Origin of the sequence: Streptomyces sp. NA02950 (assembly GCF_013364155.1) — a bacterium.
Classification (GTDB): domain Bacteria; phylum Actinomycetota; class Actinomycetes; order Streptomycetales; family Streptomycetaceae; genus Streptomyces.
Genome location: NZ_CP054916.1, coordinates 8652146 through 8708105, shown reverse-complemented (window position 1 = coordinate 8708105; position 55960 = coordinate 8652146). Strand labels below are relative to the sequence as shown.

Here is a 55960-nt window from a genome sequence, read left to right as displayed (position 1 = left end):
AGCCCGTCGGCCCGGGGACGGTGCGGGCCGTCCCGGGGTGCCGTCGCCCACCCGGCGCGGACTGCTCACGGCGACGGCGGCGGCCGGTCTCGGCCTGGTCGCCGGATGCGGCGAGCAAGGCAGGACAGTCGGCTCGGACGCACCCGCGAAGGGTTCGGCGCCCGCCCGGCCGTCCACGTCCCCGGGGCCTTCCAGAGGTGCCAAGCGCCCGCCGTCGGGGTCCGGCCGCAACGCCCCGACCCGTCCGGCCGAGCGCCGCCCCCAGCTCCCCCGCGGTGGCCGGGAGCTGTCGCGGTACCGGCTGGTGGGCTACTGCGGACTGCCCGGCGCGGCGGCGCTCGGCCGCCTGGGCACCGGCGATCTCGACGACCGGGTCGCCGAGATCGAGAAGAGGGCACGGTCCTACGCCGCGGGGCGGGAACCGCAGCCCGTGCTCGAACTCCTCGCCACCGTCGCCAACAGCAGCGCGGGCCCGGACGGCACCTACCGCTCGCGGACGCCCGCCACCACGATCCGCCGCTTCCACCAGGCCGCCCGGCGCCATCACGCCTTGTTGCTGCTGAACATCCAGCCGGGCCGGGCCTCCGCCCTGGACGAGGTCAAGGCCCTGCGCAGCTGGCTCGTCCACCCCGATGTGGGCATAGCGCTGGATCCGGAGTGGGACATGGGCCCCGGCGAGGTACCGGGAGACGCTTACGGCCACACCACCGGCAAGGAGCTGACCGAGGTGGCGCGCTATCTGTCGAAGCTGGTGTCGGAGCACGATCTGCCGCAGAAACCGCTGGTCTACCACCAGGTGGCCGTCTCCGTCGTACGCGACCAGTCCGCGCTGCGCCCGCAGCCCGGCGTGGTGGTGATCAAGAGCGCGGACGGGATCGGGTCGCCCGGGATGAAGCGGAGCACCTGGCACAAGCTCGTCAAGGACCAGCCGGAGGGCCTGCGCACCGGTTTCAAGCTCTTCTACGACGAGGACACCGAGGGCAGTCGGCTGATGACCCCCAAGGAGGTGCTGGCCCTGCGGCCGCGGCCGGACTACATCATGTACGAGTGACCCGTATGTACAAGTGACCCGTGGCCCCACGGGGACCGCCCCCGTGTCCCGGAGTGTTCCGGGGCACGGGGGCGGCGGGGTGCGCAGTGGCGTACGGGGTCGGTGGCGGGGCATCAGGTGCGCGGCGCCGCCTGCACGGTGATCGGCTCCTGGACCGGGGTCTCGGGGGAACCAGGACGGGTGAACCGCATGGCGATGCCGGCGCCCGCGTAGAGCACGGCCACCACCAGCAGCAGGGCCTGATAGCCCGTGACGAGGGCCAGGTACTCCAGGGCGCCGCCGGTGAGGGCGCCCAGCAGATTGGCCCCGAAGGCCGCCGTGGGATCGGAGGCCGCGGCCAGCCGGTCGGAGAAGATGAGGTTGGCGCAGAAGATGGGCGCGAAGGCCAGGGCGATCGCGGCGGCGAGACGTCCCGCGAACGGCAACCCGAGCACCCAGTCGGTCGGGATCAGCCAGGCGATGGCCAGGGTGGTGAAGAGCAGCAGTTGCAGGGCGAGCTGGTTGATCCGGCGCATCCGGCGCCGCACTTCCACCGCGCAGAGGACGGCGACCAGCACACCCGCGAACACCATGGCGTTGACCAGCCAGGTGGTGCCGAAGTAGAGCGCGAAGCCGATCACGTTCTTGGTCTCGAGGAGCATGAAGGCGGCCCCGAGCAGGAACATGTCGGCGTAGCCGGCGGTGCGCCGGATACGGACACCGGTCATCCGTACCGACAGCAGGGTCACCAGCAGGATCGCGCCCAGCACACCGATGTAGAGGCTGGGGATGGTGCGGTGCAGCAGATAGGGGAACGGGTGGTCGTCAGTGGCGGCGGTGGGCACCTTGCCGGCGGGCTGCCACGTCGAGCCGGTGCAGGACTGGTCGTGCGCGGTGACGCCCGCCACCATGATCGCGGCCCGCTTGTTGCCGTAGTGGGTGATACAGGGCCCGTGGCCGAAGACGGAGGTGAGGGTGGATCCGAACCGGTCGATGAGCCAGTTCTGCCGGTAGTAGTTGTACATGGCGAACGCACCGCCGGGAGCGAGGTGGCGGTGTGCCGCCTCGAATGCCTGACGGGTGAACAGATAGCTTTCGAGGCGCAGATTGCTGGCGCCCGACACCAGTGTCAGGGAGTCCGGGAGGGCTAGCACGATCAGGTCGTAGCGGGTCTTCGTCTGCTCCAGGAAGGCCCGGCCGTCGTTGATGTGGACGTGCACCCGGGGATTGTCGTACGGGCGGGCGGGATGCAGCGAGGCACCGATCTCCTGCAACCGGGGGTCGATTTCCACGGCGTCCACGCGCTTGGCTCCGTGGGCGAGGGCGAGAGCCACGTCATTGCCGTTGCCCGCCCCGATGACCAGGACGTTGCGGTGGGAGTTGCGCGGTGTCTCGCGGTAGGGCTGGTCGTACGGTGAACCCGGCTTGGTCAGCTCCTTCAACGGCGCGATGCTCTGGTGCGGCACCCCGTTGGCGGCGATGTTGTAGTCCCGGGCGGACGAGGTCGAGCGTTTGGTCTCGATCTTGTAGTACGGGGACCAGGAGATACCGCTCGCCACCGTCTCCAGGGCGAGGACCGCCACCATCACTCCGAGCGGGATCGTGTACCGGATGGTGTTGCGGCGGCCGCCCAGTACGAGCAGTGCCACCGCGGCGATCACTCCCCACACCACCGATGGCGCGCGCAGCCAGGACAGCAGCGCGAAGGACACCGACCCGGTGAGGGAACCCAGGAGGTCGAAGCGGTACGCCTCCAGTGACGGCAGACGGCGGAACAGGTCCGCGGTCATCTTTCCGATCGCCATCATGATGAGCGCGGTCAGTCCGAACAGGACGGGCAGCGTCACCCACTGGGGCAGTCCGGTGGTTTTCACGGCCGTGAAGTAGATGACCTCACCGCTGCTCTGCCGCACCTGGACGGGGAACTCCCGTACCAGGACGACCAGGACGGCCAGGGGAATGGGCGCCCAGCGGGTGAGCCACTGCCCGCGGCCGGCGGGGATGAGGAATCCCAGGCCGATCCCGAGGAACGAGCCCAAGAGGATGAAGTTCGAGAAATAGCTCAGATGGACGATATTGGCGCCGGTCCACCGGATCAGCGCCAGCTCGACGAAGAGCATGGTGGCGCTGGCCAGCAGCAGCCTCGCGCGCACGTTTTGCGGTCCAGGGCTGTGCTCCATGTCGGCACACGCTGTCATCCGAGGCGGGGCAGGTCGAGCACCCGCACGGCCCGTGCCGTGGGCCGTACGGCGGGCCCGCGGAACACCGGGCTACGCCACCGTGGCGTACCTCCACCGCCTCACTGACGCCTCGCCATACGGCTGTCGGCGAAGGGGTGCACCGAAGGTTTACGCAGGTCAGCGCTGCGGCTTACGGATGGTGGCATCCGGTGTGCACCATCTGGCACGCATACCGCCGCGGGGTGCGGCCGACCGTGGTTCCACCCGCCGCCGTACGGCGTTCGGGTGATCCCCGGGACGGTATCCGTCACCTGATGAGCGCAACGGCCAGAGAAAATTAACACCGCGGCCGTTACTGGTCACTCGACAGATGATGAGACCGTATCGACGCACCACGCGCGATCCCTCCCCAAGACCTGCGGATCCAGTTCTGGTTCGCCTTCACCGGTGGACTGCCCACCCTGGGCTCGCTGTTCGCCAAAGCCACCATCCCGGTGGTCGGCGAGTACACCACGCTCTGGCTGTCGCTCGTGCTGGTCCTCGCCGGAGGGCTGACGGCGCTGCTCCGTGTCCGCGAACCACACGGCGATCTGCGGGTCGCCGAGGGCCGCCCGGTCGCCACCCTCCTCAAGAGCGTCACCATCATCTGGCAGCAGCCGAAGATCGGGATCGGGGGTGTGGTGCGGGCCATCAACACCGCTCCCGAGTTCGGCTTCCTCGTCTTCCTCCCGCTGTTCTTCACCGACACCGTCGGGCTGTCGATGGGTTCCTGGCTCACCGTCCTCAGCGCGATGTTCATGAGCAACATCGTCTGGAACCTGCTGTTCGGGGTGATCGGCGACCGGCTCGGCCGACGGCGGACCGTCGCGTACCGCGGTGGTCCCGGCTGCGCGGTCAGCACCCTGCTGCTGTACTACGTCCCGCTGGCCGCGGGCGCCGAGGTGTGGGTGGCCGTGACCGTCGGAGTGGTCTACGGCGCCACGCTCGCCGGATACGTTCCGCTGTCCACGCTGATGCCGTCGCTGTCCCCGGAGCACAAGGGCGCCGCGATGTCCGTGCTCAACCTCGGGGCGGGGCTGAGTACCTTCATCGGCCCGGCCATCGTGGGGCTGGCGATCGGGCCGCTCGGGGTCGCCGGGGTCATGTGGATCTTCGCGGGGCTCTCTGTGGTCAGCACGGTGCAAGCCCTCTTCCTGCGGCTGCCCGACGACGATCCGGCGGCCCCCGGCGGGACCGGGGCGGAGGCCACCGCCTCGGCACCCTCCTCGCTGGTCAGTGCGACTGAGCCGTCGGCCGCACCAGGATCTCGTTGATCGCGGCATGCGGCGGCTGGGTGACCATGAAGGTGATCGACCGCGCGATGTCCTCGGCCTGGAGCCACAGCTCCCGGGGCATACCACGGGCCACCGCCCCGGTGGTGGGGTCGGCCGTCATCTCCGTGGCGGTCATGCCCGGTTCGACCACCCCCACCCGCACACCCCGTGCGGTCACCTCCTGCCGCAGGGCCTCGCTGAAGGCGACCACGGCGTGTTTGGTGGCCGAGTAGACGGCGTTGTGGGGCCGCGCGACCCGGCCGGCCACCGAGCTCACGCTCACCAGGTCGGCCACTCCGCGCGGGCCCTCCTCCGCCGCCCGCAGCAGATGCGGCAGGGCCTTCTGCGAGGTGTGCAGCACCGCCTTGACGTTGAGGTCGAGCATCCGCTCCCAGGTGTCCGGATCGCCCTCCTCGATATCACCGGTGGCCACGAACCCCACGCTGTTCACCAGCACATCCAGTCGGCCGAAGCGCTCCGCGGCGTCCTCGACGGCCTGGCGGGCCTGTGCCGGGTCCCGCAGATCGGCGGTGAGGGCGACACAGGAACGGCCCCGCTCCCGGATGCCGGACGCGAGTTCCTCGAGCCGGTCGGTGCGGCGGGCGACCAGCGCCAGCTCGGCGCCCTGCCGGGCCAGCGAACGGGCGGTGGCCGCCCCTATCCCGCTGGAGGCGCCGGTCACCAGCACGGCGCACCCCGCCAGCGGGGCGTCGGCGCCTCCGGCGCCCCGGTCGTTCCCGGTCCTCTTCTCCGTCACCCTGGCTCCCTGCTCACGCGGACGATCATCTGCCGTACGCATGCTCGCATCTCCGCGCGTCCGCATCCGCGGCTTGGATCCGGTACCCCCGATCCCGGCCGCGGATCGCCCCCCCCCCGTTGCTCCCTTCGGACCAGGACCGGCGGGCGCGTCGGAGCAGTACGGAAAGCACACGACCGGCGTATGACAGTACGCCGTTGGGGTCGCGCTGCTGTCCAGCCTGAGCACCCTGCCGCCGTGTCGCGGCGACCATCGTTGGCTGAGGCACCGCATCGCCGGGTCCGGCGCACGACCACCGAGTCCACCCCGTCCCCCCACTCGCCCAGGGAGCCGCGTTCATGCCCCAGTACTTCCGTGACTCGCCCGAGTCCCTCGTTCCCGACGCGCTCGCGGGCTTCGCCGCCGCCCACGCCGAACTCGTCGAATTCCACCCCGACCACGGCTACCTCCGCGCCCGCCACACCGCGCCCACCCGCCGTGTCGGTCTGGTGTCCGGGGGCGGTTCCGGCCATGAGCCGCTGCACTCCGGTTTCCTCGGCGCGGGGATGCTGGACGCCTCCTGCCCCGGCCGGATCTTCGCCTCACCGCACAACCGGCAGATCTTCGAGGCCAGCCGCGCCGTGGCCGGGCCCGGCGGTGTTCTGCACATCGTCAAGAACTACACCGGCGACCGCATCAACTTCGGCATCGCCGCCGAACGCCTGCACCACGAGGGGATCCCCTGCGCCCGCGTCCTGATCGACGACGACCTCGCCACCGACTCCGACGACATCGCGGTCGGCCGCCGCGGCACCGGAGCCACCCTGCTCGTCGAGAAGATCCTCGGCGCCGCCGCCGACGAGGGGCGCGGGCTGGACGAGCTGGCGGCCCTCGGCACCGAGCTGACCCGCCGGGCCCGCAGTCTGGCCGTGGCGGCGGCCGCGCACACCACGCCCGCCTCCGGCGCCCCGGCCTTCGGTCTGCCCGAGGGCGTCCTGGAATTCGGGGTGGGCATCCACGGCGAACGCGCCGAGGGCACCACTCCGCACGCACCACTCGGCAAGCTGGTGGAGACCATGACCGACCAGCTGCTCGCCGCGCTTCCCGACGGCTCGCGCTCCCGGGTGCTCGCGCTCGTCAACGGGCTCGGGTCGGTGACCTCCCTGGAGCTGTACGGGATCCGCCACGCCCTCGCCAAGGCCCTCGACACCCGGGACGTCGCCCTGGACCGCTCGCTGACCGGCACCTTCGTCAGCGCCCTCGACATGCGCGGCTTCTCCCTGACCCTGCTCACCTCCGACGCGGAGACCCTGCGGCTGTGGGACGCCCCCGCCCGCACCCCGGCCTGGCCGCTGTGACCCGTCGCCACCTCGTGTGAGCGTGTGTCCGCACGGTGATGCCACGTCAGGACACCGTGCTCCGTCCTCCCCACGACCGCCCCGAGGAGTCCCCGTATGTCCGACAGCCCCGGCCCGAACGCCCTCACCCGTGACAGCGTCGCGGCGTGGCTGGCCCGCTTCGCCGCCACCGTACGCTCCGTCGAACCCGAGCTGACCGCACTCGACCAGCAGGCGGGCGACGGTGACTTCGGCGCCAACCTGGCCACCGGTATGGACGGCGTCCGCCGCGCCCTGGACGCCCTGACGGCCACTCCGCGGTCCGCCGACGACGGTCCGGCGGCACCGCTCGCCGCCGCCGCACGGGTCTTCCTCGACGATGTCGGCGGCACCAGCGGCCCGCTGTTCGGGCTGCTGTTCCAGGAGCTCGCCGACGCGCTGTACGACGCCTCCCCCGCGCTGCCCGGCACCGCGGCCCTGGCTACCGGGACCGCCGCCGGAGTGGCCGCGATCCAGCGCGTCGGGGAGGCCGACGTCGGCGACAAGACGATGGTGGACGCCCTCGTCCCGGCCGCGAAGGCACTGGCCGAGTGCCCGCCGACCGCCGACCCGGCGGCCGCCCTGCGCCTGGCCGCGGTCGCCGCCCACCGGGGCGCCCGCTCCACCAGCGGTCTGCGCGCCCGGCGCGGCCGCGCCAGTTACACCGGCGACCACTCCCGTGGCGTCCCCGACCCCGGTGCCCTGGCCGTCGCCCTGCTGTTCGCCTCCGCGAACGAGGAGGTCACCGTGCTGGATCGGCTCCCGAACCACTGATTCCGCATGGACCGGGCCGAACCGGGCAGGCGCAGGGGACCCTTTGCCGTCTCCACCGAAGGTGTTCGGGAAACACATGCAACAGGACACGACCGCCCGAGTGACCCCACCACCGGCCGCCACCCGGCCCAAGGGCGGTGACGCGTCCGGAACCAGAACCCGCGACCCGTATTTCGACAACGCGAAGTACCTGACGATCGTGTTAGTGGCCTGTGGCCACGCATGGGAACCGCTCACCTACGGCAGCCGCGCCGCCACCGCGGTCTATCTCACGGTGTACGCCTTCCACATGCCCGCCTTCGCGCTGATATCGGGCTATTTCTCGCGGAGTTTCGACCTCGCGCCCGGGCGGGTGCGACGGCTCATCAGCAGTGTGGTGGTGCCGTACCTCGTCTTCGAGGTGGCGTACACCCTCTTCTCCCGGTGGGTGCTGGACAACCCGGGGGAACCGTTCAGCCTGCTGGACCCCTGGTACGTGATGTGGTTCCTGGCCGCGCTGTTCATCTGGCGGCTCACCACCCCCCTGTGGCTGGCGCTGCGTCATCCGGTGCCGATCTCAGTGGCGGTGGCCACGCTCGCCTCGATCTCACCGGACTCCGGTGGCGATCTGGCGCTGCAACGGGTGCTGGCCTTCCTGCCGTTCTTCGTGGTCGGACTCACCCTGCGGCCCGGCCACTTCGCGCGTTTGCGCACCCGCACGGCCCGGCTGGTCTCGCTGCCGTTCGCCGCCTTCGCGCTGTGTGCGGCGTACGCGGTGGCGCCGTGGTTCGACCCGGAGTGGTTCTACCACCGCACGAGCACCACCGGGCTGGACGTCCCGCGCTGGGCCGGTCTGCTCACCACCCCCGCGCTGTTCCTGCTGGCGCTCGCCCTGACGGCCTGTTTCCTGGCCTGGGTGCCGGGGCGGGCGCTGTGGTTCACCGCGCTCGGGACGGGCACGCTCTACGCTTATCTGCTGCACGGTTTTGTCATCAAGGCGTCCCGCTTCTGGGACTGGTACGACCATCCGTGGCCGCACACCCCGCTGGGTGAGCTGACGGTCACCGCGGCCGCCGTGGCCATGATCACCGTGCTGTGCACCGCCCCGGTGCGCCGGGTCTTCCGTCCGCTGGTCGAACCGCGGGTGGACTGGGCGTTCCGGCCCCACCGGACATGAGACGGGTCGCCTGGTGTCAACTGCGTTGCAGCTTCAGCGTGTTGTCGGGCCGGGTGGCGGGCTGTCCGTCGGGCCCGGTCAGCTGCCGCTCGTACACCTCGCTGACCAGCACCTCCCACCGTCCGACCGGGAGGTCGAGCGCGGTCAGGACCTCGTCGGGGGTGGGGAAGTGGACGCCCGGATCGGGGTCCCGCTCCCAGGAGGGGTGACCCGCGTGTCCGCCGATGAGGAGCACTCCGCCCGGTGCCACCGCCTCGGCGGCGGAGCGCAGGATGCGCTCACGGGGAAGTTCCAGGAAGGAGTGGAAGAACTGGGCGGACACCAGGTCGAAGGCTCCGGCGGGGAAGGACACCGCCAGGTCGTGCCACTGCCAGTCGATCCGTTCGCCGACGCCCGCGGACGCGGCGTCGGCTGCGGCTCGGTCGAGGGCCACCTGTGAGATGTCCACGGCAGTGACGTGCCAGCCCTGCCGGGCGAGCCAGACGGCGTCGCCGCCCTCGCCGCATCCGAGGTCCAGGGCGCTGCCGGGGGTCAGCCCGGTGGTCTCACGGGCCAGCACGGGGTTGGGCTCACCGCTCGAGAGGCGGTCGGCGCCGCCGTAGAGGGTGTCCCAGAACTCCTGGGGCGGGGGTGTTGCGGGTGTCGGGTGCATCGGGGCCATCGAGGGTGCTCCTTCGGTGGGGCGGGGCGGGGCGGGGCGGGGTGGGATGTTTCCGGGAGAGGGGTTTCACAGGCCGTGGCGTCGGTCGCGGAGCACAGCGGCGCACACCTCGCGTTCGATCGCCGCGGAGAAGGCCGCGGAGAAAACCGCAGTAGAAGGGGACTGCCGCGCGGCCACCGCGCGGCGGGTCTCCTCGGCCACCAGATCCGCGTTGATGGCCGCGGCCGCGCGTCCTCCCGAGGCGACAGCCCCGGCCACCTTCTCGAGCGGGTCGGCGACATTGCCCGCCACCCACACCCCGGGGACGGCGGTGGCGCCCGTCATGTCGGCCTCGATGCGGCGGGCGATCTCCTGGCCCGCCATCTCCTGACCGGTCGGCTCCAGCCCCAAGGAGGCCAGGAAGTCCGCACGGGCGGCGAAGCGCGGGGCGGTGACCAGAGCGCGGCAGGGGATCACCGGGCCGTCGGCGAGGCGCACACCGGAGAGCCTGCCACCGGCCGTCTCCAGTGCGGCCACCGTGCCGTCCACCACGGCGATGCCGCGTGCCGCGAGCTGTTCGTACTCTTCCTCCCCCGGCTCGGGCCCGGTGTGCAGGAAGAGGGTGAGGTTCTCGCTCCACTGACGCCAGAGCAGTGCCTGACGCACCGCCTGGGGCCCGGTGGCCAGCACGCCGATCGCCTGGTCGCGGACCTCCCAGCCGTGGCAGTACGGGCAGTGCAGCACATCCGTGCCCCACAGCTCGGCCACCCCGGGCACCGGGGGCAGTTCGTCGACGAGGCCGCTGGTCACCAGCAGCCGTTCGGCGTGGACCGCGGTGCCGTCGGCGAGGGTGACGCGGAAGCCACCGGTGTCACGGCATTCCGCCGCCACCACGGTGCCGTCCACGATCTCGCCGCCGTAGCCGCGGACCTCGGCACGTCCGGTGGCCAGCAGGGTGGCCGGCGGAGTGCCCTCGTGTCCCAGGAGGGAGTGCACCCCTTCCGCCGGGGCGTTGCGGGGCTGCCCGGCGTCGATGACCAGCACCGAGCGCCGTGACCTGCCCAGGGTGAGCGCCCCGCTCAGCCCGGCGGCGCCGCCGCCGACCACCACGACGTCATACGCCCTCTCGTGGGCCGCGCGGTCCGGGCCCGCCGGGTGTTCCGTGTATCGGGTCATGCGCAGTACCTCCGTTCATGGAAGGAGCGTGCGCGCGACCGCCACCACTTGACAAACATCTTTGCCGAGGCGGCAAATGAACGGTATGGCTGACGACGACCTCACCAATGTGCTGACCGCCGTGGGGCCCCGGCTGCGCGCGCTGCGGCGGACACGTGACTTCACCCTCGCGCGGCTCAGCGAGACGACCGGGATCTCGCTGAGCACCCTCTCGCGGCTGGAGTCGGGGCAGCGCAAACCGACCCTGGAGCTGCTGCTGCCGCTGGCCAAGGCGTACGGCGTGCCGCTCGACGAGCTGGTCGGCGCGCCCGCCACGGGCGATCCGCGGGTCCATCCGCGGCCCTTCACCCGCAACGGCCAGACGTTTGTGCCGCTCACCCGCTATCTGGGCGGGCTGAACGCCTACAAGCTGATCCTCCCGGCCCGGCCGCCCGCCGACCGCGGGCGGCCCGAGCAGCGGGTGCACGAGGGCTACGAATGGCTGTACGTGCTCTCCGGGCGGCTGTGGCTGGCGCTGGGTGAGCACGACCTGGTGCTCACCTCGGGCGAGGCCGCCGAGTTCGACACCCGGACCCCGCACGGCTTCGGCAACGCGGGAGACCAGCCGGTGGAGTTCCTCTCCCTGTTCGGGGCGCAGGGCGAGCGGATGCACGTGCGGGCCCGCCCCGCCGCCGCCTGACGTACGCCGCCACCGGCGCCGTAGGGCTCCGGGGAGGGCTCAGCCCGACGGTTCGTCGGGGACGGGCTGTTCGGGGTGGACACTTCCGGTCCGCGGCTCCCCCCGCCGTCCGGTCCCGGACTCGTCCAGGTCGGGGACGTCCTCGGCGTGGCCCGGCGCCGGGTCCGCGCCGTCCACGTCCAGCGGATCGGGCCCTTCCTGTGCCTGCTGGTCGGGCAGGTCCCGCGGAATGCCGCGGCTGTCTTCTCCGGGTTCTTCGCGCCGACGGTCATCGTTCACGGTGCCGCTCCTCTCCTCGGCGGTTCAGGGCACACTCCGGCCCGTACCCAGCACATCCGCGCCGATGCACGGCCGGGGCCCCGCACATGGCCGTGTACCCCGTCCGGTGCGGCATCCGGTGGCGGCACCGGGCCCGGGGCCGCTCTGCTGTGGTGTTCAGTGGCGGCGTTCAGGCGTGGCGGGCGAAGGCGGCGGTGATGGTGTCGCGGTCCGCGCCGGAGGCCAGTAGCAGCCGGAGCAGCACCCGCGCCTTGTAACGATCGAGCAGTCCGCCGTCGATCAGTCCGCGCCGCCGCGGATCGGTCTCGGAACCGACCGCGCCGTAGGTGTTGCGCAGGACCGAGCCGCTGCCGGACCGCGAGGTCAGCACCACCGGGACGCGCTCGGCCAGGGCGCCCAGCACCGGTGCGAGGGTGCCCGGGTGCTCCTCGGTGGATCGTTGGGGAGGTGACAGTCGGTCCGCGGGGTCAGGGGTGGTCGGCGGATACACGGACCCGCTCGGCGGATACGGCGGCGACGACCGGGGCGGGGCCGTGGTGGGCGTCACGGCTCTCCAGCGCGCTGGAGAGCACCGCAAGCGCCAGGGCGGAGGCGGCGAGTGCCGCGCCGACCCAGTTCGGGGCGGTGTAACCGAGCCCGGCCGAGATCACCAGGCCGCCCAGCCAGGCCGAGAGCGCGTTGCCCAGGTTGAAGGCGCCGATGTTGACGGCGGAAGCGAGGGTGGGAGCGCCCGCCGCGTGGTCCAGGACCCGCTTCTGGAGCGGGGGCACGGTGGCAAAGCCGAGCGCGCCGACCAGGGCGATGGTGATCGCGGCCGCGACCTTGTGATGGGCGGTGACCGTGAACAGCCCCAGGACCAGCGCCAGGGAGCCCAGCGACACGTACAGCATCGGCATCAGGGCGCGGTCGGCGTACTTCCCGCCGACCAGGTTGCCGCCGACCATGCCGAGGCCGAAGAGGACCAGCAGCCAGGTGACGGAGGAGCCGGCGAATCCGGCGACCTCGGTCATCATGGGCGCGATGTAGGTGATCGCGGCGAAGACACCGCCGAAGCCCAGGACGGTCATCGCCATGGCGAGCAGCACCTGCGCATTGCGGAAGGCGGCCAGCTCGTGGCGGAGGTGCACACCCTCCGGCTTGGGGATCTCGGGGACCAGCCTGGCGATGCCCGCGAGGCCGATCACACCGAGGGCGGCGACGAGGCAGAAGGTGGTCCGCCAGCCCAGCGACTGGCCGATGGAGGTGCCGAGCGGTACGCCGACAACATTGGCGACGGTCAGACCGGTGAACATCATCGAGATGGCTCCGGCCTTCTTCTCGGGGGCGACCAGATCGGCCGCGACGACCGATCCGATGCCGAAGAACGCGCCGTGGGCGAAGGAGGCGACGATCCGCCCGGCGGCCATCACACCGAAGACCGGGGCGGCGGCCGAGAGCACATTGCCCATGATGAACAGGCCCATCAGCAGCATCAGCATGCGCTTGCGGGAGATCTTGGTACCGAGCGCGGTCATCAGGGGCGCACCGGCCATGACACCCAGTGCGTAGCCGGTCACCAGGAAGCCGGCGGTGGGGATGGAGACACCGAAGTCACCGGCGACCTCGGGCAGCAAGCCCATGATCACGAACTCGGTGGTTCCGATCCCGAAGGCCCCGATGGCCAGGGCCAGCAGTGCGATGGGCATGTGGGTTCACTCCAAGCGATTGCCTCTGCGTCTTACGTGCGCCGACAGTACTTGCGTAAGCAATTAATTGCAAGCGCGCTATATTGCTATCGTCATGTATCGCGCCGCCGTGGGCCCGCGGGACGCGTCCGGCCCACGAGGCCGCGCTCTGCGCGGCGCTCGCCCGAGCCCGTCGCGATCCGCTGCCGGCACCGCTGGTCACGGCGCCGCCGGGGCCGCCGTCGGAAGCCCGGCCAAAATCACTCTGAACGCAACTCACGCACCGCGCGTATCAACTGCCGGGTCGAGCCTCGTTCATTGCGGACGAGCAACTCGGTACCCCCCGACAGGAGGTCATGAGTTGAGCCATAAACGCGTACCGAAGCGCAAGGTCGTCTTGGCCGGGGCCGGCGCGGCCGCTGTCGTCGGCGCGGCGATACTGCTGCCCAACGCCAACGCCTCGCAGGACGACAAGACCGACCTCCAGCCCAAGAAGGTCAACGCGGCCGCCGCGGCGGACATCGCCTCGCAGTTGGCGTCCCAGCTGGGCGAGGCATTCGCCGGGGCCTACTACGACAAGGACAAGCAGCAGGTCATCGTCAATGTCGTCGGGGACGGCAACGACGTGGACGTGGACGTCAAGAAGGCCGGCGCGGTGGCCAGAAACGTCAAGAACAGCACCGCCGACCTCAAGTCCGCCGCGAAGACGCTGAAGACCAAGGCGACCATCCCGGGAACCGCGTGGTCCGTCGATCCCAAGACCAACGAGATCCGGGTCCTCGCGGACCGCACGGTCACCGGCGAGAAGTGGGACACCCTTCAGTCCACCGTCAAGTCGCTGGGTGCGGACACGGCCACCGTCAAGAGGTCCAAGGGCGAGTTCAAAACATTCGCCGCGGGCGGTGACGCCATCTTCGGCGGCGGCGCGCGCTGTTCGCTCGGGTTCAACGTCACCACGGACAGCGGTGCGCCCGGTTTCATCACCGCCGGTCACTGCGGTGTTGCCGCCAAGGAGTGGTCGGACTCCCAGAACGGTGCCCCGATCGGCACCGTGAAGGAGGCCACCTTCCCCGGTGACGGCGACTTCGCGCTCGTCACCTACGACGATGCCAAGACCGAGGCCCCCAGCACGGTCAACACCGGCGACGGCGAGACGGTGAACATCGCCAAGGCGGCCGACGCCACGGTGGGCCAGCAGGTCAGCCGGATGGGCAGCACCACCGGGCTCAACGACGGCTCGGTCACCGGTCTGGACGCCACCGTCAACTACCCGGAGGGCACGGTCAGCGGGCTCATCCAGACCGATGTGTGCGCCGAGCCCGGCGACAGCGGCGGTCCGCTGTTCAGCCAGGACGGCAGCGCCATCGGCCTGACCTCGGGCGGCAGCGGTGACTGCACCTCCGGTGGCGAGACCTTCTTCCAGCCGGTGACGACCGCGCTGTCCGCGGTCGGCGCCAAGATCGGTGACGACGGTGGCGCGGCCGGAGGCGACGGCGGCGGAGCGGCCGACAACGGCGGTGGGGCCGCCGGTGACGATGGCGGAGCCGCGGACGACCAGGGCGGCGCGGCCGGTGACGCCGGTGCGGCCGACCAGGGCGGCGCGGCCGAGGAGCAGGGTGGGGCGGCCGACAACGGCTGACCTCCCTGTCCCGGGTGTCCCGCGCCGTCACCGCGGGACACCCGGGCGACCATCGGCCCCGCCGGTCGTTCCGCAGAGGAACTCCGGTCGGGCCGCGGTCAGTTGTGGAGCCCCGCCCGCACCCGCTCCAGGGTGATCGGCAGATCGCGGACCCGCACGCCAGTGGCGTGGTGCACGGCGTTGGCCACCGCCGCCGCCGTGCCGACGATGCCCAGTTCACCGACCCCCTTGGTGCCCAGCGGGTTGAGTTCGCCGTCCTCCTCCTCGAGGCAGTACGCCTCGACGTCCCGCACATCGGCGTGCGCCGCCACGTGGTAGCCCGCCAGGTCGTGATTGGCGAAGTCGCCGTAGCGCGGGTCCATGTCGAGCATCTCGTGCAGGGCCATGGACAGTCCCATGCACATGCCGCCGCGCAACTGCGAGCGTGCGGTACGGGGGTTGATGATGCGTCCGGCCGCGAACACCCCGAGCAGCCGGTCGACCCGCACCTGGCCGGTGACGGCGTCGACCCGTACCGCGGCGAACTGGGCGCCGAAGGAGCTGCGGGCGAGCTTCTTCTGCGCCTGGACGTCCTCGGTGGTGTCCGCGCTCAGCTCCAGGCCATCGGGCGGAACGGCGCCGGAGGTGTCGTCGAGCCGCTTGGCGAGCGCCCGGCACACCTTGCTCACCGCCCAGCTCCAGGAGCTGGTGCCCATGGAGCCGCCCGCCCAGGGGGCGGCGCCGTAGACACTGCGTCCGATCTCCAGGGTGACCCGGTCCAGGGCCACGCCGAGTTCATCGGCGGCCACTTGGGTCAGCATGGTGCGCGCACCGGTGCCGATGTCCGCCGCGGCGATCCGCACCACAAAGCTGCCGTCGGGTTCGGCGCGGGCGGTCGCGGTGGCGGGCATGGTGTAGACGGGGTAGTTGCCCGCCGCCACTCCGGTGCCGAGCAGCCAGCGTCCGTCCCGGCGGCGGCCGGGCGCCGGGTCGCGCCCCTCCCAGCCGAAGCGGGCCGCGCCCTCGCGCAGACAGGCCACCAGGTTGCGGCTGCTGAACGGGCGTCCGGACTCGGGGTCCACGGCGGGTTCATTGACCACCCTGAGCTCCACCGGGTCGATGCCCAGCGCATACGCCAGTTCGTCCATCGCGCTCTCCAGCGCGAACATCCCCGGTGCCTCGCCGGGGGCGCGCACCCAGGACGGGGTGGGCACATCCAGCTGGGCCAGCCGGTGGATGGTGCGGCGATGGGGCGCGGCGTACATGATGCGGGTGGCGGCGACGGTCTGCTCGCAGTACTCGGTGAGCCGGGAGCTCTGCTGGAGCGCGTTGTGCGAGACGGCGGTGAGCCGGCCGTCCCGCTCGGCGGCGAGTCTGACGCGCTGCACGGTGGGCGTCCGGTACGACACCATGCTGAACATCTGCTGCCGGGTCACCGCCAGTTTCACCGGGCGGCCCACGGCGCGGGCGGCCAGCGCGGCGAGCACCGTGGGCGGACGGGGCACCGCCTTGGAGCCGAAGCCGCCGCCGACGTGGTCGGCCACGATCCGTACGCTGCCCGGGGGCAGGCCGAACAGCTCGGCGAGCGCGTTGGCCGTCATATAGGGGCCCTGGTCGCCGTTGTAGAGGGTGAGCGCGTCGCCGTCCCAGACAGCGATGGTGGCGTGCGGCTCCATCGGGGCGGCGTGTTCGGGGGGTGTGGTGTACGTGGCGTCGACGGTCACCGGAGCGGTGGCGAAGGCGGTGTCCACATCGCCGCTCTCCAGCCGCCCGGGGTAGCCCGCGTTGACCGTCTCCGGGACGAAGGCGTGCGGATCGTCGTCGCGCAGTTCGACGTCGTGGCCCTCCTCCTCGTATTCGACGCGCACCGCCGCCGCGGCCTGACACGCCGTCTCGTAGGTGTCCGCGACGACGGCCGCCACGATCTGGCCGCGGTAGGCGACGTCGGTGGACTGGAGCACCGAGAGCTCGGGGTCGTCGCCGGGGTGCAGCCGCTGCACATTGCCGCTGTCGAGCACGGCCACCACACCGGGCAGGGCCAGCGCGGCGCCGCCGTCGACGGTGCGCACCCGGCCGCGGGCCACGGTGGACTGCACCGCCCAGGCGTAGAGGGCGTCCCGTACCGGGTATTCGTACGCGTAGAGCGCGGCCCCGGTGACCTTGTCGCGTCCTTCGACCCGGGTCACCTCGGCGCCCACGGTCCGTTCGAGCGTGGTCATCGCCCTTCCCCTCCGACGAGCTCCAGCACGGTGGCGGTGACGAGGTCCACCGCGAGGTCGATCTTGAACGCGTTGTGCGGCAGCGGACGGGCCGACGCGAACTCGGCCCGGGCCGCCGAGCGCAGCGCTTCCTCGGTCGGACGGCCTCCGATGAGCTGCTCCTCGGCCCGGCGGGCCCGCCAGGGCAGCGGCGCCACTCCGCCGAGCGCCAGCCGGATCTCGCTGAGCGCACCGTCGGAACCGGTGGCGGCCACGGCGGCCACCGACACCAGGGCGAAGGCGTAGGACCAGCGGTCGCGGACCTTGCGGTAGCACATGGCGGCGCCCGCAGGTGGCGGTGGCAGCTCCACACCGGTGATCAGTTCCCCGGCCTCGAGCACCGTCTCCCGGTCCGGGGTGTCTCCGGGCAGCAGATAGAAGTCGGTCAGCGGCACCGCACGGGCGTCTCCGCCGGTGCGCCGGAGGTGGACGACGGCGTCGAGCGCGGCCATCGGCACCGCCATGTCGGACGGGTGGCCGGCCACACAGGCGTCGGAGGTGCCGAGGACGGCGAGGTCGCGGTGACTGCCCTCGATGGCCGAACATCCGCTCCCCGGATCGCGTTTGTTGCACGCCTTGGTGACGTCCTGGAAGTACACACAGCGGGTGCGCTGGAGCAGATTGCCGCCGGTGGTGGCTCGGGTGCGCAGCTGTCCGGAGGCCCCGGCGAGCACCGCCTCGGACACCGCCGGGAAGCGCATCCGGATACCGCGGTCGCCGGAGAGCACACTGTTGGACACCAGCGAGCCGATCAGCACGCTGCCGTCGGCGCGGTGCTCGATGCGGTCGTAGGGCAGAGCGGTGATGTCGACGAGCATGGCGGGTTCGGCCACGCCCAGCTTCATCAGGTCCACCAGGTTGGTGCCACCGGCCAGATACATGGCGTCGGTGGTGTCCGAGACGAGCGCGGCGGCGGCGTCGGGCGCGGTGGCGCGTTCGTAGGCGAAGGGTTTCACCGGGCACCGCCCGGTGCCGTGGCGCGGGCCGACCTGCCGCCGTTGCCTCCGGAGACCTCGCGGATCGCGGCCACGATGCCCGGGTAGGCGCCGCAGCGGCACAGGTTGCCGCTCATCCGCTCCCGGATCTCATCGGCGTCCAGGGGCTGTGCCGCGGGGACACCGGCGGCCACGTCCTCGGTGACATGGCTGGGCCAGCCGCGCGCGGCCTCGGTGAGGGCGCCGACCGCCGAGCAGATCTGGCCGGGTGTGCAGTAGCCGCACTGGAAGCCGTCGTGGTCGAGGAACGCCTGCTGGAGCGGGTGGAGTTCACCCGTCGCGGCCAGGGCGGCGATCCCCTCGATGGTGGTGATGTCATGACCGGCCGCGGCCACCGCCAGTACCAGGCAGCTGTTGACGCGCTCGCCGTCGACGAGGACCGTGCAGGCTCCGCACTGCCCGTGGTCGCAGCCCTTCTTGACGCCCGTCAGCGCCAGGTGTTCGCGCAGGGCGTCCAGCAGCGTCACCCGGTTGTCGAGCGTGAGGGCCCGGTCAGCACCGTTGACACGCAGCGTGAGATCGGTGTGATACGTGTGAGCTGTCACACCCTTCAGCGTGGCACCGGGGTGGGGGCCCCGCATCTCCGGCGGGCCGCCCGACGATCATGTGTCGGGTGGCGGGGGCAGCCGCAGATGGGCCAGGTCGGCGGGGACCGGGGTACGCGGACGGTAGAACGGCGGAGCCGGGTCGGCCGCGGGCGAGTCGGCCAGCCGGAAGCGCCCGCGCAGCCGGCGGTAGAACGCCATGGGCTCCAGCCGCACCAGCCGCAGCCGGTCCGGCGCCCGATAGGCCGCCACCCAGTCCCCGGGTTCCAGGACACCGCGGAGCTGGCCGTCGATGCTCACCGCCACCCGTCCCGAATGCGGCAGCACCCGTACGGCGACAGCCTCGTCGACGGCGGCCACGACGGTGCGGTCGAACGCGATGTGCGGGGCCACCGGGGTGAACACCAGCGCGTCCATGGACGGGGAGACCACGGGCCCGCCGGCGGCGAAGCTGTAGGCGGTGGAGCCGGTGGGAGTGGCCACGATGATCGCGTCGGCCGCGTAGGAGGCCAGCAGCTGACCGGCCACGTACACCCCGAGGCTGGCCTGCCGGTCGCGGGCCAGCTTCTCGAAGACCACGTCGTTGACGGCGGCGACGTCGAGCGCCACGCCCCAGCCGACCTCCTCCGGACTGCCGGGGCGGACCTTCGGCGGGGGCAGGACGGGGCCACGGCCGTAGCGCAGCAGCGCCTCCATGCCGGCGGGCAACTCCAGGGGCCGCGAGGCGCGCAGGGTGAGCAGCATGCGCTCCTCGACCGTGGCGCTGCCCGCGTGCACCGTGTCCAGCGCATGTTCCACCTGGTCGGGGGTGATCTCGGTGAGGAAGCCCACCCGGCCGACATTCACCCCCAGCGCGGATCCCCCGTTCTTGGCGGCGATCCGGGCGCCGCGCAGAAACGTGCCGTCGCCGCCGAAGGTGACGATCAGATCGGGGTGCCCGGCGGCCTCGGCCTCCTCCTGGGCGCTGCGCCGTGGATGGTCCCCGCGCCAGACGTCGATCTCGGTGCAGGGGAGGTCATGGGCGGCGGCCCACGCACTGGCGGCACGGGCCGCCGCGACGGCGGCGGGTCGGGCCCGGTGGATCACCAGGCCGAGCCGGGTGACGGCCATGACTTCCACCGTAGAGCGGGCCGCCACGGGGCGCGCCCCGGCCGGATGCGCGGGTCCCGGTGTGCCGCTGCGCGTGTCCCGGTGTGCGTGCGGGCGCCGCGCGCCGGGGGTCTCCCGGAGGTGAACAGACGTTCTGATCTAAGGTGTTGAGCGTAGGTGACCTGCGGAGATACCACCACGTCCGTATCGAGCCCATACGAAGCCAGGGATGGTGCAGTTGATGGAGAGCCAAGGACGTACCGCGCTGGTCGAGGACCTGATGGGGCGCTTCCCCCAGGTGCCCCGGGAGGCCGTCGTCAAAGAGGACCTGTTGCGCGGTGGCATGGCGTTCGACGACTCGGCGCTCAGTGGCAACGAGGACGGCGATGTCAAGCCGAAGTCGTATTTCGTCTTCTCCTTCGACCACCGCACGCTGCCGGAGCTGGGTGCGGCGGCCCTGAACCGGCCGCCCGAGGAGATCGTGCTCACCGGCGGGTCCTACGAGCTGCGCCGCACCGTGGTGTCCGTACGGGTCAATCCGGCGTCGCCGTATGTGGTGCGGGCCGGGGAGGACGGCGCGCTGGGCCTGTATCTGGACGGCCGGCGGATCGCGGACGTGGGGCTGCCGCCGATGCCGGACTACTACCGGCACACCCTGGCGAACGGCAAGTCGGTGATGGAGGTGGCACCGACCATCCAGTGGGGCTACCTCGTCTATCTGACGGTGTTCCGGGTGTGCCAGTACTTCGGCGCCAAGGAGGAGTGCCAGTACTGCGACATCAACCACAACTGGCGTCAGCACAAGGCGGCCGGGCGGCCGTACACCGGGGTGAAGCCGGTCGAGGAGGTGCTGGAGGCGCTGGAGATCATCGACCGGCATGACACCGGCCGCACCTCCCAGGCGTACACGCTCACCGGCGGCGCCATCACCTCGCGGGTGGGCGGCCGGGACGAGGCCGACTTCTACGGCCAGTACGCGAAGGCCATCGAGGAGCGCTTCCCCGGCCGGTGGATCGGCAAAGTGGTGGCGCAGGCGCTGCCCAAGGCCGATGTGCGGCGGTTCCACGACTACGGCGTACGGATCTACCACCCCAACTTCGAGGTGTGGGACCGGCGGCTGTTCGAGCTGTACTGTCCGGGCAAGGAACGCTATGTCGGCCGCGACGAGTGGCATCGCCGCATCCTGGACTCGACCGAGGTGTTCGGCGCCCGCAATGTGATCCCCAACTTCGTGGCGGGCGTGGAGATGGCCGAGCCCTTCGGCTTCACCTCGGTGGGCGAGGCCATCGACTCGACCGCCGAGGGGCTGCGGTTCTTCATGGCGCACGGGGTGGTGCCCCGGTTCACCACCTGGTGCCCGGAGCCGACCACACCGCTGGGCAAGGCCAATCCGCGGGGCGCGCCGCTGGAGTACCACATCCGGCTGCTGGAGACCTACCGGGCGACGCTGGAGGACTTCGGGCTGACCTCGCCTCCCGGCTACGGTCCGCCGGGACCGGGCCGGGCGGTGTTCTCGGTCAGCTCGTTCATGGACAGTCTGCCCGCGGCGGATCCCGCGCCGGACGCGGAGCCGGTGGCCGCGCCGCCGGCGCCCTGAATCCCGCCGCCGCGGAAGGGCGCCGGTGTCCGCTTGCGCCACCGCGTCATGCCGACCCCGGTCAGCACCACCGCCATGCCCGCGACGACCCGTACGCTCAAGCCCTCGCCGAGGACGGCGGCGCCGAGCAGGACCGAGACCACCGGCAGCAGATAGCCCACGGTGGCGGCGGTGGTCGCGCCCTCGTCCGCGATGAGCCGGACGCTGAGGTGGAAGGTGATCCCGGTGGAGAGGACACCGAGGGCGACGACGGCGGTCAGTCCCGCCGCGTCGGTGTGCACCGGGGTCAGCCCGCCCGCGGGCAGGGCCAGGGCGCTGAGCCCGGTGGCGGCGACGAGCTGGGCGGCGGAGAGGGCGAGGGCGGGGGTGCCCTTGCCGACGAGGGCACGGCCCATGTAGGCGAAGGCGATGGCATAGCTGGCCGCCGCGCCGAGGATGGCCAGCGATCCCCAGCCGGTGAGCCCGGACCGCTGCCACGGGGCGAAGATCAGCAGGACACCGGTGAAACCGAGCAGCAGCCCGCCCAGCCGCGTCCGGGACGGACCACGCTCGGTGCCGGTGGCGAGGCCGATCAGCAGCGTCCACAGCGGGGTGGTGGCGTTCAGCACGCCCGCCACCCCGGAGTCCACGCTCTGCTCGCCGAGGCTGAACAGGGCGAACGGCAGGGCGTTGCAGAAGAGGGCGGCCACCGTGAGACGGCCCCAGAGCGCGCGGGAGCGCGGCAGCCGATGGCCCTTTTTGCGGCACAGCACCAGCAGGACGGCCGCCCCCAGCGCACAGCGGACCAGGGTGACCTGGGTGGGGGCCAGCGCATCAAGAGCGATCTTGATCCAGAGGAAGGTGGATCCCCAGAGCAGGGCGAGTACGCCCATGCGTACCAGCGTTCCGCGTCCGCCGCCGATCATCCGAGCGCCTCCCCCGTATCCGGTGGTCAGGTCCGTACACCCTCCGGTTCGCTCCGTGCGCCCGGTTCCGTACGTCCGTTCCGTACGCTCCCGCAGTGAACTCAACAGAACAAGCGAAAAGAACTGCATCGACCATTAAGCTCTCCTACATGCTTGATGTGCGACGCATGCAGGTGCTGCGCGCCGTGGTCACCAGCGGTTCGGTGACCGCCGCGGCGGCGAACCTCGGCTATACCCCGTCCGCCGTGAGCCAGCAGGTGTCGGCGCTGGAGAAGCAGGCCGGGACGGCGCTGCTGGAGCGGGTCGGCCGGGGCGTGCGGCCCACGGCCGCCGGGCGGCTGCTCACCGAGCACGCGGCCGTCATCGGACGCCATGTGGCCGAGGCGGAGACCGCGTTGGCCGATCTGCGCGCCGGGCGCACCGGACGGCTGGCGATCCGCTACTTCGCCACCGCGGGCGCCGCGCTGATGCCACCCGCGCTGGCCCGGCTGCGCCGGGAACACCCCGGCGTACAGGTCGATCTCCGGCTGACCGACCCCCGGGATCCGCTCGCCGGGATGCGGGACGGCACGGCGGATCTGGCCATCGTGGTCCGGCCGCGGGAGCGGGTGCGCGAAGGGGTGCGGCTGGTGCCGCTGCTGGACGACCCCTACCGCGCGGTGCTGCCCCAGGGTCATCCACTCGCCGCCCGACGGGTGCTCGACCTCGCCGACCTCGGCGGTGAGCCGTGGGTCAACGCCGAGTCACCGGACGGCGCCTGTCTGGCCTTTGTGCTGGAGGCGTGTGCCGCGGCCGGTTTCAGCCCGGACTTCGCGGTGGAGAGCGAGGACTACGCCACGGCCCAGGGCTTCATCGCCGCCGGTCTCGGGGTCGGACTGATCCCGCGGCTGGGGATGGGATCACGCCATCCCGGTGTTGTGGTACGCGATGTACGCCGCCCGGAGCCCGTCCGGGCCGTGTACGCCGCGGTCCGGGAGACCTCGCTCGCCCAGCCCGCGCTGCGCGGACTGCTCGACGCGCTCCAGGACACGGCGGCCGGATGACGACCGATCACAGGTGCACACCTGGATCGAGGGCTATGTCCCGGCCGGCCGTCTTCACCGGCCCGTCCGGTGCCCCCGAGGCACTGCGCCCGGCGGCCGCGGGACTCGCGCCGTGTGTCTGGGAGGCGGCCGTCCTCGCCCATGAGCGCACCGCCCATGTGAACCGGGTGCTGGCCGGGGAGGGCACGCTCGCCGCCCTGGGTGAGCCTGCTGGTGGCGGCGCTTCCGGACGGCCCGCCGGATACGCCACCTGTGCGCCGGAGTTCGCCACCTGGCGTCGGCGGCGCTATCCGCACATGGACTGTCTGTATCCGCGTGCCGGCCACCGTGGCCACGGGCTCGGCCGGAGCCTGTTCGACGGGGTGGCGGCCGAGGCCCGTGCGCTGGGTCTTGACGAGATCCAGTGGAACACCCCGCTGTGGAACGAGGGCGCCATGCGCTTCTCCGAGCGGCTCGGCGCGGTCCGGCGGGACAAGGCGAGCTATGCGCCGCACCTTCCCGGCTGCCCCCGCCCGCCCCGGTACGTCCCAGCCCCGTCCGGAGGTGTCTCAGTCCAGTCCGGACACCTTGAGGATCTCGCGGGCGGTGTCACCGTCGATGCGTTCGCCCAGCCGGTGCAGTACGGCGGTGCCCTGCCGAAGGGTGCCACGCTGCCGGGAGCGGCGGGCGCCCGCGTCCAGCCGGTGCCACAGCAGGGGATTGGCCACCAGGACATCGGGGTCGAGCTCCACCGCGTGGCCGTGCACATCGCGCAGCACCAGCCGGGTGGAGATGGATCCGTACTGCACCACCGTGACCAGGGCGTCGGTGCGCACCCGGCGCTCGCGCAGCAGTCCGCGGACGGCGAGCCAGCCGTCGCCCGCGGTGACCCGGGCCGGGCGGAGCACCGTGAACAGCACGGTGCCGATCAGCGCCCACAGATCGGCACGGCCGGCGGTGAGCCCGCCCGCGCCCCAGTCGAGCAGGGTGGTCAGCGCCACGAACGCCAGTGCGAAGTACGCGGCGCACCGGGCGTCCCCGCGCCACCGGCGGTCACTGTCGGAGTGCGCCGGCACCGGGTGTCCGGCGCGCTGCCCGCCGGGCACCGGGGGCGGCCGGTCCGTTCCCCGTCCCATCTCTCCACGCTAGGCCGAACGGGAGTGGGGTGCCCGTTGTGCTGACGTGTTCCGTACGCCGGGCGGCCCGGCCTTGACGGACCCCTGACGCTCAGCCGACGTGGACATGGGGGCGTCGGGCGCGGTCGGGCTCGGCCTCCCGCAGCACCTCGCGGGTGACGGGCGCGACCTCGCCCTGCCCGAAGAGGAAGAAGCGCAGGAAGTGGGCGAGCGGATGGCCCTCGGTCCACTCGAAGTAGATGTGCGGGCGCTGTCCGGTCTCGTCCCGCACCCGCAGCAGCAGGGCGGCGAGCGCGTTGGGGATGGTGGCGCTCTGGAGGGTGAGCACCCGGTAGCGGCCGGCCACGACCCCTCCGCACACCCGCAGCTCGCTCTCGAACTCCGACGGGTCGGCGACGGTGACCTCGACGAAGATGATGTCCTCCTCCGGCGGGATGTCGTTGTCGGCCCGGATCTGGTGCTGTTTCTCGCGGTACTCGACCAGGTCCCGGCTCCCGGGTTTGTTGGCGATGAAGCGGATCCTGCGGTGGGCGGTGTCACGGATGAACCGCTCGGCCATGGTGTCGAAGGTCACGCTGGTCACCCGCAGCTCGAAGGCGCGGGCGACACGGGAGAGCAGGGACACGGCCATGATGCCCCCGATGAAACAGGCGCCGATCTTGACGCCGTCGGGACGCTCGATGACGTTGACCGCCGTGGTGTACAGGAAGATCAGCGAGATGACCCCGAACCCGAGGCTCCAGCCGCGCTGCCGGGCCCGCCGGGCGGCGATGGTGACGGCGATGGCGGCGGAGGTGATGAGCACCAGGACACCGGTGGCGTAGGCGCCGCCCTGGGCGTCCACGCTCGCCCTGAAGATCCAGGTCACCAGGAACGCGACGAGGATGAAGACCAGCACCATCGGGCGGACCGCGCGCGCCCAGTGGGGTGCCATGCCGTAGCGCGGCAGATAGCGGGGCATGAGGTTGAGCAGCCCGGCCATGGCCGAGGCCCCGGCGAACCAGAGGATGGCGATGGTGGAGGCGTCATAGACACTGCCGAACGCCGATCCCAGGTACTCGTGGGCGAGATAGGCCAGCGCGCGGCCGTTCGCCTGGCCGCCCTCCTCGAACGCCTTCTGCGGGATCAGCAGGGTGGTGATGAAGCTGGAGGTGATCAGGAAGACGCTCATGATCACCGCGGCGGTGGTCAGCAGCTTCCGGGCGCCCTGGATCCGCCCGACGGGACGTTCCTCGGTGTCCCCGGGGTTGCCCTCGATATGCGGCATGACGGCCACGCCGGTCTCGAACCCGGACAGGCCGAGCGCCAGCTTGGGGAAGATCACCAGGGCCACCCCGGCCATCACCAGCGGGTTGCCGCGTTCCGCGGTCAGGGCGTGCGACCAGTCGGGGATGACATGGGGGGCGCTGAAGACATGCCACAGCCCCACCGCCACCACCACGGCGTTGAGCAGCAAATAGACCCCGACCAGGACCACCGCGATCCCGATGGCCTCGGTGAACCCCTTGAGGAACACCGCGCCCAACATGCCGATCAGAATCAGTGTGACGGCCACCTCATGGCCGCGCAGGGTGCTCGTGAGATGGGGGTTCTCCACGAGGTGGGCGGTGGCGTCGGCGGCCGAGAGGGTGATGGTGATGAGGAAGTCGGTGGCGGCGAAACCCAGCAGGGTGAGGACGAACAGCTTGCCCTTCCAGAAGGTGAGCAGCCGCTCCAGCATGGCGATGGACCCCTGGCCGTGCGGGCTCTCCGCGGCCACCCTCCGGTACACCGGCAGCGCGCCCGCCAGGGTGACGACCACCAGCACCACGGTGGCGAACGGGGAGAGCAGCCCGGCCGCCAGCGCGGCGATACCCGGCTGGTAACCCAGGGTGGAGAAGTAGTCCAGACCGGTCAGGCACATCACCCGCCACCAGCGCTGTCCGCGGTGTGCGGATTCCTGCTGGGCATGGGGTCCGGGCTGGCGCTTCGCCATGTCCGTCAGCCCCTCCAGCAGCCATGCACGGAAGCGCTGCCGCAGTCCTCCGTCAGGGACGGCGCCGTCGTGGATGGGGCTGGCCACGGTGAGCTCCTGTCGTCCATCGATGGTTTTCGGCCAACGGAGAGACGCTGCGGCCCAGCGTATGCGCCCCGGCCGGCCTCCACCCGGCCGGCGCCGCCGTTCCGGCAGGGTCGGATGACATCGCTTGCTCATCGGATGACATCGCTTTCTCAGCGGACTCTCATCTTCGGTACCTACGGTCCGGCCCATGGACACCACCACCAGGACCGACCAATCGACCGACCCCGTGAAGACCGGGGAAGCACCCGAGGACGCCGGACAGAAGACGGCGGAGGGTGTCCCCGAGGCGGTCGAGGACCGCACGGAAACCCCCGCCACGGACGACCACGACCCGGCCGGCGACCACGACCCGGCCGGGGCCGGCCGGGACGGCCGCACCGCTCGGCCGGCGGCCACCCCCGGTGTGTTCCCGGGCGCCGCCGCGGTCGCCGCCGCCGGCCTGGGCCTCGCCTCGGTCAGCGGCACCTGGCTCGGCACGATGATGCAGGAGCGCAAGCAGCTGACCGGGCAGATCGCGGCCCAGTCCGGCTCGGCCGGAGACCAGGTCGCCGCGGTGTACGGAACCCCGTGGCACACCGCCGCCTTCGTCAACGGGTTCTTCGCGCTGGCCGCCGTGGTGATCGCCGCGGTGGTGCTGGTGCGCCGCCGCCCGGCGGCCCCCAAGACCCCCTCGGCCCCGGTCACAGCCCCCTGGATCACGGCCGTGGCCTGGGGCGCCGTGGCGCTCGGCGTGCTCGGGCTGCTCATCGCCGTGGCAATGGGTCTTGATCTGTTCACCTCGCTCCCCGCGGTTCCCTCCTCCCCCGGCGGCGCCCGCTGACCGATCCCTTACCGGACAACACCCACCCGTGGGCCGGATCGCTCCTGAAGGGGCGGCCGGCCCACGGGTGGGTGACGATTGACGTCCCGGAGCCTGGACAGAAGCGGAAGGACACCAGGCGTCCGGTCGGCGACGGCGTGGAGGCCACCGGAACGACAGACGGAGATGCCTCCGATGAGCGATGCCGCACCGCAGCCCTCCGACGGATCCGGGGAGGAGACCGGCCAGGACGCGAAGACCGCTGTCACCGTCCTCGTCGCGCTCGCCGCCAACCTCGTCATCGCCCTGGCCAAGGCGGTGGGCGGGGTTTTCGCGGGCTCCCCCGCGCTGCTGTCCGAGGCCGCCCACTCCGTGGCCGACAGCCTCAACGAAGTCTTCCTGCTCGCCTCCCTCAAGCGCAGCAAGAAGGCCCCCGACGACCAGCACCCTTTCGGCTACGGCAAGGAGCGCTACTTCTGGTCGCTGCTCGCCGCCGTCGGCATCTTCGTCATGGGCGGCTGCTTCTCCGTCTTCCAGGGATTCGAGGCGCTGCACTCGGGGAGTGCGGAGGACCACAGCGGCTATCTGGTCGGGCTCGCCGTGCTGGGTATGGCCCTGCTCGCCGAAAGCTCCTCGCTGGTCCGGGCACTGGTCCAGGTCCGTGACCACGCCCGGGAGGCGGGCCGCGGCATGCTCGCCGAACTGCGCCGCGGTGACGACCCGACTCTGCGGACCGTGCTGGCCGAGGATTCCACCGCCTGTCTCGGTGTCCTGTTCGCCATCGCCGGGATGTGGCTCCACATGGTCACCGGAAGCCCGGTCTACGAGGCCGCGGCTTCGTTCCTGATCGGGGCGCTGCTGGGCTATGTGGCCTACCGGCTGGCGATGGAGTCGCGCGGGCGTCTCATCGGAGAGGCGATCGACCCGGTCCAGCGCCGGGAGCTGCGGCTGTTCCTCGACGAACAGCCCGAGATCGACACCACCACCTCGCTGCTGACGATGCGTCTGGGCAATGACTCCACCCTGGTCGCGGCGCGCATCGACCTGGTCGCCGGGCTGGACAGCGAGGAGGTCGAGCAGGTGCTCGTGCGCGTCAAGGCCGCGATGGCGCGCTCCTGGCCGCACGCCGACCAGATCTTTCTGGACGTCACCGATGCCTCGGCCAGGGACCGGGCACGGGCGCACCGGGACCGCCAGGCGCTGGCGAAGGCGGTGGCCGCCGAGAACGAGGGCGGTGACGGCTGAGACCGGTGGGCGGGGAATGACCCCGCCGAGTGGGGGTACTCGCCTTCCCAGCAGCCCGGATCAGCCAACTTGTGTTCGGAGGCAGTACTCATGGGCTTGGGCGGTTGCATACTCATGATCGCGGTGGGGGCATCCTCACCTTCGCTACGGACTGGGACGCCAATGGCCTCAACGTCCACTTGGTGGGTCTGATCCTGATGGCCGTCGGTGTCATCGGGATGGCCGCGTACGTCAGTGTCTACAAGCGGCGCCGCGTGATCACACCGACGGCCGCGACACCGGTGGTCGAGGACCCCGACCACCACCACCATCACACGTATTGAGTCCGTGCCATCCCTTCCGCTGAGATGGCCCTCGTTACGGCGGGGGCCATCTCCGCTGTCCGCTCCGGGAGACGACATGACCGAACCGCTGCCCCGTCCGCGTGTGCTGGCTCCCGCGGCGCGGGGGCCGGAGCATGTGACGCTCGACGCCGAGGGCCGGATCCTGACCGGGACCGCGGACGGGGCGGTCCGGCGGCTCGCCCTGTCCCCCGCTCGGGACCGCGCCCGGTCGGAGGTGCTCGCGCACACCGGTGGCAGACCGCTGGGACTGGCCCCCTCGTCCGACGGCGGGGTGCTGGTGTGCGACGCCCGGCGCGGTCTGCTGGCGCTCTCCCCGGACGGGGGATTGCGGGTGCTGGCCGACGCGGTGGACGGCGAACCGCTGCGTTTTTGCAGCAATGTGACCAACGCGGCGGACGGCACCGTCTACTTCACCGTCTCCAGCCGCCGTTACGCCCTGGAGGACTGGCTCGGTGACATCATCGAGCACCGGGGCACCGGGCGGCTGCTGCGGCTGACACCGGGTGGCCGTCCCGAAGTGCTGCTGGACGGGCTCCAGTTCGCCAACGGCGTCGCGCTGGCCGACGACGAGTCGTTCGTGGCCGTGGTGGAGACCGGTGCCTACCGGATCAGCCGGCTGTGGCTGACCGGCCCCCGGGCCGGGCGGCGAAACACCCTCCTCGGTGGCCTGCCGGGCTTCCCGGACAATCTCAACCGAGGTCCCGGCGGGGTGTTCTGGGTCGCCCTGGCCGGACCGCGGGAGCCCGCCGTGGACCTGCTGCACCGGGCCTCGCCCGCCGTCAGAAGGGTGGCGTGGAGCGCGCTGCGGCGCTTCGCTCCCGGTCCGCGGCCCACGGTGGGCGTCCTCGCGGTGGGTACCGACGGCCGGGTGGTCCGCCATCTGGTGCGCCGCCGGTCCCCGTACCGGATGACCACGAGCGTCTGTGTCACCGGCCGCCATCTGGTGCTGGGCAGCCTGGTGGAACGGGGGGTGGCGGTGTGCGACCTGGACGCCCCGCGGGTCCCCGGCGCCGAGCCGGACGATCAGGGCACGATCGCGTCCACGTAGCCCCCGTCCACCCGCACCGCGGCCCCGGTGGTCGCCGACGCCTGCGCGGAGCTGAGGCAGACGACCATATGGGCGGTCTCCTCGGGTTCCCGGCCCGGCGCCGTGGCGGAGCGCACGGGCACGGCGCCGGGGCAGCGGGAGGAGGGGGCGACGGGAGGGGAAGGGACGACGGTGCGCTCACGGCGGATCGTTCGCGGGATGCCTCGAGCGCGCCGCCGCCCCGGTCTGCGGGATCCGCGGAATCACCAGCCGGTGGAGTAGTGGTCGGGATAACGGCGGCGCCGGCCGGGCCGGATGGTCAGGGTGGACAGCAGCCCCACCAGACCGGCGCCGATGATCAGCGCACCGGGGCCGAGGTCCCGGAAGCGGTTCACCACACCGTCGACGAACAGGGAGCGGTCCTCGGTCCCGGTGTTGCCGGGGGCGGCCGGGCTGCCGACGGGGGCGCCGTTCGCCGTAGCGCCGCCGGACTTGGTGCCCGGGATGGTCACGCCGAGAGCGGTGAGCGCCTTGGTGACGGGCTGGAAAAACGTCACTCCACCCTGGTCGCAGTCGCCGCTGCCGCCGGAGGTGACCCCGAGTGCCACGCCCCGGGCGAGCAGCGGCCCCCCGCTGTCGCCGGGTTCGGCGCACACGGTGGTGCGGATGAGGCCGCTGACGGTGCCCTCGGGGTAGTTGACGGTGGCGTTCAGCCCGGTCACCTTGCCGGAGCGGAGTCCGGAGGTGCTGCCGCTGCGGAACACCTCCTGGCCCACGACGGGATCGGCGACCCCGGTGATGCGCACCGTCCGGCCGCCGCCGACGTCGACCACACCGCTCTGGTCCAGGGCGCGGTTGTCGTAGCGGACCAGGGAGAAGTCATTGCCGGGGAAGCTGCTCTGGACGGTGGTGCCGATGCTGGTCCTCCCCGTGCTGTCGGTGAACCAGTTGGTGCCGTTGGGGCCGCAGTGTCCGGCCGTCAGGATGTAGCCGTTCTGTCCGTCGGTGACGTTGAACCCGGCCGAACAGCGGCTGCCGCTGGCGAAGATCGGCGCGGCGCCGCTGGTTCTGAGGGTGAAGGCGCCCGTGGTGCGCTCCATGCGCACCTCTCCGCCCGCCCGCGCGGCGACGCCCTTCATCCGTGACCAGCGGTCGGTGGAGACGGTGCTGTCGCCGAGCACCACCACCTTGTTGGAGGTGGGGTCCACCATCCACGCGGTCCCGGCCACCCGGGGCGCGGCGCGCAGCGTCCGTGCCGCGGAGTCCAGCTGCTTCATGCTGTACCGCACCTGCTTGGGCTTCGCCCCGGCCCGGGTGACCTCGGCGGCGGCCTTCGCGTCGGTCACCGCGACGACCGTGCGCCCGTCGGGGCCGAGCCAGCTCCCGGCCGTACGGGAGGCGCCGAGCGTGGTCTCCAGCCGGCCGCCGAGTCCCGCGTTCCGGTCCCCCAGGACCCTCGGCGCATCGCCTCCCGCCGCCCCCTGGACCGATCCGCTCGACACGGACTGCGAGACCATCAGACCGCCGGCCACCAATGCCCCGACGGCCGCGAACCGTACGCCACGGCGCACGCGTCGCCGCGTGTGCTTCACCACCCTGCCTCCTTCACGTCGATCCGGCCCCGGGCCCCGGACGGCGAGGACCCTCCCCCTATACGGGCCGGACCGGCGTGGCGCTCACCGCGAGCGCGGGATGCTCACTTCGTGAGCGTGATCGGCCGGCGGAAGCAGACCCGGTGCTGCCCCGGACCGTCGTAGTCGCCCTGCACGGGCAGGCCGTCGACCTCGCGGTCGCCCGGCTCCAGGGCGAAGCCCATGGCGCGGTGGAAGGCGATGGAGCCGGTGTTCCGCGGGGAGGTGATGGCACGGACCTCGCCGCGGCCCGCCGCGGCGGCGCGCCGGAAGAACTCGGTGTACAGACCGCGGGCCACGCCCCGGCCGCGCAACGCCGGGTCCACGCCCACGAAGTGGATGTACGCCTCGTCCTCATTGTCGGCGGAGTAGAAGCCGACCAGGAAGGCGGCGACGGTACCGTCCGCGTTCTCCCGGACCAGGCTGGTGCCGGAGAAGAACTGAAGGAACAGCTTGGGCAGCAACAGGGACAGTTCACGGGCCTGTTCGGGGCTGCGCGAGTCGCCCCACCACGTCTGGATGCGCTCCACGATGGCGCGGTGGTCGGAGACATGGGCCCGGCGTACCTGGGACATGCGGTTCAGCTCCCTCTACTGACATCCGTCTTCTGACATCGCTCTTCCGACATCGCTTTTCCGACATCGGTGGCGACGGCTTGCCGGGAACATTGTGCTGGAGCGAACTCCTTCGCCGGCGGCCCCGTTTCCCCCGGCCGCGCCGAGCGCCTAGGCTGGGTGGTGCAGCTGGTTCGCCCTGTCCGCCAGGCAGGCGCGTCGTAAGAGGGAACCCGGTGGGAATCCGGGACTGCCCCGCAGCGGTGAGCGGGAACGACCGCCGTCATACGCACTGGGCCCGGCCGGGTCTGGGAAGCGACGGCCAGTAGGTGGCTCGGAATCGGCCGAGGCGCGCCCGTGAGTCCGAAGACCTGCCACTGCCCGTGCGCGGACGGCCGCGCGCGGATGTCTCGGTGACCTCGAGGGCGGGTCGGCGGCGCGTGCGGGCACCTTCGGTGTCACGCCGTCCTCGCCTTCCCCTCGCACCCTCGGCCCGGTCCCGGGACCCATGACGAGTGCTCGCGAAGGAGAGTTCCGTGACAACCGAGTCCGCGGCCACGGCCGCCACGGCGACCGTGTACGGCTATCCCCGCCAGGGGGCGAACCGGGAACTGAAGAAGGCGGTCGAGGGGTACTGGAAGGGGCGGGTCACCGCCGGGGAGCTCCGCCGGACCGCCGCCGAGCTGCGCCGCGCCAACTGGCGGCAGCTCGCCGACGACGGGGTGCACGAGGTGCCCACCGGTGACTTCTCGCTGTACGACCATGTGCTGGACACCAGCGTGATGGTGGGCGCCGTGCCGGACCGGCACCGCGCCGCCGTCGATGCCGACCCGCTGGACGGCTACTTCGCCATGGCACGCGGCACCAGTGAGGTGGCGCCCCTGGAGATGACCAAGTGGTTCGACACCAACTACCACTATCTGGTGCCGGAGCTGGGGCCGGACACCGTCTTCCGCGCCGACTCCGCCCGGCAGGCGGCCGAGTTGCGGGAGGCCCTCGCGCTCGGCCACACCGCGCGCCCGGTGCTGGTCGGCCCGGTCAGCTATCTGCTGCTGGCCAAGCCCGCGCCAGGGGTAGACCCCTCGTTCGCACCGCTCACCCTGCTGGACCGGCTGATCCCGGTGTACGCGGAGGTGCTGGCCGACCTGCGGGCGGCCGGTGCCACCTGGGTCCAGCTGGACGAACCCGCGCTGGTCCAGGACCGCACCCCGGCCGAGCTCAATGCCGCCGCCCGCGCCTACCGTGAGCTGGGCGCCCTGACCGACCGGCCCCGGCTGCTGGTCGCCTCGTACTTCGGCCGGCTCGGCGAGGCCCTGCCGGTGCTCGCCAAGGCACCGGTCGAGGGGTTGGCGCTGGACTTCACCGGACCGGCCGCCGCCCAGGTCGACGATCTCGCCGCGGTGGGCGGGCTGCCCGGCAAGCGGCTGGTCGCCGGGGTGGTGGACGGCCGCAATGTGTGGATCAACGATCTGGCCGCCTCGCTGTCCACCCTGGGTACGCTGCTGGGCCTCGCCGACCGGGTGGATGTGTCCGCGTCCTGCTCGCTGCTGCACGTTCCGCTGGACGCCAGGGCCGAGCGCGAGGTGGATCCGCAGATCGCGCGCTGGCTTGCGTTCGCCCGTCAGAAGACCGCCGAGATCGCCACTCTGGCCCGGGGGCTGGCCGAGGGTACGCACACCATCGCCGCACAGCTCGCCGCCAACCGCGCCGATCTGACCTCCCGGGCCGGGTCCGCGCTGACCCGCGACCCCGCCGTACGGTCCCGCACCGCCGCCGTCACCGCGGCCGACGCGCGCCGCTCGCTGCCGTACGCCGAACGGGCCGCCGCCCAGCGCGCCCGGCTGCGGCTGCCCCTGCTGCCGACCACGACCATCGGCTCCTTCCCGCAGACGGACGAACTGCGCACCGCCCGCGCCGGGCTGCGGGCCGGGCGGCTGGACACCGCCGGGTACGAGGAGCGGGTCGGGGCCGAGATCCGGGAGGTGGTCGCCTTCCAGGAGAAGGCGGGGATCGACGTCCTGGTGCACGGCGAGCCCGAGCGCAACGACATGGTGCAGTACTTCGCCGAAAGGCTCTCGGGCTATCTGGCCACCCGGTCGGGCTGGGTCCAGTCGTACGGCACCCGCTATGTCCGCCCGCCGATCCTGGCCGGGGACATCTCCCGCCCCGACCCGATGACGGTCCGCTGGACCGCGTACGCCCAGTCGCTCACCGACCGCCCGGTCAAGGGGATGCTCACCGGCCCGGTCACCATGCTGGCCTGGTCCTTCGTCCGCGACGACCAGCCGCGCGCGGAGACCGTCCGGCAGGTGGCGCTCGCCCTGCGCGACGAGGTGGCCGATCTGGAGGCGGCCGGGACCCCGGTCATCCAGGTCGACGAGCCCGCGCTGCGCGAGACCCTGCCGCTGCGTGCCGCCGACCGCCCCGGCTATCTGGCCTGGGCGACGGAGGCGTTCCGGCTCACCACCTCCGGTGTGCGCCCGGACACCCAGATCCACACCCATATGTGCTACGCCGAGTTCGGCGACATCCTCCAGGCCATCGACGACCTCGACGCCGATGTGATCAGCCTGGAGGCGGCGCGCTCGCATATGCAGGTGGCCGGGGAGCTGGCCGGGGCCGGGTATCCGCGCGAGGTCGGCCCCGGGGTCTACGACATCCACTCCCCGCGGGTGCCGGGGGCCGACGAGGCGGCCGCCCTGCTGCGCAGGGGGCTCGAGGCCATTCCGGCCGAGCGGCTGTGGGTCAACCCGGACTGCGGGCTGAAGACGCGCGGCTGGCCGGAGGTCAGGGCCTCGCTGGAGAACCTGGTGGCCGCCGCCCGGGAGGTGCGGGCCGCGCTGCCCGGCGGCACCGGCTGAGGTCTCCGCTCACTCCGCCGCCGTCAGCGGCCGCCCGCAGCGCAGGTTCCAGCGCCCCGAGCGGCCGCTGAGCTCGGTGGCGGTCAGCGGGGCGGCGTCGAGCCGCCAGAAGGTCCGGGCGGGGACGCCGAGGGCGTGCACCAGCGCCGCCCGGACCACCGCGGGGTCCGCGACGGCGAGTACCCTCTCCTCGCTCCCGGCCCGGCCCTCCAGCCAGGCACCGACCCGTTCCAGCAGTTCCAGCAGTGATTCGCCGCCGTGCGGGGCCGCCGCCGGATCGGCCAGCCAGGCGGCCACCTCCTCCGGTGCCCGGCGGCCGACCTCGTCCAGCGAGCGGCCCCGCCAGCGGCCCACGTCCAGATCGCGCAGCCCCTCCGTCACCTCGGCGTCCAGGCCCAGCGCCCGTGCGGTGCCGCGGCAGCGTTCGGAGGGGGCGGTGAGGCCGGTGTCATGGTGCGGCAGGGCACCCGCGGCGGCCTCCGCACGGCGGGCGGCGGCCGGGTCGGGAGGGGCGTCGTCAAACCTCACCTGCCGCAATGCGGCGTTGACCGCGGGCGTCACCAGCGTGATACGCACCACCTTGTCCCCCTCGTCTGCACCATTCGCCCACGTAGGGGCGCACATTCTGCTATCCACGCCGTAGCGGTGAACAGCTGTCGCGCGCTACCGTCTCATGACAACGACGGCGCGACGGAAGTCCGGTGAGAGCCCGGCACGGTCGCGCCACTGTGTGTCCGTCGGAGGACCCCGCACCCGGGGGCCGCCGCCGGACGAGTCAGACCCGGCGCCGTCGTTTCGAGTGCCCACGACCGGGACGCGTGTTCCCCAGGAGGTTCGACCATGGCTCAGTCCACCATTCCCGCACCCAGCGCACAGCCGGTGCCGGAGATCACTCCCATCTCGCTCAAGGCCATCGCCCCCTGGGCCGTCTTCTTCGGCGTCCTCATGCTGATCCTGCTGTACTTCGTCGGCGCGGAGCAGGGTGCGACCGCGCTGGTCTCCGGCGAGGATGTGCACGAGTGGGTGCACGACGGGCGCCACCTGCTCGGTTTCCCCTGCCACTGACCCGGCCCCACCCTCCTCACGTCCCAGCTCAGGGGAATCGGAACCGTCATGAACTCCATATCCGTCCGGGCGTTGCTCGTCCGGGGCATGCTCGCGGGCCTCGCCGCCGGAGTGCTGGCCCTCGTCGTGGCCTATCTGCTGGGCGAACCGCGTATCGACTCGGCGATCTCGTTCGAGGAATCGCACAGCCATGAGCACGGCGGCGTCGAACTCGTCAGCCGTACCATGCAGTCGACCGCCGGGCTCGCCACCGGTGTACTGATCTACGGTGTCGCCTTCGGCGGCATCGCGGCCCTGGCCGTCTGTGTGGCCCTCGGCCGCATCGGCCGGTTCGGGCCGCGCGCCACCGCCGCGCTGGTCTCGCTCGGCGCGCTGGTGGCGGTGTACCTGGTGCCGTTCTTCAAGTACCCGGCGAATCCGCCGTCCGTCGGCGACCCGTCCACCCTCGATCAGCGCACCACGCTGTACTTCCTGATGGTGGTGCTGGGCGTACTGCTGTCGGTGGCCGCGGTCATCCTCGGCAAGCGGCTGGCACCGCGGCTGGGCAACTGGAACGCCGCCGTGGCCGCTTCGGTGGCCTTCGTGGCGGCGGTCGGGCTGGCCTACGCGTTCCTCCCGTCGTTCAACGAGGTGCCCGAGCACTTCCCGGCAACCCTGCTGTGGCAGTTCCGGCTGGCGGCCCTCACCATCCAGTGCACCCTGTGGATCTCCTTCGGGCTGATCTTCGGCCAGCTCGCCGAGCGTCAGCTCACCCCGCGTCCGACGGCCGGTACGGCTGCCCGGACGGCGGAGGCGACCGGCGCGAACAGCACCGCCACCGCCGCCCGCTGACCTCGCGGCCGACTCCCGGGCCGCCGTCGCATCCGGATCCCACCGGAAGCGGCGGCGGCCCGTCGCCTTTCCGGCACCCGGTGACGGGCCCGCCGGGGCGCTCCGTCGCCCGGCGGTGACCCGGGTGGCGGACCAGCGCCACCCGCGGAGCGCAACCACGGGTGCAGATCACACAAAAACCCTACACGGTTGACATATCCGATGTTGCCTAGCTGGCTGGGGTGCTGTGGTATGCGCGTGACCGGACTGGGGCATGCTGGACTGTTCATCGAGACCGCCGCGGGATCGGTGCTCTGCGACCCGTGGGTCAACCCCGCCTTCTTCGGCTCCTGGTTCCCGTTCCCGGACAACACCGACCTGGACTGGACCCATTACGGGCGGTCGGCCGACTATCTGTACGTCTCCCATCTGCACCGGGACCATTTCGACGCGGAGAATCTGCGCCAGACCGTCCGCAAGGACATCACGGTGCTGCTTCCGGCCTTCGCCACCGATGAACTGGAGCGTGAACTGCGGGGGCTCGGATTCACCCGGTTCCTGCGCACCCGGAGCGGCGTTCCGGTGGAGTGCGACGGTCTGCGCATCATGATCACCGCGCTGACCGGCCCCGGCGACGGGCCGATCGGCGACTCCGCGCTCTCACTCGACGACGGGCGGACCGTCCTGCTCAACCAGAACGACGCGCATCCGCTGGACATCGCGGCGATCCGGGAGTTCGGCGAGGTGGACGCGTACTTCGTGCAGTTCTCCGGGGCGATCTGGTACCCGATGGTGTACCAGCTCCCGCTGTCCGCGAAGAAGGAGTTCGCCGCACGCAAGCGGAAGGGGCAGTTCGATCGGGCGCTGCGCTACATCGACGCGGTGCGGGCGGAGCATGTGTTCCCCAACGCGGGTCCGCCCTGCTTCCTCGACGAGGCGCTGTTCGAGCACAACGGCACCGGCCGGGACGGGGAGAGCATCTTCGTCGACCAGGTGGAGTTCCTGCGTGAACTGGCCAAGGCACGGCCAAATGTGCAGGCCCATCTGCTGCTGCCGGGTACGGTCGCGGAGCCGGAGGACACCGCGTGCAAGCTCACCCACCGCTACACCGACAAGGAGATCGACCACATCTTCCGCAACAAGCGCGACTATCTGCGGGACTTCGCCGGCAGACAGCGGGACACGCTGGCCGCGGAACGCGCCGCTCGCTTCCCCGAGTTGCCGCGCGACCGGCTGCTGGCGGAGCTGAAGGAGTGGTGGGAGCCGCTGTTGACACGCGCGGAGCACATCTGCACGGGGGTGGGCGGCCCAGCGCGGCTGGACGTGGGCGAGGTGCCGATCGTGATCGACTTCCCGGCGCGGGAGGTCCGGCTGTGGGACGGTGAGCGCTGCCGCTACACCCTGTCCACCACCGGCGATCTGGTGGCCACCAACATCGCGCGGCGCGAGGTGGACTGGTCCAACAGCCTGCTGCTGTCGATGCGGTTCACCGCGAGCAGGATCGGGCCCTACAACGAGTTCCTGTACGTGTTCTTCAAGTGCCTGTCCATGGAGCGCATCGAGTACGTGGAGAACTACTACGACGCGAGCCAGGACGACGGTCAGGACATCGAGATGGGCGGCTGGCGGATCCAGCGCCGTTGTCCCCATCTGAGCGCCGATCTCGGCCGGTTCGGGCAGATCGACGGCGAGGTGCTCACCTGCGCTTTGCACGGCTGGCGTTATGACCTGTCCACCGGCCGCTGTCTGACGGCCGACGGCCATGACATCAGGGCCACACCTGTCCGCTGATCCCGGCATTCCGCAGACGCGAGTCCTTCCGCCCCGCTGTCCTGGGGCGAGATCGACGCGGACTCCGGACGGGCACCGGCGCTGCTGGCCGCCCGGATCGACGACACCCCGCTCGACGGCCACGGCCCTCAGCTGGTGCTGCCCCAGGACCGGTGCGGTGCCCGGCACATCAGCGGGATCACCGCCATCCGGGTCGACGGCGGTTGTCCGGCGACCGACGTCAGGTGCGGGGCCGGGGCCGGGGCCGCGTGGTCAGGGCCAGGACCGGAATGACCGTCAGCGAGAGGATGCCACCGCCCGCCGCCAGACAGCCGTAGCCACTGCCCGCCACGACCAGGCCCGAGGCCAGCCCGCCGGTGGTACCGGCGATGGCCACGCCGACGTCGACCAGCCCCTGGGTGGCCGCCCTGCTGTCCAGCGGTACGGCGTCGGTGATGATGGCCGTGGCACTGACCAGCCCCAGATTCCAGCCGAGGCCCAGCAGGACCAGCGCGGTGGCCAGGGCGGGCAGACTGTGCGGTGAGGCGAGAGCGGCGAGCAGACCGGCGGAGAGCAGCACGGCGGAGCCCACCGCCGCGACGCGCAGCCGTCCGACCCGGTCCACGAGCAGACCGCTCAGCGGGGACGGCAGGAACATCGCCCCCACATGGAGGGCGATGACCAGCCCGGCCGCCTGGGTGCTGTGGCCATGGCCCGTCATATGCACCGGGGTCATCGTCATGATGGCGATCATCACCAACTGACCGACGACCATCACGGTGGCACCGGTGAGGACTCCGGGCGCGGAGCGGCCACCGGCGTCCTCACCCATGACGGGACCGGCGGCGGGGAGCGTTTCCGGACCGGCGGCCCCCTCGCCGGTCATGTCACCGGTTTCCGATGCCGCCCGGCGTTCGGCCAGTTCACGGGCCAGCCGGAGCGGATCGGGCCGCAGCCACCCCGCCAGCACACAGCCGCCCAGTGCGTACGCCACCGCGGCCAGCAGGAAGGGACCGACGAGCCGTGGCATGGCCCAGGAGTGGGCCAGGTCCCCGGTGACGCCCACGAGGTTGGGCCCGAGGACCGCGCCGAAGGTGGTGGCCAGCAGGACCCTGCTCACCGCCCGTCCGCGCCGTTCGGGCGGTGCCAGATCGGCACCGGCGTAGCGGGCGAGCAGATTGGTGGCGCTGCCCGCGCCGTAGAGCACCAGGGAGAGGAAGAGCAGCGGCACGCTGTCCACGGTGCCCGCCACCACCACACCGACGCTCCCCGTCGCCGCGGTGGCATAGCCGAGGGCCAGCCCGGGGCGCCGGCCCCAGCGCTGGGAGAGCCGTCCGATGGCCATGGCCCCCAGGGCGGCGCCCGAGGTGAACAGGGCGGCGGGCAGCCCCGCGAGGCCGGTGGTGCCGAGCATCTCCTCGGCGAGCAGCGCCCCGACGGTGATGCCCGCGGCCATCCCGGCACCGCTGAGGATCTGGGCCGTCACCAGGACGGCCAGCACCCGTCGCTGCTCGGGTATCGCGGCCGGCTCCACGGTGGCGCGGGTGGTCCGCCCGGCCGGTGTGACGCTCATGGTCATCCCCCCTTGTGCGTGGACCGGTGTCCGGCCGTCGGCAGGCTATCCGGCGGTGAGCGGTTCGAGCGCCGAGATCTCCGCCAGCGACATCTTCAGCCGGCCGTGGAGGAAGCGCACCACGGTCCAGTGCGGCAGAGCGCCCTCGTCGAAGGGCCCGAACTCCGCGCGGTAGAGAGGGATCCAGCGCAGCGCCTCCTCGATGGCCCGCTCCCGGCCCGGCTCCCGCTGGTAGTCCCCGTAGGCGATGCTGCGGTGGTGGATGAAGGAGCGGCCCGGCAGCCGCTCCTCGCACAGGGTGCGGTACTCCCGGGTCTGGAGGATCAGATAGTGCCAGATCTCGTCGATCTCCTGCTCGACCGGCAGGAAGAGTCCGCTGAGCCGGTCCCGGTGGCGGGAGACGAGATAGAGGTAGCGGAGGCATTCGAGGACCTGGCGCTCGGCGTGGTCCGGTCCGGCGTCGGTCCTGCCGGTGGCGTAGCGCACCACCTCGCGGTGCAGTCGCTCGCCGAGGAGGTCCGTCAGCTCCTTCGCGGACACCCGCGGCTGGATGCTCTGTGGGGTCATGGGCCGTCCGTGGTGTGGGGTCGTGTGGTCTGCGTCGGGGGTCAGTGCTCGGTGGCGAGCCAGGAGTACTTGCCGGACCTGCCGATGGGCAGCTGGGTCCGGTGCTCCAGCACGCAGTGGAGTCCGGTCAACTGGGCCGTACCGTGCTCCAGGACGGCGGTCTCCCCGCCCTCCAGGGGGCGGCCGTCGAAGGTGGTGTAGCGCAGCCGGCACTCCTTCTCACCGGTGAGCACCAGCTGGTGCAGAAAGACCCGGGGGGAGACGGAGTCGATGCGGTCGTCGAGGTCGGCCTGTGCCACCGGCCCGCGCACCGTGTCCAGCAGTTCCTTCTCACGGCCGCAGAAGGCGGCGACCTTCCCGGGGTCGGATGAGCCGTCGAGGGTGCGGACGCAATCGCCCGAGTTGTAGCGGATCAGCGGCATGTACGGGTTGCGCACGCTGGTGACAACGAGCCGGTGGATATCGCTGTCGGGTGCCACGGGCAGCAGTTCGACGCTCATCCGGTCCAGATAGGGGTGATAGCGGCCGTCGCGGTCGCTGTAGTAGAGGTAGCCCAGCTCGGTGCTGCCGAAGAGATCGATGACGGGGCAGTCGAAGTGCTCGCGCAGATACCGCCGTACGCCGCGCGGGGTGTACTCGTAGGCGTGGATGACGCTGGCGGGGCGGGGGAAGTCGTCCCACAGCCCCCACTGGTCCACCTTCCGTACCAGGTGGGCCAGATGGTAGCCGGAGCAGTCGAGGTGATAGCGGCCCTGGGGGTGGGCGGCGCAGACGCCGCGGATCTCGGCGAGCATCCGCTCGACCTCCGCACGCTCCCAGAGGGCGGGGTCCAGCCGGAGGTTGAGATAGAGCGTGCGGTCGTCCAGCCGCCGTTCCTCCAGCGAGGGGGTCTTCTCCGGTTCGGCCGCGCGCTTGGCGGCGTTGACCCGGGCGACGTGCTCGGTGGCGAGCACGGTGGTCAGCGAGACGCGTCGGCATCCGTCGTGCCAGGTGTGCGCGATGTCCGGGTGTTCGCTCCAGAGCCGGTAGTAGGAGTGGAGCAGGAAGTACGGGGGCCGGATGAGCCGCATCCGGGCGTGGTTGGTGCCGGTGGACAGCACATACTCCGCCGCACCGGTCTCCAGGGCCCGGGCGAGCTCCGGTGTCATCCAGTTGTGCGGGAAGTCGCGGGCCATCTCGGTCTTTTCCAGTACGGGGAAGTGTCCCCGTTCGATCGACTCACGGTAGAGCGGGATGTTCCGTACGTGGTCGACGATGTCGGGTGTCGGCTGGTCGTCCATGGTTACCTTGGGCGTCCTCGAAGAGACAGGAGCCCCGCACGGGCGGGGCGTGGACGTGCCGGGGCGGGCGGCCGGCCCGCGCGAGTCCGTCCGCCCCACCCCGGTTGCGCTCGGGGCGACGGGTCAGGAGATACAGCCCGTCTTGCCCGCCGCGCTGATGCATCCGTCCTTCGGGGTCGCGCTGATGCATCCGTCCTTGCCGCCGCCCTGGGCGGAGTTGGCGGCGACCCAGCTCTTCCAGACCTCGTCCTGAGCCATCTTCTTGATCAGCTGCTCCATCTGACACCTCCGGGGCATGGGGAACGAGCGGCGAAGTCGATGTTGCTGCCGCCGCGCTCAGACAGTAAAAGAATCGTCAATGACGTGTCAACGGACAGTCAAATCAAGCCAGTTGGCCAAAGCCAATCGGTGGGCTTGCCGCCGCGCTTGGCCGGGAACCATATGCCGGGGTTCGGCATGGAGCGGGACTGGGCGCGGTCGGTCTGGACATCGCCGTCGGCGACATGGATCCCGCCCTTGTCGACCTTCGGCGCCAGTTTGCTCGTCGAGGAGGACGGGCCGACGTTGTTGCACTGGAGCTTGTTCGGATAGTCCAGCGCGGGCCCCTTGCCGCCGGAGTCGTGGCTGCTCCCCGGTGGTGGGCACGGTCTTCGGCTTCTTCTTGTTGTGGACGAACCCGGCGCGGTGGTCGACGACGGAGGTCCAGGTGGCACCGGCGGACTGGTCGGACGCGGCGACCTGGTCCGACCCCTTCGGCGCGAAGGAGCCCAACAGCTCCCTGGCGTCCGCCTGCTGGGTGAACGGCGGCAGGGTGACAGGCACATCGGAATGTGCTTCCCGGAGGCGACGGGCACCCGGCCGAATCGGATCCCGGCCGGCCGGGTGTCGACGGCGGCCGGTGCCGCCCCGGACATGGCGGCGGTCATCTCAGGCCGCCCGGGCGGCGAGCAGCTCGGGCAGACCGGCGATCGAGGGCAGGACATGGGTCGCCCCCGCCCCGGTCAGCTGTTCCCGCCCGTGCGCCCCGGTGAGGACGCCCGCGACGACGGACGCGCCCGCGCGCCGCCCGGTGAGCATGTCGTACGAGGTGTCACCGCAGACCGCGACCGAGCGGACGTCGTCGGTGCCGGTGCGCAGCAGTGCGGTGAGCACCATGTCGGGGTAGGGGCGGCCGCGTCCGGCGTCGGCGGGACACAGGGTCAGATCGGCCAGCTCCCGCCAGCCGAGGGCGTCGAGGATGCGGTCCTGGGTGGCGCGGGAGAAGCCGGTGGTGAGCACGACCTTGACGCCGGCCTCGCGCAGGGTAGCGACGGCATCGGCGGCACCGGGCAGCGCGGCACAGCGCCCGCCGTCCACGAGGTCGTGGTACGCCTCCTCGAAGGCGGTGTTGGCGTGCTGGGCGCGCTCCTCGTCGCCGAAGAGACGGCGGAAGACGGAGATCTTGGACTCCCCCATCGTGGCACGGACGTAGTCGAGTTGGCGGGTGTGCTCCGGGGAGCCGGGGGTGACGCCGAGCCGTTCGGCGGCCGCGGCGAACGCCTGCTCCACGAGGCCGCCGTCGGCGACGGTGGTACCGGCCATGTCGAGCACGGCGAGGTCGATGGCGGAGGTGCTGCGGTTCTCGGTCATGTCTCCTACCAGCCCAGTTCGTCTGCGGTGGTCTCGGCGATGGCGGGGGCGCAGGTCATTCCGCGGCCGCCCGGCCCGGTGACCAGCCACACTCCGTCGCGCACCTGCTCCCGGTGGATCACCCGGGTGGTGTCGGCGCACTGTGCGTACACCCCGGCCCAGCGGCGGTGGATCCTCGGCAGGGGGCGGCCGAGGAGACCCTCGACGGTCGTGGTGAGGTGGTCGTACGGGTCCTCGACGACATCGAAGGGGAAGGGGTCCTCGTACTCGTGGGTGTCGCCGATGGTGAGCCCCCCGTCCTGGCGCTGCACCATCAGCAGCTGCATCCGGTGTTCGGCGGCGACGGCCGGCCGCGGCCGGGTGGCGGCCAGGGTGTCCAGGGCGGCGCCGCCGTAGGCCGGGTAGTAGCGGAAGCTGTCGGCGTCGGCGACGGAGGTGGTCAGCTCCTCGCCGAGCGGGGCGGTCTGCATCATCTGCAACCGGACCCGGCGCACCGGCAGCCGGGGGGCCAGCTCCCGGACCAGTCCGCCCAGCCAGGCTCCGGTGCACAGCACCACGGTGTCGCCGGGGTGCACATCGCCGTGGTCGTCGCGGACGGCGGGGCCGCCCGAGCCGTCGCGCACCTCACGGACCTCGCGGCCGCCGAGGTAGGTGTAGCGGCCGGAGGCGAGCAGCGCGGCCTTCAGCGCCCGCTGTGCGGTGCGCGGTTCGACCGCGGCGTCGCGCTCGCACCACAGCGCACCGCGGAGCGGGCCGCGCAGGGCCGGGTTGAGCAGGCGGGTCTCGTCGGGACCGAGCAGCTTGTAGCCGCGGGCGGCGGCGTCGGGGCGCTGGGCGGCAGCCTCGGCGACCGCGAGTTCGGCCTCGTCGCGGACGACGGTGAGGGAGCCGTTGGGCCGGAAGCCGAGTGCGGGGACCCGGTCGCCGATGGTCTCCCACAGGGCCCGGGCGCGCAGCGCGGTCTCCAGTTCCTCGCCACCGGCACGGCCGCTGACCCACACCAGGCCGAAGTTGCGCAGGGAGGCTCCCCGGGCCTCCTTCTCGCGCTCGATGTGCAGGACCTCGTGGCCGCGTTCCACGGCGTGCCAGGCGTGCATGGTTCCCACCACGCCGGCTCCGACGACTGTCACTCGCATGTCGGTGACGCTCCTTGTTCGGGTGGACCGGACTCATCCGGTTGGCAACGCCATGGTGAACGTCCACTCGAATTTGGACCAGACCCGTTATCATTTCGTCATAGAAAGAGGGACCCCGGAGCCCATCCGGCGCCCCTCGATATGGGCATGCGTCCCGTTTTTCTCAGTCGCTTGCTTCCTGGTCGCTCGTTCCGGCCCGCTGTTGGAGACGGGTGGTGAAGCTGAACCGGTCACCCCGGTACAGCGACCGGACCCGCTCCAGCGGACGCCCCTCGGTGTCCCGCGACACCCGGTGGATCAGCAGCATCGGCAGCGCGGGCGGTGTCCCGATCAGCAGTGCCTCGCGCGGTGTGGCCAGCACCGTCTCCAGCCGTTCGTCCGCGTCGCCGAAGGAAATGCCGAGCCGGTCGCGGAGATAGAGGTAGAAGGACGAGTCGGGGTCGAAGTCGGTGTCCAGCCGCGGCACCCGCCCCACCGCCACATAGGTGCTCTCCAGACCGACCCGCTCGTCGTCCGCGAGCAGCACACGTTCCAGGTGCCACACCGGTTCGCCGCGCTCGAGCCCGGCCTCGTCCGCCAGCCTTTCCGGGCACGGGAACCGGTCGAGGCCGATGAGGGTACGCCCCGGGCGCAGCCCCTGTCGCCGTACGCCCTCGGTGTAGCTGGCCAGCGCCAGCGGCTGCGCCAGCTTCGGCCCCGCGACCACGGTGCCCCGTCCGGCCCGCCGTACCCGGCCCTCCAGCAACAGCTCGCGCAGCGCCTGCCGTACGGTCTCGCGCGCGACCTCGTACCGCTCCGACAGATCGCGTTCGGTCGGCAGCAGCCCGCCCTCGCCGAGATCGTCCAGCAGCGCGGCGAGTTGTGTCTTCACCGCGTAGTACTTGGGCACGCGCCCGTGTTCGGGGATGCCGGCACGGACCGGGGCGCCGGGATCCTGGTCATTCGGGTAGTCCACGTCAGTGATCGTCGCAGACGGCGGCCCCGGCGCCGCGGACGGCGCCCGCCGCCCGGCCGTCAGCCCTCGCGGACCGCCCACTGGCCGGTCTCGTCGGCCGCGCCGCCGCTCGCGATGAACTGGAGCGAGGTCACCGCGGCCCCCTTGGGCACCTCGGCGACCACCCAGCCCACGGCCTTGTCACCCTTGGCCAGTTTCAGTTCGGTCGCCATCGAGGACCCGGCGGCGATGTCGGCGACGGTGGCGTCGTAGCGCCGCCCCTCGGCGTCGGCGACCCGGACGCAGTCCGGCGGACTGTCCCGGTAGGTGGCGGAGCCGGTGTTGACGAGACGGATCTGCGCGGCGACCCAGCGCTTGCCGAAGGTGGGAATGGTGTGCCGGTCTGCGCTCTTGGCGGGGTCGAGCCACTTCACCAGGGTGACGTCCAGTTCCTCGCCGTCCTCCGCGCCCTTGAGGCTGATGGTGTCGCCGACCGTCGACACCCCCTGGCCCAGGGGTCCGCCGGTGGTGGCCTCGTCCCGCGGGGCGTCCGCGGCGTTGGCGCCCTCCGGGCTCCCGACGGCCGACGGGGACGCCTCGGCCTGGGGCTTGGTGTCCACGGTGGTGCCGTCCTCGGTGCCGCATGCGGTCAGCGACAGTCCGAGGGCGGCGACGAGGAGCACCGTGGTGCGAATGGACATGGGTCCCCCCTTATGTGGTGGTTGAGGCTCGTGGGGGGAGAGGCACTGTATCGGGCGAGCGGGACGATGTGTAGGGATGAGACCGAAATGCCACCTGAGCACCACACCCCGCACCGGGTGCGCCACCACCGCGTCCGGTCAGAAGCTGAGCCGGCCGAGCAGCCCCTCGTCCTGGACACGGGTGAGGACCAGCCATGAACCGTCCTGGAATCGCAGCCGGTTGACGGTGGTCCGCCCGGGCAGCGGGGTCTCGACGGCCACCTCCTCCAGGGGTATCCGCTCCAGCACCCGCGACTTCCTGAGGGATCCGGTGGCCACCCGGCGCCGCGGTCCGGCGATGACCAGATGGGTGTCGGTGCGCAGCAGCAGCCTCCGGGGATAGCTGGACATCCCGTACCACCGCAGCAGGAGCTGTCCGGCGCGGCCGCTCCAGTCGCCGTCGAAGGTCTCGTCGAGCCGGTGCGCGGTCAGTTCGGCCGCGTCGTTCTCCTCCTTCTCCTGGTGCCGCGACTCCTTCTCCCTCTGCTGCTCCTTCTCGTGGCGTGCCGTCCCCCGCGCGGTGGCCGAGAAGGCCCGGTGAACGGCTTCCAGTGCGGCCCCGAGCAGGGCGAAGGCGAGGGGGACCGCCACGCCCAGCAGGATGACGGGTGCCACCAGCAGGTAGCCGAGCAGGACATGCGGACGGATGAACCCGGGCCGCAGACGCCCGCCGCCGGCGGCGGCGCGGACCTCGGCGGGCGGCGGGGGGATCCGTCCGATCTCACACCAGGTGCCCCAGGTGGCCGCACCGCCGAGCCGACGTTCCATCCGCTTCAGCTCGTACGGCCGCAAGTCCACGGGGTTCACCTCGGTGCGTCGGGGCATGGGGGCCGGACGAGCGTATCGGGGCGGCTGTCACCGCTGGTCAGCGGGGAGTTGGCGGCCACCGGGAGCACCGGACACCGCGCGGGGCGGTGCGGCGGACGTAAAGGTGGCGTCAAAAACACGGCGATCCGGTGTCAGAGGCGTGACAAGGGAATTGCGCGGGTGGCCGGGGCGGGGTGAGAGTGGAGGCGCGCGGCGGAGAGAGCCGCGGAACGGGTGCTCCGCCGTACGGGCGGGCCCGGCGCGATGACCAGCACCGTCGCCGCCGAGCACCACGGCCCGACGTGTTCACGGTGCCCGGCACCGTACCTGAGTGCGCGTCGGTCCCCCCGTGGGTGGTGGCACGTTCCGCCCTCCCCGCTCTCCCCGCCGCCGCACGGTCAGGGTGCGGGCAGGGCCTGCTCGGTCCAGATGCTCTTGCCGGTGGCGGTGTAACGGGTGCCCCACCGCTCACACAGAGCGGAGATCAGCTGGAGTCCGCGTCCCCCCTCGTCCGTCTCCAGGGCGCGGCGGATCCGCGGGGTGGTCAGACTGCCGTCGGAGACCTCGCAGACCAGGCTGGCGCTGCGCAGCAGCCGCAGCCGCACCGGCCCCTTGGCATGCCGCACCACATTGGCGACCAGCTCGCTGGCCAGCAGTTCGGTGGTCATGGCCAGTTCGTCGAGACCCCAGAGGGTGAGCTGTTCGCGGACGTGCTTACGGGCCTCCCCCGCCGCCCGCGGATCCTCCGGGAGCGGCCAGGAGGCCATCTGCCCGCGGGACAGTCCGTGCACCCGGACCACCAGCAGCGCGGCGTCGTCGGGGGTCTGCTGCTCGGCGGGGAGCAGACCGGCGGTGACGGCGTCGCAGACACGGTGCAGATCCAGGTTCCGGGAATCGCGCAGCAGCCGGGAGAGCCGGCCCAGGCCCTCGTCGATGTCGCGCTCCGCCGATTCCACCAGGCCGTCGGTGTAGAGGGCGAGCAGACTGCCCTCGGGCAGCGTCAGATCGACGGTGTCGAAGGGCGGGACGGCGGCTCCCAGCGGCGGGTCGGGGATCACCCCGGGGAAGTACGCGGTGCCGTCGGGGTGGACCACCGCGGGTGGCGGATGTCCGGCGCGGGCGAAGGTGCAGCTGCGGGTGGTCGAGTCGTAGAGGGCGTACAGACAGGTGGCGTAGGAGTCCGCGCCGAGGCCGCCCACGATCTCGTTGAGATGGCTCATGATCTCGTCGGGGGGCAGCTCGAGATGGGCGAGGGTGTGGACGGCGGTGCGCAGCCTCCCCATCGTGGCCGCCTCGGACAGCCCGTGGCCCATCACATCGCCGATGACGAAAGCGACCTGCTCCGCGGAGAGCGGGATGATGTCGTACCAGTCGCCGCCGACCTCCATGCCCTGCCCGGCGGGGAGATAGCGGGCGACGGCCGTGCAGGCGGGCGGCGAGGGGAGTTCGCGGGGCAGCAAGCCGCGCTGCAACTCCTGTGCCCGGGTGTGCTCGGCGTCGTACAGCCGGGCGCGCTCCAGGGCCTGGGCGACGAGGGCGGCGATCGCGGTCAGCAGGGTGCGTTCCTCGCCGGTGAGCCGGCGCGGCCGGTCGAAACTGATCACACAGGCGCCGAAGGGACGGCCGGAGGCGGTCAGCGGCAGGAACGCCCAGGACTGCTTGCCGACGGCGTGCGGACGGTCGGCCAGATTCGGGTAGCGGTCGGCGTACTCCTGCGCGGAGGAGACGAAGAGGGGTTCGCCGGTGCGCATCGCGTGGGCGATCGGGGTGGACGCCGAGACGCGATTGCCGTCCATCCCCGCGAGGAACTCCCGGGAGTAGCCGACGGCTCCGACGTTGTAGGCGCGGTTGTCCTCGATGGCCTGGACGATCAGACCGGTGGCGCCGAACGGCGGCAGCACCCGGCGCGCCACCGCGTCCACCACGTCCCGGGAGGTGGTCGCCTTGGCCAGGGCCGCGGTCAGTTCGGAGATACGGGCGGCGCGGCGGGCGGCGGCCCGTTCGGCGTCCTCGCGTTCGGCGTCGTGCCGCCGCCGCTCGGTGACATCGGAGAAGTAGCAGGTGGTGCCGCCCGGCACGGGGACCAGACGCAGGTGGTACCAGTGCCCGGTGTCCGGCAGCTGGATCTCGAACCCGGCCGGGGTGGCGGAGCCGGTCGCCTTCCGGCAGCGCTCCTCCAGTCCCGGCACCCGCCGCAGGCTGGGCAGTTCCCACAGCACCTGGCCGATCAGCTCCTCCTCGGAGGAGCCCAGGGTGCGCTCCGCCTCCAGGTTGACGAAGGCGATCCGCGCGGTGTCGTCGAGGGCGAGAAAGCCGTCGGTCATATGGCGCAGGGCGCGGCTGAGCGCGTCGGAGACCGAGCGGGCCTCGGTGCTGTCCCATCCGTGGCCGACCATCCGGACCGGTTCGCCCCGGTCGTCGACGATCACCCGGGCGCGGGCCTGGGTCCAGCCGTAGCCGCCGTCTGGGCGGCGTACCCGGTACTCGGCCGCGAAGACACCGCGGTCGCGGATCGCCTGCTGGGCGGCGGCGAGGGTCGAGGGGAGGTCATCGGGGTGGACGATCTTCATCCAGCTCTCGACGCTGGGGACGAAGTCGGCCGGATCGGTGCCGTAGACCTTCATGGCCGCCTCGTCCCAGGCCAGTTCACCGGTGCGGATGTTCCAGTCCCAGGTGCCGACCTCCACGGTCCGGCGGGCGGTGGTGAGGTGGCTGCCGATCGACGCCTCCTGCGGCGGGCGGGCGGGCGGGGGCGCCTGCCTCATCCGTCCCTCGGCCCAGGCGGCCACGGCCCGCAGAAAGGCCCACTGCTCATCGGCCGGCTCTCCGCGGTCCCCGCTCCAGACGGTGAGCGCACCGGCGGTGCGGTCACCGTCGAAGACCGGGACGGCGGCCATACCGGTACGGAGCCCGGTGTCGTCCGGCCCGGGCTCGGGCACCCAGACCTGATGACCCCGGCGGACGGCCTGGGCGGGCGCGGCCTCGCCCTCCTGGAGGACGATCTCCCAGGGGAGAGTGTGGGCCGGGGGCAGCCCGGCCGAGGACACCAGACGCAACGCGGACATGGGACCCCGCAGATGCACCATTCCGCCGAGGCCGCCGAGCTCGGCCACCGCGTGCTGAAGGGCCAGCCGGAAGACTTCGCTCTCCGTGGTGTCCCGGTCCACGGCAGCAAGCAGGGCAAGTCGCCCATTCATAGCAAAAACCCTACATCACACGGGGCGTTGCGTGATCTTCGGCGGCGGGTCCGGCGGCGCGGATGGATGACGGAGAAAACGGCCCCACCGCGCCCTCGAGGGATCCGTGAGGCCGCGTTCCGGGGGTCCGGAATTGCGGTGGAGTTCCCGCTCCGGTGGACCCCCTCACGATTCCGCGACACACCGCGCATTGCCTCGTACGACCGGCACACCCGCACAACCGCCCATGCACACAAGGGCACTGACCTGGCAGACTGCCGCTCCGGGCATTCCACCTTAAGCCTTCATTAACGCTTAAGGCTTCATTAAGGTCCAGCCCGGAATGCACCTTTCTGTGCAATCCTCAAGAATATTCGTGGGAGAAATTTCCGAACGCTCTGAAACGACTCCGGACCCCGCCCGTATGGAGATGCGGGCAGTCGGAAAAAGGAGTCGGAGATGACACGCAAGAGGACCCTCAGCCGCAAGAAGAAGCTCGGCCTGCTGGTCGGCTCGCTCGCCCTGGCGGGCACCGGCGCCGGAGTGATGGCGGCGACCAGTAACGCCAGCACCGACGGGGCGGCCCAGTCCTCCTCGGCCTGCGCCGGACTGGCCCAGGCGCTGGCCAACAACGAGAAGTTCATCGCGGACCAGAAGGCCAACCCGGACGCTCAGTCCCAGGCGCGGATCGAGAACCGCGAGGCCGTGGTCGAGGAGATCAAGCGCAAGCAGGAGGCGTCGGGCTGTGAGGTCGGCGAGAGCGCGGACCAGGCCGCGGGCAACGAAGGCGCGGCGGACGACCAGGCGGGCGGCGCCGACGACCAGGCCGCGGGCAACGAAGGCGCGGCGGACGACCAGGCGGGCGGCGCCGACGACCAGGCCGGCGGCGCGGACGACCAAGCGGGCGGCGCCGACGACCAGGCCGGCGGCGCGGACGACCAAGCGGGCGGCGCCGACGACGCCGGTGGCGCGGCCGCCGCGGGCGAGGTCGTCTGCAAGGGCTCGACCGTGACGCTGTCCGGTGAGGGCGGCGCTCCGGCCGCCTCCAGCAGCGAGTTCCCGGTCGGCACCAAGCTGAAGGTGACCAACCTGGACAACAACAAGTCCACCACCGTCTCCGTCACCTCGACCTCGGGCAGCTGCGCCCTGCTCAACAACGCCGCGTTCGAGCAGGTCCGCGAGGCCGGGAAGTTCCTGATCCGCAATGCCCGGATCGAGCGCGTGGGCTGATCCCGCCGCCCCCCGCCGCCGCCCGGTGCGGCGGCGGGCGCCGCAGGGGTGCACAGAGGTTTACCCGGAAGGTGAACAGCTGTGCACCCCTGGGCGCCGTACCGGCGCTCGCGTTGCGCTACGCGCCCGCACCACGCCGTACGCAGCGAGGAGAACCATGACCGACCCCGTCGGCGAAACGGGCCGGCAGGCCATCCAGCGCGCCGCCCGGCGGGCCTTCACCCAGCAGCCGTACGCCGAGGTGACCCTCCGCGGGATCGCGGCGGACGCCGGGATCAGCCCCTCCCCCGTCGTCAAGCACTTCGGCAGCAAGGAGCGGCTGTTCAACAGCGTCGCCGATTTCGGCGGCGCGGCAGACGAGCTGCTGGCCGCACCGCCGGCGGTCCTCGGCCGCCATATGGTGCTGAGCCTGGTGACCACCCGGCGCGCCGAGCTGATGGACCCCCTGCTGCGAGTGGTCTTCTCGCTCGGCAACACCGATGAACGCTCCCTGCTGCGCGAGCGCTTCCGGGAACAGGTCACCGCCCGGCTCACCGAGCGGCTGCCCGGTGAGGAGCGCGCGCTGCGCGCCGAGCTGATCGCGGGCCAGCTGATCGGTCTGGGCGCCACGCTCAGCCTCCACCGCTCGGGGGCCGGGGCCGCGGCCACCGCCGAGCACATCGCCGATCTGTACGCCCCGGCCCTGCAACAGCTGATCGTCGATGGGGCGAACGAGTGCCGCGTCAGCCAAGGTTCGCCCCGCTCGCCGCCCCGGCACGCACGCTCGCTGCGTTGGCCGAAAGCCCGAGCAGGCCCACTACGAGGGCTTCCCCGCCGGCTTGCGATCGCACGCGCCAGGACGCCTCGCTACCGGTCAAACCGTGGCTGACGCGGCACTAGCGTGACCGCATGACGCTGTTGAGCCATGAGCGCTACTGCGCGGAGATCGTCGCCCAGACCCGGCTGCTGACCTCCCATATCGAGGGCGCCGATCTGACCGCCCCCGTGCCCTCCTGCCCCGGCTGGAACGCCGGTCAGCTGCTGCGCCATCTCGGCGGGGGCCAGCGCTGGGCCGAGACGGTCGTGCGCACCCGGGCGACCGGGCCGGTCCCCGACGACCACTTCCGCGAGCTGTCGGCGTACACCCACGAGGACCCCGCCGTGCTCGGCCCCTGGCTCAGGGAAGGCGCCGCCGGGCTGGCGGACGCCCTGCGCGAGGCCGGGCCCGCGGCGGGGCTGTGGACCCCGGTCCCCGACGGCACCGCCCACTTCTACGCCCGCCGGTTCGCCTACGAGACGGCGCTCCACCGGGCCGACGCGGCCCTGGCGCTCGGTGCGGAGTTCACCCTCGACCAGGAGGTCGCGCTCGACGCCCTCGACGAGTGGATGGAGCTGGGCTCGCTGCCGATGCACCTTGACGTCCACCCCTGGATGCGGGAACTGCTCGGCCCCGGCCGCACCCTCCACCTCCACGCCACCGACACCGCCCCGGAGGCCGCGGCGGAGTGGGTCGTCGACCTCACCGGCGAAGCCGTCGTCTGGCGCCGGGCCCATGAGAAGGCCGCGGTGGCCGTGCGCGCCCCGCTCACCGATCTGCTGCTCCTGGTCTACAAGCGGCGCCCCGCCCGGGGCGAGGGCATCGAGGTCCTCGGCGACGGCACCCTGCTGGACTTCTGGCTGGAGCGGGTGAGCTTCGGCTGACCGGCCCGCACCGGTCCCGGCCGGCGGGTCAGGCCGCCGGGCCGCGCCCCAGCCGGGCCGCCACGGTGGCCAGCGCCTGCCACGCCACCTCCGGGTGGCGGGTCTCCTCCGGGTCGCCGACGAACGGGTCGAGCACCACGCTGCCGGCGCCCAGCAGACGCAACTCCTCGAGGTCCGCGGCGATCTGGTCGGCGGTGCCCCGCCCGGCCGGACGGTCCGGCCCGGTGACCGGTTCCTCGGTGAGGTGCAGCAGGATCCGGGGCGCGAACGAGGGCACCGGACGCTCCAGTTCGTCCGCGGCGGACTTCAACCGCCCCAGCCCGTCCCGCATTCCGTCGAGGGTCAGACGCAGCGGATGCCAGGCGTCACCGAGCCGTACCGCCCGGCGGATCCCGGCGCGGCTGTTGCCGCCCACCCAGACCGGGATGTCCCCGGCGCGGTAGTCGGCGTCGTTCCGCCAGGCGGTGCGGATGGTCTCCAGATGCCCGTCGGTCAGCCTGCCGCGCCGCTCGAACGGGACACCCAGCGCCTCGTACTCCTGCCGTGCCCATCCGACCCCGACCCCGAGCACCAGCCGCCCCCCGCTCAGCTGGTTGAGGTTGGCCGCCATACGCGCCACGACCAGCGGATGGCGGTACGGCACGATGAGCACGGTGGTGCCCAGGCGCACCCGGTCGGTGATCCCGGCCAGCCACGCGAGGGTGGTGAAGGGCTCGTAGAACGGTGCCGGGTACTGCTCGGCGACATCGGGGGTCACCACGACGTGGTCCGAGACCATCAGCAGGTCGTAGCCGAGCCCCTCCACCGTTCGCGCCCATCGCCGGAGCACCTCCGGATCGGTTCCGGGGCCGAAGTTCGGGACGTTCACACCAATCTCCATGGCTTCAGCGTAGGCAGTGATCATCCTTCGATGGAACAGAGTTTTCCCGGCATCATGGTGTTCTCGCCGTGGATCTGCCGGTACTGTGGCCGAATGACCGAGAGTCTCGACGCCACCGATTGGTCGATCCTGTCCGAGCTCCAGCGGGACGGCCGACTGCCGATCACCGAGCTGAGCCGCCGGGTGAGCCTGAGCGCCTCCGCGACCACCGACCGCGTCAAGCGGCTGGAGTCGCTGGGCGTCATCACGGGGTACCGGGCCGAAGTCGACCTGGAGAAGGCCGGTTTCCCGCTGCTGGCACTGGTGCGGCTGAAGTACTCCGGCAACCGGCACCAGCCGCTGCACCGGGTGCTGGAGGAGCGCCACGAGATCCTGGAGTGTCTGCGCACCACCGGCGACGACTGCTACACCGTGCGCGTGGCCGCGACGTCCATGCGCCATCTGGAAGAGGTCGTGGACGAGTTGGCCCAGTTCGGCTCCACCACCACCAGCGTGGTCTACAGCCAGGCCCTCCCCTACCGCGGCCCCGCGGAGCCGCCGAGGGAGTCCTAGGCCCCGCGCCCCTCATATTTCGATACGCACCGAAAGGAACGGGGCCCAGCCTCACCGCCATGACGATCAGCAACACCACGGACACCCGCTCCGACCAGCAATGGCCCGCCCTGGCCGCGGCGGCCGTCACCGTTCTTCTCTGGGCCTCGGCCTTCGTCTCCATCCGCAGCGCGGGCTCCGCGTACTCCCCGGGCGCCCTGGCGCTGGGGCGGCTGGCCACCGGCGCCCTCGCGCTGGGCACGATCAGTCTGATACGCCGTGTGGGCCTGCCGCCCCGCGCCGCCTGGCCGGGCATCATCAGCTCCGGAGTCCTGTGGTTCGGCGTCTACATGGTGGTGCTCAACTGGGGTGAGCAGCAGGTCGACGCGGGCACCGCGGCGATGGTCGTCAATATCGGCCCGATCCTCATCGCGCTGCTGAGCAGCAGGCTGCTGGGCGAGGGGCTGCCGCGGCCGCTGCTGGCCGGGATGGCGGTGTCCTTCTCGGGCGCGGTGGTCGTGGGGATCTCGATGTCCGACACGGGCGGCGCGTCCGTGCTCGGTGTGCTGCTGTGTGTGCTGGCCGCGGTGTCCTACGCCACCGGTGTGGTCTCCCAGAAGCCCGCGCTGGGGCACGCGGGGGCACTCCAGGTGACCACCTTCGGCTGCCTCATCGGCGCGGTGGCCTGTCTGCCGTTCACCGGGACCCTGGTATCCGAGGCCGCGGACGCGCCGCTGTCCGCCACGCTCAACATGGTCTACCTCGGGCTCTTCCCGACCGCGCTCGCCTTCACCACCTGGGCCTTCGCCCTGGCCCGCACCACCGCGGGGAAGATGGGCGCCACCACCTATGTGGTGCCCGCGCTGGTGGTGCTGATGTCGTGGCTGCTTCTGGACGAGGTGCCGGGGCCGCTCACGCTGGCGGGCGGTGCGCTGTGCCTGGCCGGAGTGGGGGTCGCCCGCCGCCGCTCGCGCCCTGCTCCGACGGCGGTGGTGGCGATGTCCCAGCCCGCCACCGCACCCCGCGACGAGCCGTCCCGGGCCGACTGACAGCCGGGGTGGACGTGATCCCGCGCCTCCTCGGTGTCTCCGGCCGTCAACTGACCGTGATGTCCGAGTGTGACCGGTATCGCAGGATGAGCCCGGCGCTCGTGGGTACCCGACGTCCATGGACAGAAATGAGCAGCCCCTGCTCACCCCCGATCTGCCGCCTCTGGTCGAGGTACCGGACCTGACGTTTCCCTCCCGGGGACTCCGGGCCGACGGTCCGACGACCGCGGTGGAGCGGGACGGCGACAAGGAGTCCAGCACCCCCTCCCCCACCCCTGGTGGCGCCACCGGGCACCCCCTCGCGGCTTAGGCCCTGTCCGGTGGATCTCATCGGGCCCGCGACGCCTGGCACCGCGCCCCCAGCTACCGCTGGAAGGTGTCCCCGGCCGCGTTGTCGGAGTCGCCCACGTAC

The 55960-nt window shown here is 71.9% G+C and carries 51 protein-coding genes, 4 pseudogenes and 1 riboswitch (1 of these 56 only partly in view); of the genes and pseudogenes, 25 read left to right on the top strand and 30 right to left on the bottom strand.

Annotation, left to right across the window (positions count from 1 at the left end; translation table 11 throughout):
* Positions 1-1051: the 3' portion of a hypothetical protein gene (locus tag HUT19_RS37380; protein ID WP_254885992.1), read on the top strand. It extends 47 nt beyond the left edge of the window; only the last 1051 of its 1098 coding nucleotides appear in the window; its start codon lies off the left edge, out of view; the stop codon is at positions 1049-1051.
* A gap of 113 nt (positions 1052-1164) precedes the next feature.
* Here the strand turns inward: HUT19_RS37380 and HUT19_RS37375 are convergent, their stop codons facing one another.
* Entirely contained in the window at positions 1165-3183 is a 2019-nt protein-coding gene (locus HUT19_RS37375) for a spermidine synthase (protein ID WP_254885991.1), read from the bottom strand.
* Between the two features lie 410 nt (positions 3184-3593).
* On the opposite strand from HUT19_RS37375, the gene HUT19_RS37370 reads away from it, so the two are divergent.
* Positions 3594-4523 (top strand): MFS transporter, encoded by a 930-nt coding sequence (locus HUT19_RS37370; protein ID WP_176187759.1) that lies wholly within the window; start codon positions 3594-3596, stop codon positions 4521-4523.
* Here HUT19_RS37370 and HUT19_RS37365 read toward each other — a convergent pair.
* Positions 4483-5280, bottom strand: a complete 798-nt coding sequence (locus HUT19_RS37365) for an SDR family oxidoreductase (RefSeq protein WP_254885989.1) — start codon at positions 5278-5280, stop codon at positions 4483-4485. The two genes, HUT19_RS37370 and HUT19_RS37365, sit on opposite strands and share 41 nt — an antisense overlap.
* A 338-nt stretch (positions 5281-5618) precedes the next feature.
* Here HUT19_RS37365 and HUT19_RS37360 point away from each other — a divergent pair, with 338 nt between their 5' ends.
* The 3 genes from HUT19_RS37360 to HUT19_RS37350 all read left to right on the top strand — a co-directional run bounded on the left by HUT19_RS37360 (position 5619) and on the right by HUT19_RS37350 (position 8565).
* On the top strand, positions 5619-6617 hold the full coding sequence (locus HUT19_RS37360) for a dihydroxyacetone kinase subunit DhaK (protein WP_176185159.1): 999 nt from the start codon (positions 5619-5621) through the stop codon (positions 6615-6617).
* 96 nt (positions 6618-6713) lie between these two features.
* A complete protein-coding gene (gene dhaL / locus HUT19_RS37355) occupies positions 6714-7409 on the top strand; it encodes a dihydroxyacetone kinase subunit DhaL (protein WP_176185156.1) in 696 nt (231 codons plus the stop codon).
* Between the two features lie 76 nt (positions 7410-7485).
* Entirely contained in the window at positions 7486-8565 is a 1080-nt protein-coding gene (locus HUT19_RS37350) for an acyltransferase family protein (RefSeq protein WP_176185154.1), read from the top strand.
* A gap of 16 nt (positions 8566-8581) precedes the next feature.
* On the opposite strand, the gene HUT19_RS37345 is transcribed toward HUT19_RS37350, so the two are convergent.
* Both HUT19_RS37345 and HUT19_RS37340 read right to left on the bottom strand, forming a co-directional pair.
* Complete coding sequence (locus HUT19_RS37345; RefSeq protein ID WP_176187757.1) at positions 8582-9217, bottom strand: bifunctional 2-polyprenyl-6-hydroxyphenol methylase/3-demethylubiquinol 3-O-methyltransferase UbiG; 636 nt, start codon at positions 9215-9217, stop codon at positions 8582-8584.
* A gap of 75 nt (positions 9218-9292) precedes the next feature.
* The gene (locus tag HUT19_RS37340) at positions 9293-10381 is read right to left on the bottom strand and encodes an NAD(P)/FAD-dependent oxidoreductase (RefSeq protein WP_176185152.1); all 1089 of its coding nucleotides are present in this window, start codon (positions 10379-10381) and stop codon (positions 9293-9295) included.
* Between the two features lie 85 nt (positions 10382-10466).
* On the opposite strand from HUT19_RS37340, the gene HUT19_RS37335 reads away from it, so the two are divergent.
* On the top strand, positions 10467-11060 hold the full coding sequence (locus tag HUT19_RS37335; RefSeq protein ID WP_176185150.1) for a helix-turn-helix domain-containing protein: 594 nt from the start codon (positions 10467-10469) through the stop codon (positions 11058-11060).
* A 39-nt stretch (positions 11061-11099) separates the two neighbouring features.
* Here the strand turns inward: HUT19_RS37335 and HUT19_RS37330 are convergent, their stop codons facing one another.
* The 3 genes from HUT19_RS37330 to HUT19_RS37320 all read right to left on the bottom strand — a co-directional run bounded on the left by HUT19_RS37330 (position 11100) and on the right by HUT19_RS37320 (position 13024).
* On the bottom strand, positions 11100-11339 hold the full coding sequence (locus tag HUT19_RS37330; protein WP_176185148.1) for a hypothetical protein: 240 nt from the start codon (positions 11337-11339) through the stop codon (positions 11100-11102).
* Positions 11340-11508: 169 nt separating this feature from the next.
* The gene (locus HUT19_RS37325) at positions 11509-11742 is read right to left on the bottom strand and encodes a hypothetical protein (RefSeq protein ID WP_254885988.1); all 234 of its coding nucleotides are present in this window, start codon (positions 11740-11742) and stop codon (positions 11509-11511) included.
* A 64-nt stretch (positions 11743-11806) separates the two neighbouring features.
* Positions 11807-13024 (bottom strand): MFS transporter, encoded by a 1218-nt coding sequence (locus HUT19_RS37320; protein WP_176185146.1) that lies wholly within the window; start codon positions 13022-13024, stop codon positions 11807-11809.
* A 340-nt stretch (positions 13025-13364) separates the two neighbouring features.
* Between HUT19_RS37320 and HUT19_RS37315 the strand changes: the two genes are divergently transcribed.
* The gene (locus HUT19_RS37315) at positions 13365-14642 is read left to right on the top strand and encodes a S1 family peptidase (RefSeq protein ID WP_176185144.1); all 1278 of its coding nucleotides are present in this window, start codon (positions 13365-13367) and stop codon (positions 14640-14642) included.
* Between the two features lie 98 nt (positions 14643-14740).
* Here HUT19_RS37315 and HUT19_RS37310 read toward each other — a convergent pair whose 3' ends face one another.
* The 4 genes from HUT19_RS37310 to HUT19_RS37295 are packed head-to-tail and all read right to left on the bottom strand — an operon-like array spanning position 14741 to position 19529.
* Positions 14741-16840: a xanthine dehydrogenase family protein molybdopterin-binding subunit gene (locus HUT19_RS37310; RefSeq protein WP_176185142.1), complete on the bottom strand. Its 2100-nt coding sequence runs from the start codon at positions 16838-16840 to the stop codon at positions 14741-14743.
* Entirely contained in the window at positions 16837-17835 is a 999-nt protein-coding gene (locus tag HUT19_RS37305; protein ID WP_176185140.1) for a xanthine dehydrogenase family protein subunit M, read from the bottom strand. Before HUT19_RS37305 ends, HUT19_RS37310 begins: the two co-directional genes overlap by 4 nt.
* Positions 17832-18455, bottom strand: coding sequence for a 2Fe-2S iron-sulfur cluster-binding protein (locus HUT19_RS37300; RefSeq protein WP_176185138.1), 624 nt, complete (start codon positions 18453-18455; stop codon positions 17832-17834). The genes HUT19_RS37305 and HUT19_RS37300 overlap by 4 nt, the downstream gene beginning before the upstream one ends.
* 21 nt (positions 18456-18476) lie before the next feature.
* Complete coding sequence (locus tag HUT19_RS37295; RefSeq protein WP_176185136.1) at positions 18477-19529, bottom strand: NAD(+)/NADH kinase; 1053 nt, start codon at positions 19527-19529, stop codon at positions 18477-18479.
* A gap of 220 nt (positions 19530-19749) precedes the next feature.
* Between HUT19_RS37295 and HUT19_RS37290 the strand changes: the two genes are divergently transcribed.
* On the top strand, positions 19750-21105 hold the full coding sequence (locus tag HUT19_RS37290) for a radical SAM protein (protein ID WP_176185134.1): 1356 nt from the start codon (positions 19750-19752) through the stop codon (positions 21103-21105).
* Here HUT19_RS37290 and HUT19_RS37285 read toward each other — a convergent pair.
* A complete protein-coding gene (locus tag HUT19_RS37285) occupies positions 20988-21977 on the bottom strand; it encodes a DMT family transporter (RefSeq protein ID WP_254885987.1) in 990 nt (329 codons plus the stop codon). The two genes, HUT19_RS37290 and HUT19_RS37285, sit on opposite strands and share 118 nt — an antisense overlap.
* Positions 21978-22159: 182 nt before the next feature.
* Here HUT19_RS37285 and HUT19_RS37280 point away from each other — a divergent pair, with 182 nt between their 5' ends.
* Together HUT19_RS37280 and HUT19_RS43655 are read left to right on the top strand one after the other, a co-directional pair.
* The gene (locus tag HUT19_RS37280; protein ID WP_176185130.1) at positions 22160-23053 is read left to right on the top strand and encodes a LysR substrate-binding domain-containing protein; all 894 of its coding nucleotides are present in this window, start codon (positions 22160-22162) and stop codon (positions 23051-23053) included.
* Positions 23050-23451: pseudogene (locus HUT19_RS43655) on the top strand (GNAT family N-acetyltransferase); the annotation flags it as partial. The gene HUT19_RS37280 and the pseudogene HUT19_RS43655, both read left to right, overlap by 4 nt.
* Before the next feature lie 150 nt (positions 23452-23601).
* Here the strand turns inward: HUT19_RS43655 and HUT19_RS37270 are convergent.
* Both HUT19_RS37270 and HUT19_RS37265 read right to left on the bottom strand, forming a co-directional pair.
* Positions 23602-24168: a hypothetical protein gene (locus HUT19_RS37270; protein WP_368661728.1), complete on the bottom strand. Its 567-nt coding sequence runs from the start codon at positions 24166-24168 to the stop codon at positions 23602-23604.
* 91 nt (positions 24169-24259) lie between these two features.
* Positions 24260-26143: an amino acid transporter gene (locus HUT19_RS37265; RefSeq protein ID WP_254886286.1), complete on the bottom strand. Its 1884-nt coding sequence runs from the start codon at positions 26141-26143 to the stop codon at positions 24260-24262.
* Positions 26144-26417: 274 nt separating this feature from the next.
* On the opposite strand from HUT19_RS37265, the gene HUT19_RS37260 reads away from it, so the two are divergent.
* From HUT19_RS37260 to HUT19_RS37245, 4 genes and pseudogenes are all read left to right on the top strand, one after another.
* Positions 26418-27050, top strand: a complete 633-nt coding sequence (locus HUT19_RS37260; protein ID WP_176185126.1) for a hypothetical protein — start codon at positions 26418-26420, stop codon at positions 27048-27050.
* A gap of 174 nt (positions 27051-27224) precedes the next feature.
* Complete coding sequence (locus HUT19_RS37255; RefSeq protein ID WP_176185124.1) at positions 27225-28274, top strand: cation diffusion facilitator family transporter; 1050 nt, start codon at positions 27225-27227, stop codon at positions 28272-28274.
* 90 nt (positions 28275-28364) lie between these two features.
* Positions 28365-28597, top strand: a pseudogene (locus HUT19_RS37250) (hypothetical protein).
* Positions 28598-28673: 76 nt separating this feature from the next.
* Entirely contained in the window at positions 28674-29666 is a 993-nt protein-coding gene (locus tag HUT19_RS37245; protein WP_176185122.1) for an SMP-30/gluconolactonase/LRE family protein, read from the top strand.
* On the opposite strand, the pseudogene HUT19_RS37240 reads toward HUT19_RS37245, so the two are convergent.
* From HUT19_RS37240 to HUT19_RS37230, 3 genes and pseudogenes are all read right to left on the bottom strand, one after another.
* Positions 29642-29755 (bottom strand): annotated as a pseudogene (locus tag HUT19_RS37240) (oxidoreductase); the annotation flags it as partial. The gene HUT19_RS37245 and the pseudogene HUT19_RS37240 overlap by 25 nt on opposite strands.
* A gap of 153 nt (positions 29756-29908) precedes the next feature.
* The gene (locus HUT19_RS37235; RefSeq protein ID WP_254886285.1) at positions 29909-31237 is read right to left on the bottom strand and encodes a S1 family peptidase; all 1329 of its coding nucleotides are present in this window, start codon (positions 31235-31237) and stop codon (positions 29909-29911) included.
* 104 nt (positions 31238-31341) lie between these two features.
* A complete protein-coding gene (locus HUT19_RS37230) occupies positions 31342-31851 on the bottom strand; it encodes a GNAT family N-acetyltransferase (protein WP_176185120.1) in 510 nt (169 codons plus the stop codon).
* A 169-nt stretch (positions 31852-32020) separates the two neighbouring features.
* A riboswitch (cobalamin riboswitch) is annotated at positions 32021-32207 on the top strand.
* A gap of 159 nt (positions 32208-32366) precedes the next feature.
* On the opposite strand from HUT19_RS37230, the gene metE reads away from it, so the two are divergent.
* Complete coding sequence (metE, locus tag HUT19_RS37225; RefSeq protein WP_176185118.1) at positions 32367-34691, top strand: 5-methyltetrahydropteroyltriglutamate--homocysteine S-methyltransferase; 2325 nt, start codon at positions 32367-32369, stop codon at positions 34689-34691.
* Between the two features lie 9 nt (positions 34692-34700).
* Here the strand turns inward: metE and HUT19_RS37220 are convergent, their stop codons facing one another.
* Positions 34701-35270, bottom strand: a complete 570-nt coding sequence (locus tag HUT19_RS37220; RefSeq protein WP_254885986.1) for a histidine phosphatase family protein — start codon at positions 35268-35270, stop codon at positions 34701-34703.
* Between the two features lie 261 nt (positions 35271-35531).
* Here HUT19_RS37220 and HUT19_RS37215 point away from each other — a divergent pair, with 261 nt between their 5' ends.
* From HUT19_RS37215 to HUT19_RS43650, 4 genes and pseudogenes are all read left to right on the top strand, one after another.
* Complete coding sequence (locus tag HUT19_RS37215; protein ID WP_176185114.1) at positions 35532-35756, top strand: CbtB-domain containing protein; 225 nt, start codon at positions 35532-35534, stop codon at positions 35754-35756.
* Positions 35757-35804: 48 nt separating this feature from the next.
* Complete coding sequence (locus tag HUT19_RS37210; protein ID WP_176185112.1) at positions 35805-36587, top strand: CbtA family protein; 783 nt, start codon at positions 35805-35807, stop codon at positions 36585-36587.
* A 231-nt stretch (positions 36588-36818) separates the two neighbouring features.
* Positions 36819-38357 (top strand): Rieske 2Fe-2S domain-containing protein, encoded by a 1539-nt coding sequence (locus tag HUT19_RS37205; protein ID WP_176185110.1) that lies wholly within the window; start codon positions 36819-36821, stop codon positions 38355-38357.
* A gap of 30 nt (positions 38358-38387) precedes the next feature.
* Positions 38388-38630, top strand: a pseudogene (locus HUT19_RS43650) (hypothetical protein); the annotation flags it as partial.
* Here the strand turns inward: HUT19_RS43650 and HUT19_RS37200 are convergent.
* The 11 genes from HUT19_RS37200 to HUT19_RS37150 all read right to left on the bottom strand — a co-directional run bounded on the left by HUT19_RS37200 (position 38578) and on the right by HUT19_RS37150 (position 50199).
* Positions 38578-39915, bottom strand: a complete 1338-nt coding sequence (locus HUT19_RS37200) for an MFS transporter (protein WP_176185108.1) — start codon at positions 39913-39915, stop codon at positions 38578-38580. The pseudogene HUT19_RS43650 and the gene HUT19_RS37200 sit on opposite strands and share 53 nt — an antisense overlap.
* A 39-nt stretch (positions 39916-39954) precedes the next feature.
* Positions 39955-40476, bottom strand: coding sequence for a hypothetical protein (locus tag HUT19_RS37195; RefSeq protein WP_176185106.1), 522 nt, complete (start codon positions 40474-40476; stop codon positions 39955-39957).
* Positions 40477-40517: 41 nt separating this feature from the next.
* Positions 40518-41756 carry a hypothetical protein gene (locus HUT19_RS37190; protein WP_176185104.1) on the bottom strand — a complete coding sequence of 413 codons (1239 nt, stop codon included), beginning with the start codon at positions 41754-41756 and terminating at the stop codon, positions 40518-40520.
* 123 nt (positions 41757-41879) lie between these two features.
* Entirely contained in the window at positions 41880-42035 is a 156-nt protein-coding gene (locus HUT19_RS37185; RefSeq protein WP_176185102.1) for a hypothetical protein, read from the bottom strand.
* A 98-nt stretch (positions 42036-42133) separates the two neighbouring features.
* A complete protein-coding gene (locus HUT19_RS37180) occupies positions 42134-42469 on the bottom strand; it encodes a hypothetical protein (RefSeq protein WP_176185100.1) in 336 nt (111 codons plus the stop codon).
* 214 nt (positions 42470-42683) lie between these two features.
* Positions 42684-43385, bottom strand: coding sequence for a phosphonatase-like hydrolase (locus tag HUT19_RS37175; RefSeq protein ID WP_176185098.1), 702 nt, complete (start codon positions 43383-43385; stop codon positions 42684-42686).
* Between the two features lie 5 nt (positions 43386-43390).
* On the bottom strand, positions 43391-44521 hold the full coding sequence (locus tag HUT19_RS37170) for a TIGR03364 family FAD-dependent oxidoreductase (RefSeq protein ID WP_176185096.1): 1131 nt from the start codon (positions 44519-44521) through the stop codon (positions 43391-43393).
* 163 nt (positions 44522-44684) lie between these two features.
* On the bottom strand, positions 44685-45476 hold the full coding sequence (locus tag HUT19_RS37165; protein ID WP_176185094.1) for a GntR family transcriptional regulator: 792 nt from the start codon (positions 45474-45476) through the stop codon (positions 44685-44687).
* A 59-nt stretch (positions 45477-45535) separates the two neighbouring features.
* Positions 45536-46156 (bottom strand): DUF4352 domain-containing protein, encoded by a 621-nt coding sequence (locus HUT19_RS37160; protein ID WP_176185092.1) that lies wholly within the window; start codon positions 46154-46156, stop codon positions 45536-45538.
* Between the two features lie 138 nt (positions 46157-46294).
* Positions 46295-47020: a hypothetical protein gene (locus HUT19_RS37155; protein WP_176185090.1), complete on the bottom strand. Its 726-nt coding sequence runs from the start codon at positions 47018-47020 to the stop codon at positions 46295-46297.
* 380 nt (positions 47021-47400) lie between these two features.
* The gene (locus tag HUT19_RS37150) at positions 47401-50199 is read right to left on the bottom strand and encodes a SpoIIE family protein phosphatase (RefSeq protein WP_176185088.1); all 2799 of its coding nucleotides are present in this window, start codon (positions 50197-50199) and stop codon (positions 47401-47403) included.
* A gap of 438 nt (positions 50200-50637) precedes the next feature.
* On the opposite strand from HUT19_RS37150, the gene HUT19_RS37145 reads away from it, so the two are divergent.
* From HUT19_RS37145 to HUT19_RS37135, 3 genes are all read left to right on the top strand, one after another.
* The gene (locus HUT19_RS37145; protein WP_176185086.1) at positions 50638-51408 is read left to right on the top strand and encodes a hypothetical protein; all 771 of its coding nucleotides are present in this window, start codon (positions 50638-50640) and stop codon (positions 51406-51408) included.
* Between the two features lie 157 nt (positions 51409-51565).
* The gene (locus HUT19_RS37140) at positions 51566-52276 is read left to right on the top strand and encodes a TetR family transcriptional regulator (RefSeq protein WP_176185084.1); all 711 of its coding nucleotides are present in this window, start codon (positions 51566-51568) and stop codon (positions 52274-52276) included.
* A 20-nt stretch (positions 52277-52296) separates the two neighbouring features.
* Positions 52297-53088 carry a maleylpyruvate isomerase family mycothiol-dependent enzyme gene (locus HUT19_RS37135; protein ID WP_176185082.1) on the top strand — a complete coding sequence of 264 codons (792 nt, stop codon included), beginning with the start codon at positions 52297-52299 and terminating at the stop codon, positions 53086-53088.
* Positions 53089-53116: 28 nt separating this feature from the next.
* Here HUT19_RS37135 and HUT19_RS37130 read toward each other — a convergent pair whose 3' ends face one another.
* Positions 53117-53968, bottom strand: coding sequence for an LLM class flavin-dependent oxidoreductase (locus HUT19_RS37130; protein WP_176185080.1), 852 nt, complete (start codon positions 53966-53968; stop codon positions 53117-53119).
* Between the two features lie 93 nt (positions 53969-54061).
* Here HUT19_RS37130 and HUT19_RS37125 point away from each other — a divergent pair, with 93 nt between their 5' ends.
* From HUT19_RS37125 to HUT19_RS37115, 3 genes are all read left to right on the top strand, one after another.
* Positions 54062-54520, top strand: a complete 459-nt coding sequence (locus HUT19_RS37125; RefSeq protein WP_176185078.1) for an Lrp/AsnC family transcriptional regulator — start codon at positions 54062-54064, stop codon at positions 54518-54520.
* Between the two features lie 59 nt (positions 54521-54579).
* Positions 54580-55548, top strand: coding sequence for a DMT family transporter (locus HUT19_RS37120; RefSeq protein ID WP_176185076.1), 969 nt, complete (start codon positions 54580-54582; stop codon positions 55546-55548).
* Between the two features lie 118 nt (positions 55549-55666).
* Positions 55667-55858: a hypothetical protein gene (locus tag HUT19_RS37115; protein WP_176185074.1), complete on the top strand. Its 192-nt coding sequence runs from the start codon at positions 55667-55669 to the stop codon at positions 55856-55858.
* Positions 55859-55960: the final 102 nt, after the last annotated feature.

Excerpts from the sequence above, each read along its gene's own strand:
- HUT19_RS37310 (WP_176185142.1), bottom strand. The coding sequence starts at position 16,840 with ATGACCACGCTCGAACGGACCGTGGGCGCCGAGGTGACCCGGGTCGAA.
- HUT19_RS37125 (WP_176185078.1), top strand. The coding sequence starts at position 54,062 with ATGACCGAGAGTCTCGACGCCACCGATTGGTCGATCCTGTCCGAGCTC.
- HUT19_RS37210 (WP_176185112.1), top strand. The coding sequence starts at position 35,805 with ATGAACTCCATATCCGTCCGGGCGTTGCTCGTCCGGGGCATGCTCGCG.
- HUT19_RS37160 (WP_176185092.1), bottom strand. The coding sequence starts at position 46,156 with ATGTCCATTCGCACCACGGTGCTCCTCGTCGCCGCCCTCGGACTGTCG.
- HUT19_RS37195 (WP_176185106.1), bottom strand. The coding sequence starts at position 40,476 with ATGACCCCACAGAGCATCCAGCCGCGGGTGTCCGCGAAGGAGCTGACG.
- HUT19_RS37145 (WP_176185086.1), top strand. The coding sequence starts at position 50,638 with ATGACACGCAAGAGGACCCTCAGCCGCAAGAAGAAGCTCGGCCTGCTG.
- HUT19_RS37230 (WP_176185120.1), bottom strand. The coding sequence starts at position 31,851 with ATGTCCCAGGTACGCCGGGCCCATGTCTCCGACCACCGCGCCATCGTG.
- HUT19_RS37295 (WP_176185136.1), bottom strand. The coding sequence starts at position 19,529 with ATGGCCGTCACCCGGCTCGGCCTGGTGATCCACCGGGCCCGACCCGCC.
- HUT19_RS37140 (WP_176185084.1), top strand. The coding sequence starts at position 51,566 with ATGACCGACCCCGTCGGCGAAACGGGCCGGCAGGCCATCCAGCGCGCC.
- HUT19_RS37350 (WP_176185154.1), top strand. The coding sequence starts at position 7,486 with ATGCAACAGGACACGACCGCCCGAGTGACCCCACCACCGGCCGCCACC.
- HUT19_RS37340 (WP_176185152.1), bottom strand. The coding sequence starts at position 10,381 with ATGACCCGATACACGGAACACCCGGCGGGCCCGGACCGCGCGGCCCAC.
- HUT19_RS37345 (WP_176187757.1), bottom strand. The coding sequence starts at position 9,217 with ATGCACCCGACACCCGCAACACCCCCGCCCCAGGAGTTCTGGGACACC.
- HUT19_RS37115 (WP_176185074.1), top strand. The coding sequence starts at position 55,667 with ATGGACAGAAATGAGCAGCCCCTGCTCACCCCCGATCTGCCGCCTCTG.
- HUT19_RS37260 (WP_176185126.1), top strand. The coding sequence starts at position 26,418 with ATGGACACCACCACCAGGACCGACCAATCGACCGACCCCGTGAAGACC.
- HUT19_RS37205 (WP_176185110.1), top strand. The coding sequence starts at position 36,819 with ATGCGCGTGACCGGACTGGGGCATGCTGGACTGTTCATCGAGACCGCC.
- HUT19_RS37215 (WP_176185114.1), top strand. The coding sequence starts at position 35,532 with ATGGCTCAGTCCACCATTCCCGCACCCAGCGCACAGCCGGTGCCGGAG.
- HUT19_RS37285 (WP_254885987.1), bottom strand. The coding sequence starts at position 21,977 with ATGGGCGTACTCGCCCTGCTCTGGGGATCCACCTTCCTCTGGATCAAG.
- HUT19_RS37135 (WP_176185082.1), top strand. The coding sequence starts at position 52,297 with ATGACGCTGTTGAGCCATGAGCGCTACTGCGCGGAGATCGTCGCCCAG.
- HUT19_RS37170 (WP_176185096.1), bottom strand. The coding sequence starts at position 44,521 with ATGCGAGTGACAGTCGTCGGAGCCGGCGTGGTGGGAACCATGCACGCC.
- HUT19_RS37120 (WP_176185076.1), top strand. The coding sequence starts at position 54,580 with ATGACGATCAGCAACACCACGGACACCCGCTCCGACCAGCAATGGCCC.
- HUT19_RS37320 (WP_176185146.1), bottom strand. The coding sequence starts at position 13,024 with ATGCCCATCGCACTGCTGGCCCTGGCCATCGGGGCCTTCGGGATCGGA.
- HUT19_RS37185 (WP_176185102.1), bottom strand. The coding sequence starts at position 42,035 with ATGGAGCAGCTGATCAAGAAGATGGCTCAGGACGAGGTCTGGAAGAGC.
- HUT19_RS37175 (WP_176185098.1), bottom strand. The coding sequence starts at position 43,385 with ATGACCGAGAACCGCAGCACCTCCGCCATCGACCTCGCCGTGCTCGAC.
- HUT19_RS37300 (WP_176185138.1), bottom strand. The coding sequence starts at position 18,455 with ATGCGGGGCCCCCACCCCGGTGCCACGCTGAAGGGTGTGACAGCTCAC.
- HUT19_RS37270 (WP_368661728.1), bottom strand. The coding sequence starts at position 24,168 with ATGGGACGGGGAACGGACCGGCCGCCCCCGGTGCCCGGCGGGCAGCGC.
- HUT19_RS37130 (WP_176185080.1), bottom strand. The coding sequence starts at position 53,968 with ATGGAGATTGGTGTGAACGTCCCGAACTTCGGCCCCGGAACCGATCCG.
- HUT19_RS37150 (WP_176185088.1), bottom strand. The coding sequence starts at position 50,199 with ATGAATGGGCGACTTGCCCTGCTTGCTGCCGTGGACCGGGACACCACG.
- HUT19_RS37265 (WP_254886286.1), bottom strand. The coding sequence starts at position 26,143 with ATGGCGAAGCGCCAGCCCGGACCCCATGCCCAGCAGGAATCCGCACAC.
- HUT19_RS37245 (WP_176185122.1), top strand. The coding sequence starts at position 28,674 with ATGACCGAACCGCTGCCCCGTCCGCGTGTGCTGGCTCCCGCGGCGCGG.
- HUT19_RS37255 (WP_176185124.1), top strand. The coding sequence starts at position 27,225 with ATGAGCGATGCCGCACCGCAGCCCTCCGACGGATCCGGGGAGGAGACC.
- HUT19_RS37335 (WP_176185150.1), top strand. The coding sequence starts at position 10,467 with ATGGCTGACGACGACCTCACCAATGTGCTGACCGCCGTGGGGCCCCGG.
- HUT19_RS37360 (WP_176185159.1), top strand. The coding sequence starts at position 5,619 with ATGCCCCAGTACTTCCGTGACTCGCCCGAGTCCCTCGTTCCCGACGCG.
- HUT19_RS37200 (WP_176185108.1), bottom strand. The coding sequence starts at position 39,915 with ATGACCATGAGCGTCACACCGGCCGGGCGGACCACCCGCGCCACCGTG.
- HUT19_RS37290 (WP_176185134.1), top strand. The coding sequence starts at position 19,750 with ATGGAGAGCCAAGGACGTACCGCGCTGGTCGAGGACCTGATGGGGCGC.
- HUT19_RS37190 (WP_176185104.1), bottom strand. The coding sequence starts at position 41,756 with ATGGACGACCAGCCGACACCCGACATCGTCGACCACGTACGGAACATC.
- dhaL (WP_176185156.1), top strand. The coding sequence starts at position 6,714 with ATGTCCGACAGCCCCGGCCCGAACGCCCTCACCCGTGACAGCGTCGCG.
- HUT19_RS37155 (WP_176185090.1), bottom strand. The coding sequence starts at position 47,020 with ATGCCCCGACGCACCGAGGTGAACCCCGTGGACTTGCGGCCGTACGAG.
- HUT19_RS37280 (WP_176185130.1), top strand. The coding sequence starts at position 22,160 with ATGCTTGATGTGCGACGCATGCAGGTGCTGCGCGCCGTGGTCACCAGC.